Here is a 57,671-nt window from a genome sequence, read left to right as displayed (position 1 = left end):
CAGGCATAAACATCGGCGTTGGAAAAGTTCCATGGGGAGTAATCAATTCACCAAGGCGGGCGCCTGTATGTTTTTCTTTTTTTATTAAACGATAACGAATGGCAGATTCTGTCATTCAATTCCCTACTTTCTTTTATAGAATCGCGTTTGCAACTCCCACCATCATAATCTTTTCAACTACTTTTTGCAAGAGCTTCTCTTTTTTTATAGTTCTTTTTAACCTGCTTTTTTTGCGAACCTTTCAATAATGAAAGAGTAATCCCTGAGCTAATTCGGCCCTTCTTTGATATACTAAGGGTATCAAAAAAAGGAGTGAAGTGTATGGTATCTTCTGGGGAACTAAAAAAACAAGCAAAGGATAGCTTAAAGGGACGCTGGGGGCAAGCAATTTTGTTGAATCTGATTCCAACATTGATCACAATTGCTATTATTCTTATTTTAGCTTTGCCTACCGCTTTACTGATTGCATCGATGCAAGACAGTAGTTCAATACAAGAAATGGTGAATGGCTCAAGTAGCAGTAGTTCAGGTGGAGGGATCGTTTCTACGATCATCAGTGCATTATTCATGAGTGGGATTTCTTGGACCTATTTAGACATTATCCGTGGGAAACGAACAACGATCGAACCATTCAAAGATGCTTTCCGAGGTTTTTCAGGCGTATTCTTCGGTGGCGTTCTATTGTTAGCACTAGTGACAACAATTTTCACTACGTTATGGGCATTGCTTTTAGTCATTCCTGGGATCATCAAAGGGTATGCCTATTCTCAAAGTTATTTCATTTACTATGATGTCGTAACAGAAACAGGTGAAAAACCAAAAATCCTTGATACGATTACAGCAAGCCGTAAATTGATGGATGGCTACAAAGGAAAATTATTCTGGTTAGACTTATCGTTTATCGGATGGCACATCTTAGCAATTGCCACAGTCGGTATCGGTTATCTATGGTTGAATCCATACATCACTGCAACTAAAGCTGCTTTTTACGAACAATTACCAAAACAAGTTTAATCAGCTTTTTCACCATAATAAAAAGGATTGGAAAATCTCCAATCCTTTTTTGGTGTTTATTTTTTTACATTTCAGATTCTGGTGCTTCTACTGTCTCTTCCTCATCTGGCAATTGGTGGAACTTGATCAATTCATTGACCCCAATCGGTATGAGCGACAAGATTCCTACTAAGAACCAATGATTCAAACTAATATGAACTAACCCAAATAATTCTTGCGTGAATGGTAATAAAGCGACTGCTGACGTGATAAGAAGGGAAAGAATCGCCATTTCCACTAACGATTTATTCGTTGCTAAGTTCACTTTGAAAATCGATTGACTACTACGAACATTAAAGACATGAATGATCGAAGAGTAAGCCAATACTAGAAATGCAACGGTTTGGCCAACTTCTTGACTAGCATCAACCCAAGGGCTGATCGTATCGACGAAGCTTCCTAAGTAGTAACCAAATAAAGTGACTACCGTAAATATTCCTGCATTGATGGCAATTTTCTTCATTAGACCACGAGCGAAAATTCCTTCATTTTTAGGAATTGGTGCTTCATTCATGATCCCTTCCTCTGCTGGTTCTCTTCCTAGAGCGAAACCAGGTAGTCCATCAGCAACAACGTTTACGAACAACAGTTGAACGGCTGTAAATGGTGCCCCCCAACCAACTAACATCGCAATCAATACGATAAAAATCTCAGAGATATTACAGCTTAATAAGAAGTTGATCGCTTTTCGAATATTTTGATAAACGGAACGTCCTTGGCTAACTGCATCTACGATCGTAGCGAAGTTGTCATCGGTCAAAATCATGTCAGCGGCACTTTGCGCTACATCTGTACCGGTGATCCCCATCGCACACCCAACGTCACTCGCTTTCAATGCTGGCGCATCGTTCACACCATCACCTGTCATTGCGACCACAGCACCTGTTCGTTGCCATGATTTGACGATTCGGATTTTATCTTCTGGGGTTACGCGAGCATAAACGGATAAATCTTTTACTCGATCATCCAACTCTTCATCAGATAACGCACGGAGTTCCGCACCTGAAAGAGCTTCGTTACTATTGGTCAAAATTCCCAATTCTTTGGCAATCGCACTGGCAGTGACGACATGATCCCCAGTGATCATCACTGTTTTGATACCAGCTTTTTTCGCACGCTTGATAGCACCTTTACTTTCAGGACGCGGCGGATCGATCATACCGATCAAGCCAATCAAACGTAGATCTTTTTCTAAAGCTTCTGAAGTGATTTCTTGTGGTTTTTCGTCATACGTTCGATAACCTACTGCAATTACACGTAAGGCACGTTTCCCAAAACGGTCGTTGACCACTTCTGCTTGTTCAACGTCTCCAGACGTAAATTTTGGTGCTAAGACATCAAATGCGCCTTTAGTGATAGAGATATACTTATCACCCATTTTATGGACAGTCGTCATCATTTTTCGATCAGAGTCGAATGGAAGTTCGTCAACCCTTGGGTATTTTTCTTCTAATTCTTCTTTTGTATGATAGTTTTCCTCAACTGCACGTACAATTGCTGCTTCCGTTGGATTACCTTTGACGATCAATTCATCGTCCTCTTTTTCAACCGTCACATCTGTACATAATGCAGCCATTTTTAAAATTTCCATCGCGCTATTTGTCATTGAATCTTCGACATCTGTTACCTCATCTTCTTTACTCCACACACGACGTACGCGCATCCGGTTTTGTGTCAGTGTACCGGTTTTATCCGAACAGATGACATTCGCAGTACCGAGCGTTTCAACAGCTGGCAGCTGACGAATAATCGCATGTTTTTTCGCCATTTTCTGTACACCATAAGCAAGTGTCAATGTAACGATAACAGTTAATGTTTCTGGTACTGCGGCAACAGCTAAGGAAATCGAAGTCATGAACATTTCAAGTAACGGTTCCCCTTGAAGTTCACCAATCAAAAAGACTAAAGCAGCAGCTGCTAATGCAATCACACTGATTCGCTTCCCTAATTGATTCAAACGGACTTGTAGTGGTGTTTTCTGCATTGTATGGTCATTTAATAATCCGGCGATTTTTCCCATTTCGGTCTGCATACCAATCGCTGTGACGATCGCTTTCCCACGACCAGCAGCAACGGTACAACCTTTAAAGACCATGTTCAATTGGTCACCGAGAGAGTCATCTTCTTGACTTATGTAACCTGCGTCTTTTTCGACAGCCTCACTTTCACCGGTTAGAGCTGATTCTTCTACACGTAATTGTGATGTTTCAACTAAGCGAGCATCCGCAGCAATCGCTGATCCTGCTTCTAATACCAGCACATCCCCGACAACTAGATTCTCAGCATCTACTTTTTCTACTTTACCATCTCTGAGGACCGTAGCGGTTTGTTTATTCATATCTTGTAGGGATTCTAATGCTTTTTCTGCATTACCTTCTTGAACAATCGCTAGAACTGAATTGATGATAACAATCGCAATGATCAAGAGTCCTTCGAACAGGTCTCCATGTTCAGTTGCAAATGCGGTGTAAAATGAAATGACTGCGGCAACTAACAAAACAATCGTGGTGAAATCTGAAAGACTTCGTATAAATTTTTTGAAGAGTGATTCTTTGGGGGCTTCTTCGAATTGATTTTTGCCTTGTTTTTGACTTCTTTCTTTTGCTTCAGTCATCGACAAGCCTTGATCTATATCTACTTTTGTTTCTTCTGCTATTTCTTCTATTGTTTTTTTGTAACTATCCATCCTATACCTCCTTTAAAAATCATACGTTATGTATAACGCACTATTTTAGTATAACATCATTTTTTTAATTAATTCAACTATATCGCATATATATATGAAGAGAAATATTTTAAAATAATCAATACATATCAATTGCAAACGCTACCAAAACGTGGTATGATTTAACCATAAGGAAGGAGGAAAAGACAAATAGATAGAAGAATTTCTCGATAGAGTAGTATAAGCAAATAAAGTTGTTAGAAGTACAAGTTTCACCTTAACGAGCATGTGAAGTAACCATTATAAATAGCGAATGCGTATGATTGTTTGAAACGAAAATCGTTCAAAAAAAGAAGTAGTGGGATACGTAACAATTAAATAACATGAACATCTGAAAATTGAATAGGAACAAGAGATGATTCAACTGTTGAAGATGTAAAGAAAACAAGATTTTTTGTTTATCAAGAAGAAATTCAACACCGTACTTTGCATGTTCTATGGAAAGTTACACTAATTCTATTTATTTGTTTCCTTCCGAAGCACAAAAGCCCCGACTAATCGAGAGTCGGGGTCTTTTTTATCTTAAAAAGTTACTTTACAAACATCGCATCTCCAAAACTGAAGAAACGGTAACGTTCATCGATGGCATGTTGATAAGCTGATAATGTTAATTCTCTACCAGCAAACGCACTGACTAGCATCACTAAAGTGGATTTTGGCAAATGGAAATTCGTAGAAAAAGCTTCAACTACTTTGAACTCATACCCTGGCGTAATAAAGATATCAGTCCAACCACTATCTGCTTTGATCTCCCCATCAAATTTCGTACCAATCGTTTCTAATGTGCGGATTGAAGTCGTTCCTACTGCCACGATTTTCCCGCCATTTTGGCGAACTTGATTCAAACGAGTAGCAGCTTCTTCGGTCAAACGATAAAATTCACTGTGCATTTCATGCTCTTCGATTTTATCGACACTCACTGGACGGAAGGTTCCTAGACCGACATGCAGTGTCAAATACACAAGCTCCACGCCTTTTGCTTTGATTTCATCTAATAATTCTGTCGTGAAATGTAAGCCAGCAGTTGGTGCAGCTGCTGAGCCATTCTCTTCTGCATAGACAGTTTGATAGCGATCTGGATCTTCTAAACGTTCTTTGATATAAGGCGGTAACGGCATTTCGCCAAGCGCTTCTAGATTCTCTAAGAAAATCCCCTCATAGGCAAACTCAATGATTCGTCCACCATGATCCAGCTCTTCTTTCACAACTGCTTTTAAACGGCCGTCACCAAAAATGATCTCTGTCTCTACTTTGGCACGTTTGGCTGGTTTGATCAGTGTCTCCCACGTGTCACCTTCTGTATTGGTCAAAAGCAATACTTCTAAGTGGGCACCCGTCTCTACTTTTTCACCGTATAAGCGCGCAGGCAATACGCGTGTATTATTCATCACTAACGCATCACCAGGATTTAATTCCTCAATGATTTCATGGAAATGTTTATCCATCATCTCACCTGTCTTACGGTCAACTACAAGTAATCGGGAATGATCCCGGTCTTTTAATGGTGTTTGGGCAATCAGTTCTTCGGGTAACTCAAAATCGAAATCTTCTGTTGTTAACATATCGTCACTCACTTTCTCTGTTTGGCCCTTTTATTTTACCATTTTATGCCGACAATGCCAAAAAGCAAAAATCTTATCCTTCCATTCATTTATGATTGGTTGCGTTATCTTTTCAGCTATATTTTATTTATAATTTCAAAAAACGCCTACTAGTCTAGTTATTTGTATAGTAAATAAATCATCAAATTTGTATTCCTTAGTTATTTTAGGCATACTATTATAAGAACATTCTTTATGGAAAAGAAAAGAAGAGGTGCAATGATGATCGAATTTCAGAATGTATCAAAAATTTATAAAGGTGGAAAAGTCGCGGTCGAGAACGTCAATATTTCTTTTGAAAAAGGCGAATTCATCTGTTTTATCGGTACAAGTGGTAGCGGAAAAACCACTACGATGCGAATGCTTAACCGCATGACAGACCCGACAGAAGGTCAGATTTTGATTGATGGAAAGTCGATCCAAGAAATCAATCCCGTTGAACTCCGACGACAAATCGGCTATGTGATTCAAAGTATCGGTTTGATGCCTCACATGACGATCCGGGAAAATATCACTCTTGTCCAAAAATTATTGAAGGTCAGCCAAGAAGAACGGAACAAAACAGCAGATAAAATGATCGACCTGGTGGAACTTCCTCGTGAAATGCTTGATCGTTACCCACATGAATTATCTGGTGGTCAACAGCAGCGTATCGGTGTCGTTCGCGCGTTAGCGGCGAATCAAGACATCATTTTGATGGATGAACCTTTTGGAGCATTAGACCCTATCACAAGAGATTCCTTACAAGATTTAGTCAAGGATCTGCAAGAACGTCTAGGAAAAACCATCGTCTTCGTGACACATGATATGGATGAAGCAATCAAATTATCCAGTCGTATCGCGATCATGAGTGAAGGTAGAGTCATTCAATTTGATACGCCACAAAATATTTTACGCCACCCTGCCAATGAATTTGTCGAAGAATTGATCGGTGAAGATCGCTTACTTCAAGCCAAACCAGATACCACAAAAGTAGGCGAAGTCATGCTGAACCAAGCCATCACGATCACGCCAGAAAAATCATTGCAAGAAGCCATCAAATTGATGCGTGAAAAACGCGTCGATACGCTTTTAGTGACGGATAATTCAAATACCTTAAAAGGATTTATCGATGTTGAAACAATCGATAAGAAACGTGGAAAAGTCTCGAGTGTTGGCGATATCTTGAACAAGGATGTTTTTTATGTAAAACAATCTGCTTATTTACGTGATACCTTACAACGAATCTTAAAACGTGGTTTAAAATATGTGCCAGTAGTTGATGAACAAAATAAAGTCGTTGGTATTTTAACTCGAGCCTCTCTTGTCGACATCGTCTATGACGTGATCTGGGGCGAAGAACCATCGCTTACTGATGCAATTGGTACGCCATCTGAAACAAAGGAGGTTTAACCAATGGCCGAATTTTTTCAACAACATGGCGCTGAGATCCTCTCAAAAAGTCTCGAACATCTCTATATTTCAGCAATTGCATTGGTCATCGGGATTGCCGTTGCTGTTCCTTTAGGTGTTCTTTTGACGCGTTTTCCTAAAGTCGCAACGATTGTTATTGGACTGACCAGTGCGTTACAAACAGTCCCTTCTCTTGCCCTATTAGCACTTATGATTCCTTTATTCGGTGTCGGTAAATTGCCTGCAATCATTGCCCTATTTATCTATTCCCTTTTACCTATTTTAAGAAATACCTATATTGGGATGAAAAATGTGGATTGGAATTACCGCGATGTCGCAAAAGGCATGGGAATGACAAATATCCAATCGATTTTTTCTGTCGAATTGCCGATCGCTATGCCGACGATCATGGCAGGTATCCGGTTAGCAGCAGTCTATGTGATTGCATGGGCAACCCTCGCCTCTTACATCGGCGCAGGCGGGCTAGGCGATTTGATTTTTAGCGGTTTGAATAATTATCAACCCGATTTGATTTTCGCTGGAACGATCCCTGTAACGATCTTAGCATTGCTTGCAGATTTCTTATTAGGACTATTGGAGAATCGGTTAACTCCGATCGCATTGAGGGAGGAGAATGACGAATGAAACGAATCAGAAATAGTGTCGTTCTCGTATTGACCGTCTTATTACTTGCAAGTTGCTCCTTCCCAGGATTGGCAAGTAATACTGATGAAGATACGATTTCTATCACCGGTGGGATCACTTCTGAAGCTCAGATCATTGCCAGTATCGTTGCTGGGATGGTTGAACACTATACGGAAAAAAATACGACGATCATCAATAACTTAGCAACGACGACGATCAATCATCAAGCAATGATGAACGGCGACGCGTCTATTTCTGCCGCTCGCTATACAGGGACGGATTTGACTACTACCCTTAATTTACCGCCTGAGAAAGATCCTGAAAAAGCATTTGATATCGTAAAACGTGAATTTGAAAAAAGGTATGATCAAACCTGGTTTCCTTCTTATGGGTTCGAGAACACCTACGTTTTTCTTGTTCGCAAAGATACTGCGGAAAAATACAATTTAAAGAAAGTCAGTGACTTGAAAAATGTCGCCGATGAGCTTGTCGCTGGAGTGGATACTTCCTGGATCAATCGTAAAGGAGATGGCTATGACGGCTTCAAAGAAACATATGGCTTTTCATTTGATTCCATCTTGCCTATGCAGATCGGTCTAGTCTATGACGCTGTAGAAGCTGGGAGAATGGATATCGTTTTAGGTTATTCGACAGACGGACGTATTGCTAGTTATGATCTAGTCATGCTAGAAGATGACTTGAGTTTTTTCCCACCTTATGACGCTGCACCGGTTGTAGATAATCAACTATTAAAAGATACGCCGGGTTTAGCAGAAGCATTAACAAAATTAAGGAATACGATCAGCACTGAAAAAATGCAACAATTGAACTATGAAGCAGACAATAATTTGGTTGAGCCTTCTGTCGTCGCAGAACGCTTTTTAAAAGAAAACCAATACTTTGGAGGGGAGTGACGATGATGGAAAACATGAATTGGCTTGAACAATTTATTTATTATTTTCAAGAGAATGGTACGTATGTCTTTTCACAGTTCCTACGTCACTTTCTCATTTCGATCTATGGCGTACTTTTTGCAGCAATCGTCGGTATCCCCGTTGGTATTCTCATTTCACGAAAACGTAAGTTAGCCAATTGGGTGATCCGTTTTACAAATATCATCCAAACGATTCCTTCTTTAGCGATGGTTTCGATTTTGATGATTGGTTTAGGTTTAGGGGTCAATGTCGTGATCGTCACGGTGTTCTTGTATTCGCTATTGCCGATCATCAAGAACACGTACACTGGAATGATCCAAGTCGACAAAAATATCCTTGATGTCGGTAAAGGGATGGGGATGACAGCCAGCCAACGTCTCTTTATGGTAGAACTACCGCTATCTGTGTCAGTCATTATGGCAGGCATTAGAAATGCTTTAGTCGTTGCCATCGGGATCACCGCCATCGGTGCCTTCGTCGGAGCTGGCGGACTAGGAGACATCATCATTCGTGGGACAAATGCCACAGATGGTACGTCGATCATCTTAGCTGGAGCCTTGCCAACAGCCTTCATGGCAATCATCACCGACTGGGTCTTAGGGATCATCGAACGCCGTTTAGACCCTGCGGCAAAGCATTCAAGATGACGAACATAGAGAATCCATATTGAACCCAATGGATTTCTATTTTTAAATAGTTGAAAACACCACCAGTTCAAGAAATAAATTCTTGATTTGGTGGTGTTTTTTTATTTGAAATTCATATAGATAGTCATTGACTGAATCTTCTGGTATGTACAGTTCTACATAAACTATAAATAAATGAGTTGCTACTCACTCTGACAATAATGACGAAAAATCAAACACCATATCAATGATTTGCGCCACTTCACCTAATTCAGCCAGAGTGGCTTTCTCTACGAAGCGTATATTTCTCTGCTTTTCCATAAAATCAAATATTTTGATTTAAAAAGGATTGATATATCCTTGTAGTTTATGCCTCTTATCTAATGCAATATGGTTTTTATATTTCGTATCAGTAATTGGACAAACCGCACACATTCCTGTTACTGCATTATAATGGTTCGCACTGACAACAATTGCAGGTCTTCTTTTTTTAATCTCTCTACCTATACTGGGATTGAAATTAATAATCACAAAATCGCCTTGTTTAGGCGTATAGCCATTAATAGTATATGCCATTAAATAATTTCCTTTCCTACCAGTGAATCCTCAGGAAAACCAGCACGTGCATCAATTGTTTCATCATTTTCAAATGCTTCATCAAAAATATTTTTTTTCTTTTTTATAAACGTGATTGTATCGTCTTCTCCCTTAACAGCACTATACTCAACATTTTCTTCTATGCCAAATTTAGTAGGTACAGTTAAAACAATCGCATTACCTTGTTTCCTAGTCTTCATAATCTTCGCCCTCCATTCTATCTATTATCATCATAATATAAATACAACGTGAATACATTTTTCGTAAAATTGAATACCCAACCCAATTTCATGTAACTATAAAAAAACCTTAGAACACCAAAGTGCTGTTCTAAGGTCAAAAATTGTTACTCGCTATCATGTAATTATTTTTTCAAATGATAACTATACGTACTTACGACGATATTTTCACGCCAAGAAAGACGTAAACGCAATCTCAGACTCGTCTGATTATGCAAGATATTCTGCCATCTGCGATTTGGTACAAACTGTGGAATCAATACGGTCGTCGTATAATTTTGTTTTGCAGCATTCTTGCTGACTATGTCCACATAACGCAAAATCGGATTTTGAATCGACCGATAAGAAGAATGGACGATTGAAAGACGAACATCTGGAAAATGCTTTTTAAATTCTGCTTGGATCTCTTTTTCCTTTTCGATATCCTCATCTAATGAAACGTGCATAGCAACAACATAATCACCAATCGAACGCGCATAATTCAACGCTCCGGTATTTACCCGCGTAACGTTCCCTACAAGTACCAAAACCGTATTTCCTTCATACTCGTGTAAGTTTACTTCGTCTTCTAATCGAAGTTGTTCTGCTACTTTTTTATAATGATCATGAATTTTATAGAAGACGAACATGACGATTGGCATGATGATGAAGAACGGCCAAATATCCCCTAAGCGGTAAACAAATAAAATTGCAATGATGGCATAAGAGATAAATGCACCCGTAATATTCGCAATTGATTTCGTCCACCACTTTTTGCCTTCTTTTTTCCATTTGATGACCATTCCTGTTTGCGATAATGCAAAGGGGATAAATACACCAATGGAATACAATGGAATCAATCGTTCAGTAGAGCCATTGAAAATAAACAATAGCACAATCGACCCTAATGCAAGCGTGATGATCCCATTTGAGTACCCTAAACGATCACCACGATCTTGGTACATATGAGGCATGAATTTATCTTTTGCTAAGTTATAGGCTAATACTGGAAAGGCAGAAAACCCTGTATTTGCTGCCACTGCCAAAATCAAAGCTGTCGCAAATTGCAAGATATAATACAAGATCCCATGTCCAAAAACAGCTTGTCCGATTTGGGAAAGAACAGTTACTTCTTTTTCAGGAACGATTCCATACCAATAGTTGATAAACGTGATCCCTACAAAAAAGAATCCTAAGATCAATGCCATCATCGTCAAGGTCATCGCTGCGTTTTTCGCCCGTGGCTTTTTGAAGAACGGTACTGCATTACTGATTGCCTCTACACCAGTCAATGAAGAAGAACCAGAAGAAAAAGCCCGTAAGATCAATGCGACGGAAACCCCAGGGACAACTGCACCAGGCAATGCTGTTGCTTGTAATGGTACTGCCCCAGTCACAATATTAAACAAACCAACGACAATCAATAAGGAGATGACGAGAATAAATGTATAGACTGGGAATAGTAAAAACGAAGCTGACTCTCTCAGTCCACGTAAGTTCAACATCATCAACAAGAGGACGATAGTCACTGAAATCGCTACTTGATGCCCATATAGAGCTGGTATAGCAGAAGTAATCGCCTCTGCACCGGCTGAGACGGAAACCGCAACAGTCAGCATATAATCGATCAATAAAGACCCGCCCGAAATCAGTCCAGCATTTTTACCGAGGTTCTCACTACTAACAACGTAAGCCCCACCCCCGTGTGGATATGCGTGAATGATCTGCCGATAAGAAAGAGTTAATGAAATCAATAAAATAATAACAAATGCAGCAATTGGCAATGAATACCAGATCGCAGCAGCAGACAACGCCACTAATACCACAACGATTTGTTCTGTTCCGTACGCAATCGATGACAACGCATCGGAAGATAGTAGTGCTAACGCAGCAAACCTTGTTAATTTATGCTCGTCGTTTTCCGCCGACTTCAACGGCTTCCCTACTAACAACCTTTTTAAGTAATCCAATTTCTATGCTCCTTTACACACCTTTTCCCCTACGAATTACAGGTGTCATTTTTTATAGTAAACAAGATGTTATAGTACGCCCTTGACCTTTAAATGTCAACAAAATTCGGGAAAAATATCGATAGAAAATCCCCATATTTTTTTAATTCATTTTTAGAGTGATTTCCATAATTAAACCACTTGCTTTCTCTGGTATAGAAAAAAGACGAGCTTAGGAAAATAACGTTATCCTAAACTCGTCTTCACTTAAAAACTGAGACTTCAAACCTTTACGAGAAACGAATAGATGGCATCACGTTTCTAGTGGAAGATTCGACTTTCATGCGCAGCTTCTTTGAATTTCTTCATTTTTTCACTTACAAATGGATAGGATACTGTACCAACGATTCCTACGACAATAAATATGCCGACTAATATCAAAATCGCATGTAGCGCATTTGGCCAATAGATACCACCAGCTGATTCACGTAAGAGGTTGACTGCATGAGTAAATGGCAAGAAAGGATTGATCATTTGGAAAAATTTCCCTGAAACTTGAATTGGATAGTTCCCACCACCACCAGATATGGACAAGACAAGAATAATGATGGCTATCCCTTTGCCGACATTGTCAAACAGTGCTGCTAAAACATAGACGATCATCATAAATGACAAAGCAATCAAAACAGCAAACAGTACACTGTAAACTGGATTCACTACATACACACCAAGCAAGAACATGTTCCCTAAAGTAACGATCAAGCTTTGAGCGATCGCCATCGTCAAGAAGGTCAACATGCGGGCGCCAAACTGTTCCCGTTTTGTATAGTTTTTACGCGCTTTTTTATCTAAATAATAATCTGTTGTAGCGACACTTGAAAGTAAGACCGCACCTACCCACAAACATAGCGCAGTATAGAACGGTGTACTTGCTGATCCATTATTAGGGATTGGATACAACGAATTAGTTTGCAGTTCCACAGGCATCGTAAAGAATTCACTTTCCTTTGTCGCATCTAATTTCAAGAGTTTGATGACTTCCCCAAGATCAACCTCTTCTTCTCCTTTACGGATCGTGTCTGCGGCTTTTTGGATACCAGCTTTGATGTTTGGCCAGTCGTTCGTGATCAAGTCTGCCGCAGCATTCACTGCTGTTTCGACTTCTGGCATTTTATCGTTGACGGTGGTCATTGTGGTATTGATTTCATTTTTGATCGTTGGCCAATCATTTTGGATAAAATCAGCAGCTAAACCAAGTTTCTCTTCTAATACAGGTAAGTCGTTATTGTATAGGTCAGCTCCCTTATTGATTCCATTTACGATCGTTTCCATATTACCATTTAGCATCGTATTTGCATCATGGACCTCTTGACCGATTGCAGGCATTTCTTTTTGATATTTCTCTAAGATCGCCACCGCATTTGTCACGGTTGCTTTGGTTGAATTTAATAGCGAATCAAAGTCGATTTGATCTGCTTTACTCAACGCACCTTGCGCCGTACTGATCGTATCGATCACTTGAGTCAAGATTGATTCAACGGTGGTGCTGACTTCATTTACATTGATACTACTGATCAATCTGTTGACAGAATTAGCAGCAGCTTGTACTTCTTCTAAAAGGCTAGTAACTTGAGAAACATCTCCTGCTTGAACAGCTTCATTTAATCGTGTTAAACGATTTTGTAAATCAGTTAATACTGGTTTAACACTCTTCAATGTATCAATAATAGGTTGTAGTTTTGTATTACCAGCGTTGGCTTGTAAATCTTCCAAAAATGAAATCAACTTGTCAGTTGCTTGTTGTTGCTCATTAATACTGTTGATAAAATTAGTTAACAAGTTATTGATATTCGTTTTTTCATCATCTGTCAATTGCCCATCTTTGACAGCATTTTCGATTGTTTTCGCTAATGAACCTGTTGTGGTCGCTACTTGCCCAATCGAATCTAACGTCGTCTTCACGCTTGTCGTGATACCTGGTACTGCTTCTTTTAATTGTTCAGCGCCCGTTTTGGTATCCTCTGCGAGATTCTTCGCTTGTGATTCTAAATTTTTCACATCAGGTAAGATGTCTTGGACTTGTTGGATGATGGTCAATCCTTGTTTTGCTTCCTCGATCCCTTGATTCATCGTTTCTTCGATTGATGAAAAATCGTTGTCGATTTCAGCAATTTGTCGTCCAGCATCTTGGATCTCCGGGATTTTTTGTTGAAGGTCAAGAATGATTTTGGCTTGTTCCTTTAATTCTGGCATTTTATCGTTCAATTCAACGACCTTTTGTCCCATCTCATCCACTTCTGGGAGATAATCAACAAATTCATTTGCTTTCGCTAATTTGTCTTTGATATCTGGTAGTTGTTTTTGTAGATCAAGTACTTGTTGGGTATAGCCATCGATCGTATCTAAGTTTTCATCTGTTGATAAAATCATTGATTTTACTTTATTGATACTTACCAGATTTGTATCGATATCGTACCCAATTTCATTAAAGACTTTTAGTAAAGTTTCGCTCGCCGTCCGAATAAATTCACTGGAGATTTGTGATTGGATCGTAGATGCACCTTTATCTGTGATTTTTGGTGCAATGGCATTGATTTTTTCATTGACTGTATATTCAATTTCCGGCTTTTTGATATCACCACTCGTAAAGCTTAATAAATCCTCCGAGAAATTCTCTGGCAAATAGATACCAGCATAATACTCCCCAGACCGTACACCGTCTTCTAATTCTTTTTTAGAGTCAACAAACTGCCAACCTAAATCTTTATTTTCATGTAATGATTTCAGTACTTCTTTTCCGATGGCAACGTCTTGTCCTTCAAACTCAGCCGGCTTGTCTGCACTATAAACAGCAATCGGTAATTCCCCTGTATTGCCATAAGGGTCCCATAATGCTTTGATATTGAACCAAGCATATAATGAAGGAATGATCATAATTGCGATGATCAAGAGAGTCGCAACAGGATTTTTAAAAATTCGTTTCCAATCAAGTAAATATAAGTTTATTGTATTTTTTATTGATTTCATATTCATCACCTTTTTTTGTTTCAGCTGCATCACTTTATCATGAAAACCATACGATTTTCAATCCTATTTTCAATCCAGCAACTAATTTTTTGACAGTTAAATCAAACTGTCCGAATGTTGTCATCTTTTGCTTAATAAATAATTAATCTTCTTTTATCCACTAGTCCACTATCAAATGTAGCATCCCGATAAATTTTTTATGTGTAGTCAAATAAATCTGTTATAAAAAGCTTACCATAGTTTCTAAAAAAATGTCTAAATTGGTTACTCATAAAATTATAACCTTATTTTCAATATATATATTGTTATTTTATAAACCATATCTTCCGATAGAACTGGAAAATCCGGCAAAACTGAACCACACAAACAAAAAAAGGCACGACAGCCAGAGGTCGGGATCAAAATGTTTAGCTTCGAGAAATAAGGCACCATCCACGAAAATTATTTTTCAAATTTTTGTGGATGGCGCCTTATTTTCGAAGAGGTTACTTCTGTTCCCGCCGTTTATTCGGTTTTAGGTGGTGCGATAGGACGAATGTCCCAGACCATTGAAGTTCCTCTTTTTTGTTGTTGCCAAGCGCTGAATCGCGCAATGATTGACTAAACACACGGTGCTATTTTTTATGTATAAGCGTGCTGTTTTTGTCTTTTATTTTGACACTGGGACAAGCGCTTCGATACCAACACTGATTTTTAATGCACGATCGACATCTAACATGATCGATCGTTCCAAATGACAGACTTTTTCTTTTAATCTGGACTTATCAATCGTTCTGATTTGTTCAAGTAAAATGACTGAGTCTCTTTCGATCCCTGTTCCGGTCGCTTTGATTCCTATATGTGTGGGCAATTTAGGTTTCGCCATTTTCGCAGTAATTGCTGCTACGATGACCGTTGGACTAAAATGATTACCTAAATTGTTCTGAATCACTAAGACCGGTCTTGTCCCACCTTGTTCTGATCCTACCACCGGAGAAAGATCAGCAAAATAAATATCTCCTCTTTTTACCATACGCCTCTCCTCACTCTTGATATTCTCTAGGTATGCGGGGCCCTAGCACACATGCGACTTCGTAATGGATCGTACCCAATTGATCTGCTACATCTTGCATTGTGATTTTAGCCTGTTGATTTTCCCCAATCAACGTAACTTTAGTTCCTACTGGCATTTGATAGGGCAGACGGATCATCAATTGATCCATGCATACACGACCAATGATCTCACAATAATTCCCCTCCACTAATAATGAGAAACCTTGCATTTTCCGTAACCAACCATCTGCGTAACCGATTGGTACAGTTCCGATCCATTCTGAAGCTGAAGTCGTATAGGTTTTTCCATAACCTACACCTTCTCCTGCTGGCAACTCTTTCACTTGGATCAATTCAGATACAAGTTCAAGCGCTGGTTGTAGGGGATACACTTCCGCTAACGCGTGACCGGATGGATTCAAGCCATACATTGCTACCCCATAGCGGATCATATTGCCTGTAGCTTTTTCGTGCCATAATGCAGTAGCACTATTACTGCTGTGGACATATCTTGGTAAAGTAGGTAGACTTTCGATGATCTCACTGAATTTTTGGTTCTGCTGTTCCCAATAGGTGGTATCTGCTTGATCTGCTGTAGAAAAATGAGTATAGATCCCTTCCCATTCTAAATTGGGACTATCCTGGATGATTTCCACTGCCTCATTCACTTCTGCACTATTGAGAAAGCCAATTCTTCCCATTCCGGTATCGACTTTCAAATGCAATTTCAATAAATATTCTAGATGTCGTTCTGCTATATAAGTAGCCGCAGCTTCCAACCATTCTTTTATTCCCGCAGTAATAGATAGATCGTGGATGACTGCAAGTGTCAACGCATCGATCGGAACCATATTCAATACAAGAATAGGTTGTGTGAAACCTGCCTCTCTCAGCTCGATTCCCTCATCTAAAGTAGCTACGCAAAAACCAGAAGCTCCACCTTTTTTTGCAGCTTCTGCTGTTTCGATTGCTCCATGACCGTAACCATCTGCTTTGACAACAGCAAACAATTCTTTCCCATTCAATCGAGCTATTTCATTTGCTACATTTTCTGTAATTGCCTGTTTATGTACAATTGCTTTTGTCGGACGATGCCAAGCAATAACCATTGTTCTTCCTTCTTTCTAGTCTTCTAAAATAATCTGTGCAAAAGCTAACTCGTCTGTATGTGTGATGCTGACCCAGACTGCTCCTTCATGTGGAGATTTCGTTACAATTGGTTGTCCTGATCCATTTTTTAAAATTTCGATCTCTTGAAAGGTAACTTTACCGATCCCTGTTCCCCAAGCCTTTGAAAAAGCTTCTTTACATGCATAACGACCGCCTAAAAACTCAACCTGACGATGAAATGGCAGCAAACGAAACATTTCGATTTCACTTGGTGTCAGTACACGATCAATAAAGTTTTGCTTTTCTTTAATGATCTTAGCAATCCTCGACAGTTCAACTGCATCAATCCCAATCCCTTTTATCATACACGATTCTCTTTTCAAAAAATTTTAGAACACTCTAATTCTACCAAATTTTAGACAATTTACCACCAATAAGTCTAGAAATAACAAAAATGAAAGTTGTTTCCTAGTGAAAACCCACTTCTTCATTTTCTCCAATAAAAAACCATTGAGAATTGATTGATAAAAATCTCTGATGCAAAGAAAACAGTTCAAGTCACTTCATTTCTTTTTTACGAACGTTTTTCAAAAAAATAAGACTTACAATTCGAAAAACAGCTGATATATAAATCATTTTCCGCCTTGTTTGTTTATAAAATCATTTTATTGGTATTAATTCTAATTTACCATGGATCACGCATAAAAAAAGAAATTATTTTTACTTAATAAACAAAAAAAACAAAAATTTGTTGCTATATCCTAAAAAAGCTAAATATTTTATTTTTTTAAATAACATTTTTATTAAAGTTATCTAAATTACCTACTAAAAAGAGGAACTACGTTAAATTTATACTTAATACTCTTAGACTTCCCATTATTAGTAGGTTTTTACCCTATGATCTCTACTTCTTTATGTAATGAAAGAGAGAGTATGTTTGTTTTTTTCATTATCTATCATTGCCAAATAAACAATACAAAATAAGCCCGCCAAGGCCAAAAATAGGTAAGCTATTTTTGGATCTGACGGGCTTATTCGGATGGTCCTTCTAAGACCACCACTTTACATGTGGATTAGTCGTTGTTCGTGCGGATCACGAAACCACGTTTTTTGTCGTTTGTGCGTTTTCCACCATTGTCTTTTTGTTTGTTATGGTTTTTGCTGTAGCTACCGCTACCTTTTGAATTTTTGTTGCCACGGTAGTTGCCATTATCACGACGATTACGGTTGTTTCCGCCGCCACTTCCGCCACCACGTTTACCATTTTTGTTGTAGCCTTTTTTCTGCATAGGCAATGGACGTTCTGGTGTGATTTTTACTGGTGTTGCATCTGATGGATCTTTGGCTATTGTTTTCAACAATAAAGCGACTAAATCTTGAGCAGAGTATTCTTCCAATAATTTATCCGCAGTTTGCAGATATTTATCTAAGCCATTCTCTTCAAGTTTTTCTTCGATTTGTTCAATAGCAGCGCCTAGTTGTCCTTTGAATGCTTCTTTTTCAGTCGGTGGACGTAAAGTTGTCATACGTTTTTTCGTTAAGTTTTCAATAACATGTAAGTAACCCATTTCGTTTGGTGTAACGAAAGTTACTGACATACCACCTTTACCTGCACGACCAGTACGACCGATACGGTGAACATAGCTTTCTGGGTCTTGTGGGATATCATAGTTGTATACATGAGTAACTCCTGAGATATCTAAACCACGGGCAGCTACGTCTGTAGCAACTAAAATATCTAAATGACCACTCTTGAATGAACGTAATACGCTCATACGTTTTTGTTGGGAAAGGTCGCCATGGATACCTTCTGCACGATAGCCACGAGCTTCTAAACCACGAGCTAATTCATCTACACGACGTTTTGTACGTCCGAAGACGATCGTTAATTCTGGTGATTGTACATCGAGCAAGCGAGTCATCACATCGAATTTTTCGTATTCTTTTGCGCGTACATAGTATTGATCGATCAAATCAGCAGTCATTTCTTTGGTTTTGATTTTCACGTGTGTTGGATCTTTCATGAATTTCACACCGATGTTTTTGATTGCTGGTGGCATTGTTGCTGAGAACAATAGTGTTTGACGTTGGTCTGGTACTTTAGAGATAATACTTTCAATATCTTCTAAGAAGCCCATGTTCAACATTTCGTCTGCTTCATCTAATACTAATGTTTCAACTGTTCCAAGTTTCAATGTGTGACGGTTGATATGGTCTAACATACGACCCGGTGTACCAACGACGATATGTGGACGGTCTTTCAATCCACGGATTTGGCGACCGATATCGGCGCCACCATAGACAGCTTGGACACGGACACGTTTGTCACGTCCTAAACGATAAAGTTCTTCTTGTGTTTGGATCGCTAATTCACGTGTTGGTGCAATAACCAATCCTTGTAGTTCTTGACGATTTGCATCGATTTTCTCTAACATCGGTAAGCCAAACGCAGCAGTTTTACCTGTTCCTGTTTGTGCTTGTCCAATCACATCTTTGCCTTCCAAGGCTAGTGGGATCGTTTCTGATTGGATCGGTGTTGCTTCTTCAAATCCTGCACGTTCTACTGATTTTAATAATTCTGGTGATAATTCTAGTTCTTTAAATTTCAAATGAATCCTCCTATATGGTTGTTAACTGAGGATGTAGCTATAGTTTGCTACCCCGTCTTTTGTTCGGTCAAAGTGTCTGTTGCTTTTTTGACAGTGGCCACGCACGTTTCCCATCCATTCTTAGCCCCTGTGGCACCACCGAAAAATCACTTTGCGAAGTTTAGGCATTAGAAAAGCCAAACGGGTCGCGTTCAGCTTTATCATTGTTATGACATCTGGCTTTCGCATTTCATCATCAAGCCAGTCCAATTTCTCTTCATCTTTCGGCAATAGGTTATTCTAGCATAATTTATTGTTTTCTGCAAGTTTACAGTTTTTATTTCATTTCTTGTAGTCGTTCGACCACTTCAATCAAGCCCATACTATTACTACCTTTTAGTACAATCGTGTCATCTGGCTGGATCTCAGCAATCACCGCTGCAATCAATTGCTCTTTATTTTCTTCGGTATAATAAACCGGCAAATCAGGATATTTCTGAGCCAAAGCATCTTTTAACGCCTGCATTTCTTTTCCATACAAAAAGATCATCGAGAAGATGTCTGAAGAAATATGTTCACTCATTGAAGCATGCATGAGAGGCGAGTCTACTCCTAGCTCCAACATATCGGCTAAAACGGCAAGTTTTCGTCCCGCTGCTGGGAGGCTTGCTACAGTATCTAAGACTAATCCCATGGCTGTAGGATTGGCATTATAAACATCACTTAAGATCGCTGCCCCATTTCCAGCAGTCAGCCATTCTGTTCGATTTTGTGTCACTGAGACAGTTGCTAGACCTCGTCGGATTTCCGACAGAGACAACCCGAAAAACTGCCCGATCGCATAAGCAATCAGCGCGTTCGTCACATTATACTTACCAGGTAAAGGGATCGTGAATGATTCGCCTTCAACGATAAATGTCGTTTGTTGCTTTTCTTCGATGATTTGTTGTGCAGAAATATCGCCTTGTTCGATTCCAAACGTCTTGATTTTTTGAGACAATGGAGCAACCAACGGTTCTAACAATGGTTCATTATTCGGTACGATCAATAATCCGTCTGGTAGCAACCCGTCAGCAATTTCCATTTTTGCTTTGGCGATACCTTCTCGTGACCCTAAATTCTCGATATGAGCCTCACCGATCATCGTGATTGCTGCAACTTTTGGTTGTGCCAGCAACGAGAGTTCCGTAATTTCATTGGCATGATCCATTCCCATTTCTAAAACGATTTTTTCAGTATCCTGAGGCATATGCAAGATCGTATAAGGCATGCCAATATTATTATTGTAATTTCCTTGTGTTTTATAAGTTTTATATCCTTGCGCTAAGACAGAAGCTGTTAGATCCTTTGTGGTCGTCTTCCCATTACTACCGGTAACAGCCACTACATCCGCCCCAACTTTTTTTAAATAATACTGCGCCAACTCTTGCATTGCTTTTAAAGGATCAGAAACTGGTATGATCTCGATCCCCTCTGGTGCCTTTTCGGCTGCCCAACTCCAAAAAGAAGCAACTGCCCCATTTGCGATAGCTTGTTCAATAAATTCATGCCCATCTCTTGTGCCAGCTAAAGGAACGAACAAATCGCCTTCTTTGATTTTGCGGCTATCAAATTCTACTCCTGTGATTGATTGGGTTGACTCATGATGACTGCCAACTGCTTGAGCAATTTCTTGTATTGTTATGTTCATCCATTCTCTGTCCTTTCGATTTAGACCAGTAGTCCTATAGGAATAGGAACAAAAAAGGTGGTGAAAATCGCCAATACTGATAGCGTCGAATAGTAAAAATCTTTCGCTTTCAATCAGTACCAGATGATCATCCACAACCTTTATTTTGCTATACATACTACTTCGACACATTCATACTTGTGCTGATTACGTTTCAATTAGTCAAAGAAACTTTGTCTTTGATTATGACGGTTCAAGCCTAATTGGATCAACTCTTCAATCAAGTCACCGTATTTCAAGCCCATATTTTCCCATAGCAAGGGGTACATGCTGAATGCTGTAAATCCAGGCATTGAATTTAATTCATTAAGGAATAATTCATTTTTATTCGTCAAGAAGAAATCACAACGGCTCAAGCCACTTCCACCTAACATCGTATACGCTAATTTTGCGTACTCTTGTGCTTTTTGATGGACTTCTTCTGGTACTTCTGCTGGAATCTGCATCTCGATGCGATTATTGATGTACTTCGCATCATAATCGTAAAATGCCACGTCTTTTACCACTTCACCAGGCAAGGTCGTGCGGACGTCTTCATTCCCTAAAACAGCGACTTCGATCTCCCGTGCTTCGATTCCTTGTTCAACGATGGCACGTGAATCGTATTGGTAAGCTGTTGCTAAGGCATTCTGTAATTCTTCTCGATTTTCAGCCTTAGTGATCCCCACGCTTGATCCCATATTTGCTGGCTTCACGAACATCGGATAAAGCAATGAGCCTTCACATTGGTCAAATACCTTTTTAGGATTTTCTTTCCATTGATTCTTCAAAACTGGAACATAAGGTACTTGCGGTACACCGGCTGCTTGTAAAATATATTTTGTCATGATCTTATCCATGGCACAAGCACTTGTCAGTACACCCGCACCGACGTAAGGCATATTCAAGGTTTCTAAGAATCCTTGGATCGTGCCATCCTCGCCATTTGGACCGTGAAGAACTGGGAAGACGATGTTTCCTTCTTCTTTGATCTCTCCTGGATTGATGACAGTACCCGTAAATCCTTCTGTCATTTTCCCACTTGGGTCCCACGTCAAGTGCAATTCTTCTTCACTTGTAGGTTTTTCAGTCAACAACGGGCCTTTGACCCATTGTCCGTCTTTACTAATAAATACGAGCTGTACTTGATAATAAGCATAATAAATAGCATTTAAAACGGAAAACGCTGAAAGAATCGAAACTTCGTGTTCCGCACTGCGTCCACCATATAATAAAGTAATCTTCAAAAGATTTTCCTCCTGTATTCGATATCATTCATTTTTACTTCATATTTTAGCACAAAAACAAAAGATGCAAACAGCTTATTTGAAAAAAGGTGAGGTACATGTCATTTTATTCAAAAAACAGCGGAATAGTTGTCGCTTTTTTTCTTTATCGTTATGATAAGAGAAAGGAGGCATAGTTATGACCAAAACTACTTCTCGAAGCCGGTTAACAGAAATCATTCACGTATTCATCAAAGAAAATGTTCTGCCTAATCTGATCCAACAAAAAAATCCTGAACAAGTAAAAAAAGCCTTTGAAGAACTTGGCTCAACCTTTATAAAAATTGGGCAAATGCTTTCTGTCCGTGATGACTTACTCTCTGCTGAGTTTACTAAGACATTCAAAACATTGCAAGACAATGTACCAAGTGATCCCTTTGTCACGACGAAAAAAACGATTGAACAGGAATTAGACGCATCCTTAGAAACGATTTTTACTAGCTTCAATAAAGCACCTTTCGCTTCTGCCTCTATGGGTCAAGCGCATCGTGCAACGTTAAAGAATGGCGATGCAGTCGTTGTAAAAGTCCAACATCCAAATATTGCGAAGGAAATCATGATGGACTTACAGTTATTCGAACGGGCGATTCCTTTGATCAAATATATTCCTGAAACAAGCGTCATCGATTTAAAAGGCGTGTTGCAAGAAGTCAAACGTTCATTGACAAACGAATTGGACTTCTACAAAGAAAGTCAAAATGGTGCACGTTTCTATAATCTAAACAACCATTGGTATGAAATTAGATCCCCTAAAATCTATGAGGCACTTTGCACAAAAAAAGTTATTGTGATGGAAGAAATGTCTGGAAAGAACTTCAACCAATTGATGAATCTTGAAGAAACGGATGAACGCCTCATTGAGACACTTACGAATACTCAATTGAAACAACAAGTGGCTAAACGATTGATCGAACATTTTATGAAGCAAATCTTTGACGATGGCTTTTTTCATGCCGATCCACATCCTGGGAATTTATTGTTCCATCCTTTAAGCGTTGAAGAACTTTCAGAAAATGTAACGACAGACACAAAAGAACACCAAAAACAACTAGGCTCGATTTCTTTCAAAACGACTGCTACTGTCACTGAACCATTGCAACCATATACAATCAGTTATATTGATTTCGGTATGATGGGTAGTCTCTCCGCTTCGCTAAGACAAAAGCTGATGGAAATCGTTTTAGCGATTTATACACGAGATATTTACCGTATTGAAAAAGCCGTCATCAACTTATGTCAACAAGAAGGGCCTTTTGATGAAAGTGAATTCCATCAACAACTCGCTAGCTTTTTGACGCAATATTTAGACCTCCCCATTGAAGAAATCGACTTGCAAGAAGTCTTTGCGCAGATCGTCTCGATTTGCCACCAGAACAACTTACAAATCGATCGTGATATCACGTTATTGCTTAAAGCGTTTAGCACATTAGAAGGAGTGATTCGTGTCCTTGATCCTGAAGTATCTTTGATGGAAGTCGCTACGCCCATTGCACAACGATATTTCTTAGCACATCTCTCTGTCGAAGATACCTTGAAGCAAGCGGGCTTAGATATACTCGATGGTATCAAAACCGTACCGAAAATCCCGCAACAAGTCTATCACCTTCTAGAAACTTGGCGTTCTGGACAAGGAAAAATCAATTTGGAACTAAAAAAACAAGACCAACTGATGAACCGGATCGAAAGTATGGTGAACCGTTTAGTATTTGGTGTGATACTCGCCGCATTGATCGTCGGCTCTTCGTTGCTTGTCCAAGCTGCACCAGACGATCAAATCAATTTTATTACACTATTAGGTATATTCACGTATACGATCGCAGCTGTGGTCATTCTCTTTTTAGCCATTGATACACTGATCAACTATTATAAAAAAAGACGAAAATAAACGAAAACATCCCAAAATATGAAACTATTTTCGGATGTTCTCGTTTATTTTTTTAGCTGTGTACTTTTGACACAACCTCATTGCTTGATGATTAGAGTTGCGGATACGACTATTCCTGTTTTTTAGTCTGTAGCCTTTTACTCGCTATCTATTTGATAATTTTAGCTTTTTTGTTTTGATTATTTCATTTTTCGTTCATCTGGTACGATTCTTTGCGAGAGCAACCACTTATGGAAGAACCATTCAGCGATCCCGATCAATACCGCCGGTACTAAAACCTTCATCCAAATATCCGTCATATCGTTCATAAAATAAAGATATAACCATAGAATGGCTGCAGCTGAACCAGCATCTGCAATTGTAGCCGCGATATTTCCTACTTTTCGTAAAATCAATAAATCACCTAATACATAGATCATGACAACAATGATTACTCCGACAATCGTTGAATCCATGAAACTAACACCATACAGTCCCGTTAAAACGATCCACAAAATTGCCCAAATCATGATTGCTTTTACCACCAACGCCTTCACATGTTTCATTTTCTGCACTCCCTTCTTTTTTGGTTAAAAATATATGATTATATAATTAAATAATCTTCATAATTATATCTTTTGTTATAGAATCAATCAAAGATATCGTACTTTTTTAGTAATAAAAAAGAGGAACACCGCTTCTGTTTAGTTAGAAACAATGTTCACCTATTTTATATTCTATTCAAATTTCTGCAAGCGCTCGGATCAACGCTTTTTTGAACCTTTGGTGATCTTCATGAGTGAAAGGCTTCGGCCCTTTCGTCCGAATGCCCGCTTTTCTCAACTTACTGCTTTGATAACGTTGTTCTAATAATCCATCAATGTTCGTGGTATCAAATTCCTTCCCCGATTGATGAAAGACTCGAACACCTTTAGGTAAGACCAATGAAGCTAAGCCATAATCTTGAGTGATCAAAAAATCACCTTTTTTGATCAGCCCGACGATTTTATAATCTGCACTGTCTGCCCCTTTATCGACGTATACAAACTGTACATAGCTTGGATACTCTTTATTGGTATAGTGATCGACACTTGTCACGATCATCACCTCTAATTGAAAAGATGCCGCAATTTCAATCACGTCATTTTTCACTGGGGAGCCGTCACCATCAATGAATATTTTTTGCATGTTCTTTCCTCCATAAAAGATAAACAGCGATTACTCCCAGGATCAATACACTGACATTTATCCATTTTACGTAAACTAACAATTGGATCATCGCTTTTGGTACGCTCAGACTACCAGTCAATTGGAGCAATACACTCACAGGTTCGTCCAACCATCGTGCCGTCACCAACAGCAATGACATCAATAAAAATTGATGGGTCACACTTCCTTTGTTTTGTGTCGTAAACTTTTTGATCACACGATTATCCATCGGTATTTCTGTATCGATCTCATAATACGTACGATTCAACCAACTACCTACTACCGCGTGCCAAAAACTTAATAAGAATAAACCAACCACAAAGCCGATTTGTGGAAGTAACAGAACCATCAACGAACTAAATAATCCAGCTAATTGAATGAGGACTGGTTCGATCGTGGGAATCTGGATTGCTTGATTGCCAATGATTTTGGCTAACACCATGCCTGCAATATAAGGTAAATACATATATACGCCTAAATAGTCGAAACCATAGACGCGGCCGATATAAAGTGTCCCGAATAAAAAAAGAAAATTACCTAACATGCCATTCAGAAAAGTAAAACTATTTAACCAAGTAGGTAATTTCCACTGCTTTCTAGCCCTTCCAAGATAAAAAGCTGCAAATAGAAACAACAGCATAAATCCATAGATTGCTACGTCAAATAATGCAGGATCAATCAACAAACGAGCATTTCTCAAAAGAAACAACAAAACGAAAAAGCCGATAAATAAAAGCAACTCTTTGGTCACTACCACATTCGACTTCATCTCTTTAAAATCCAATTCATAGCGAGGATAATGACTGATCGTATGGTATGCCATAATGTAGAACAATGTATATAACGCTAACGTCATCACGACTTGCGTCGACCCGGGAAGCTCGATCACCCGAAACAAAACAAGCAACAACAGGATCGCAAATGGAAATTTATTTGCTGACATGTTCGTGAATCCCTGTTGTTTTTCATGGTAATTCACTGTGATATTTGTGGGGATCAGCCATGCCGCACTTAGTCCTAAAAGTACACTTGACAGATAATACAGCGGGAAATAAAGGACGCCAAAAATCCCGATCAACGAACCTGCGCCACCCATCAATAAAGAAATCATCAACAAGGTATAACTATCCAGACCAAAGCGAATACTACTAACTAAAAACAGACCTGTCATTCGAAAGGTATAGAACAAAGTGAAGGGTAAAATCGACAACCATTGGTTCCCATCACTCAAACTTAAAAATAAAAGATACGGCACCAAGATAACCGTATTACTCAAAATAAAAGGTGTCGTCTGGGTAAAGTTCCGCCCAAATCGTTTGATATTATCAATCATATAAAAACTCCTTACGTGTTAAACATGAGTTACTTGTCATGTCAACGCATCATCTCTATAGGCATACCCATATGTCTGTAGGTACAAAACTGATTATACCATAGGAGCAAAGCAGCCAACACCCTATAGAGGTTGTGAAAGCAGCCCACTGATCCGCAGCCAACCGATAGACAAAAAAGCAGGAACTCCACAAAATTTGACTAGCAAATTTGGGAATCCCTGCTTATTTTTGAGTGCTGAACATTTCTGTTCGCCACTCACTGGTGCCTGAAAGAATCAGACAGACAAGTCCTTCTCCACAAAAGTCTTGTCCAGCACGCCTACATCCGGTAGGTGATCCGTGGATCATGTGCCGCCAAAATCAATTAGACCTCTAACGTTCAGAGATCTTCTCGACCCGTCGCATAACGTATACTTTAACACAAGCTACCATTTTATGCGAGTCTTTTTTTCATTTTATAATCAACCATTTGAAATCCTTCGCCGATATCGCTGATCAATTCTCCCTCAATGACAAATCCCTGATGTTGATAGACTGCGATTGCTTGTTGATTTCCTTGATTGACACGCAAGAAAATCTCCTGTGCTTCTGTTTCTTTTGCTAATTGTTCGTACCAACGAAAGACTTCTGAGGTCAAACCTTTCCCTCGTACGTCTCGAAGAATATAGAGTTTACTTAAATAGATCGAAGAACCCATCTTTTCATAAGCAGTATAGCCAATCGTTTTTCCCTCTAACTTCAATAAGAAATAGTTGACCCCTGCTGCACATTCTTTTCCGATCTGTTCTTTCGATTGATACGTCTCCAACATATAAGCGACTTGCTTTTGACCGATAATCGGCGTAAAGGCTTCGGGCCATACTTCATGGATAACTGTCACGAGTTCATCGAGTTCTTTCTCAGTTACTACTACTTTCTCCAACATTTTACTTCCTCCATTCAATGAACTAAAAATGCCCTTGTGCTTGCTGGAATAAAAACAACATGATCATACTATATACAGCGACCGACCAAGGTTTTAAAAGAATAACAATTTGCATGTATTCTCTAAATGAAAGCTTCGTCAATCCAGCGACGAGACAAATCAAATCATCTGGCGCAAAAGGTAAAAGTAAGGTAACGATCAATACCTTTTTGATATTGTTTGTTTTTTCAATGACTAGCTGTTCAAATTTTTGGAATTTTTTTGGTGATAAGATAAAACGGACAAAACTCGTACCATAATAACGCACGAATAAAAAACCGATTGCTTCACCAATAATCAAGCCAATACAACTATACAGCAACCCAAAGACATTTCCAAACATCAACATCCCTGCAACAGAAGAAATCCCTCCTGGCAGAATCGGAATGATCACTTGGATGATTTGGATAAGAATAAATAAAATGATCGCATAGCTCCCAAACTGTTGCATGAATTGTTGCAAAGAATCTGCTGATTGAAAGATTCCATGTCGATAGCCATACATGATCAATATGAAAAAAATACTTAATCCAACGAGTGGTGCGACTTGGATGGTTCTATGTACCCATGTTTTCTTCTCAGCCATACGCTTCTCCTACACTTTTCATTTTTCTATGTTTCATAAAAGAACAAGTAATGAACAACTACAAAATCGTCGTATGCAACTTCGAACAACAGAAGCTTGATCCTCTTGTGCCTCCTAAGCCCGAGTAAACAACGTGAAGTAGCTCCTTCAGAAATAAGCGTGAAATCCCAAAAATTTGAAGAAAAATTTTCGGTTTTTCACGCTTATTTCTCGGATTTGAGCACTTCCTTTATGGCTGATTACCCGCAGAAGTTACTTATAAAACGCCGTTTATTTGGTTTTAGAAGATAGGCATAACGGCTACTTCAGTTCTAACACCTGTTCTTATCTTTTTACTGGTGATTCAAAAAACTAGCAACTTTCGTTGTGATCAAGTCAATAGCTACGTGATTTTCGCCACCTTCTGGAACGATAATATCAGCGTAACGTTTTGTTGGTTCAATAAACTGATGATACATCGGCTTAACGACTGTTAAATATTGTTCGATCACAGAATCTAAGGTACGGCCGCGCTCTTCCATATCACGTTTGATCCGGCGAATGATCCGAATGTCATCGTCTGTATCTACATAGATCTTGATATCCATCAAATCACGTAAACGCTCGTCTTCTAAAATCAAGATACCTTCCAAAATAATCACTTCTTTTGGTTCTTGGATGATTGTTGCTTGACTTCTCGTATGAGCAACATAATCATAGACTGGTTTTTCAATGGCTTCATAGTTCAGTAGTTTTTCAACGTGCTGGATCAGCAGTTCATTATCAAAGGCAAAAGGATGATCGTAGTTTGTATTCAACCGTTCTTCAAAGCTAAGATGACTTTGATCTTTATAATAAGAATCTTGTTCAAGCATCATGATGGAGTGGTCTGGAAAGTGACTAAAAATCCCTCGGCTGACGCTTGTCTTTCCGCTTCCCGATCCGCCCGTCACACCAATGATAATTGGCTTGCTTTTTGTCATTGACTAAAACCTCTTTCATATCCGTTTTTTCATTCTAATCTATTATAGCGAAAAAAAAGGAAAATGCACTATTTTTCTGAAAATTAATGAGGTGAGATTTCCAAGAGCGGGTAAAGTTCTTCTAAAGAATCAATCCGATAGGTTGGTTGGATCTCTGGTATTTCAGGCAACTTATTTTTATTGAACCAGATCGTATCGATCCCTGCTTCATTTCCACCTTTGATATCAGAAGTCAGTGAATCACCGATAATCACCGTTCGTTCTTTGTCCAACTCAGGAATATTAGCAAACACGTGATCAAAAAAAGCCTTCATTGGCTTTTGTGCGCCAATCGCTTCTGAGACAAAAATTTCTCGAAAATAATGAATCATCCGAGCATCTGTTAATCGTTGATGTTGGGTTTGAGAAACCCCATTCGTCACTATATAAAGTTCTGCTTCACTTGACACTGCTTCCAGTAATTCATGGCTTCCAGGAATCCAATGATGGCCCTGATTCAAATAATGTCGATAACGTTGATCCATTGCTTGGCTATCTACGGTCTTGCCAAACTGTTGGAACAACAGACCAAAGCGGTTGCCTGTCACTTCATCTCTTGTCATCTGCCCCTTTTCAAATTCTCGCCATAAATGATGATTCAATGCTTTATAACTTGTTCTGATCTCTGGTGTCAGTTCAATGCCTTGTTCCGCAAACAATTGGTGCAAGGCTTCTGTTTCTGTTTGTTGAAAATCTAACAACGTATCATCTACGTCGAATAATAATGTATGATATTTCATCTGATTCTCCTATTTCTTCTATATTTGATATTTCGTTTATTTGCATTTTCGTGGGTTGTTGATTGTTTATCTATAAAAGAAATAAACAAGTGCCTTAGAACCGCCGGCTGTGCACTTGCTTATTAAATGACACTAAATCATTTTAGAAAGTCCAATAATATCTTCTTCTGAGAAATGTCCAATGACTCTGTAGGGATTGAAATTACTCTTCAATTCAAATCGGTTTCCTGTACCTACCCAAGATTTCTTGTTTAATTCTGCAGAATCTAAGTCTTTTATTTCATAATATCGCTTTTTGATCGCCTTTGATTTATTCTCATATTTACTTGTAATAGGAAGAATCAAGAATGAACCTCTGCTTCGAACACGGATAGCAATAGCAGGACGAGTTTTCCCTCCACTGCCATCGTTAAAGGGAATATAGATCAAGAACACGTCATGACTATTCATCTAGATCTCTCATCCATGACACTAGATCTTCGTGGTCACCGCTATTTTCTGGCGGATTAGTTTCAACAGACTCTTCCGCAACTCTCATTAACTGCAGTTCAGCCTTCTCTTTACTTGTTAAAGATAACTCAAATGGAATTTCTCCTCTGGCAGCTACCCTTTTATATAAAGCAGTGATTAAGATTGATGGATTTACTCCTAATGAATCTAAAATGCTTTCGACGTCAGTAGCTAGATTCTTATTGATATTCACTTGGACTTTCTTTTTTTCGTTGGTTTTATCTTTTTCTTTGATTTCAGACATAGAACATCACCTCTCACTCCTATTTTACTCCTAATAGGAGTGTAAAACAAACTCATTGAATGAACGATCAATTCATGATTATTACTATTTAAAATATTTTTTTAATTTTTTTAGTTCGTCTAACGTCAATGAGCGATAAGATCCTTCAGTCAAATGCGGATCTAGTTGTAATGGGCCCATGCTGATTCGTTGCAATGCAGTGACTTTTTTTCCACAAGCTAAAAACATCTTTTTCACTTGATGGAATTTCCCCTCTTCGATCGTCAGTCGTACGATACTTTTTTTATGTTGCGCGACAAGAATCTCTAAATGTGCAGGTAAGCATTGGTAACCACCATCAAAAACAATTCCTTTTTCAAAAGCAATTCGATCAGCTTCTGTCACTTGTTCATTGACAACTGCTACATATGTTTTCTGTACTTTTTTATCAGGCAACAACATTTCATAACCTAATTGGCCATTGGAAGTGATCAACGATAAACCTGTTGTATCTCGGTCTAATCGCCCAACTGGATACAAAGGTTGTGTGCGATCGGCTGAAGCCAACAAATCGATAACAGTCGTTTTGTGAATGTCCGTCACCGCTGTTACTGCTCTTTTCGGTTTATTCAGTATAAAGTATACTTCATTTGTATGTAGCTTTACGCCATCCACTTCGATACAGTGGAGCAAACTATCCACATTACGATTCTGTTTCTGTTCCACTTTACCATCGATACGTACGAGTTTCATCGCAAAAAGTCGTTTCATCTCTTTACGTGATGTTTCTAATTCTTTTTCTATTAATTTATCTAACCGCATAACTGCTTCCTTTCCTAGCTACATAAGCATTATAACCTGAATCATACACCATGCAAAATGGAAACGCTAAGTTGTTTCCTTGACTTACTCAGTGAATCGCGTTACGGTTAAAGAGTAAAGTGAATTGGATTTCTCATACACAGCGTAATGACCTGGTGGAGAAAAGTTGAATCCTGACTTTTTAAGGGCAGATGCGCGCATCTGTCTTTTTGCGTTTTTTCGCGCTACCTGATAATGTGCAAGAGACCATGTGACATTCACTTAAATAAAATCTGTCTGACACCAAAGCAGACAGTCACATTTTAAGGAGGAATTTTGGTTATGTCAGTATCATTAGAAGTAAGTAAAAGAGAAGTACGTCCCCGTTCATTGAGAAACAAATTGCGTCATGAAGGAAAAGTTCCTGCAATCGTTTATGGCTACAATGTAGAAAGCACGCCAATTTCATTTGATAGTGCGACATTTAGTAAAGTATTGCGTGAGAATGCCGCAAACACAGTTATCACAATGAACATTGAAGGAAAAAAAGTCAACACACTTGTTCATAAAATCCAATCAAACACATTTACCAACCAATTAGAACACGTGGAATTCCTATCTGTTAATATGACAGAAGAAACAGAAGTCGAAACAGAAGTTGTCCTTGTCGGCGAATCTACTGGTGTAAAATCTGGTGGTGTATTGGCTCAAAACTTATATACTGTGATTGTTTCTGCTACGCCAGATCAATTACCAGAAAACATCGAAGTGGATATCACTGATTTAGCATTAGGTGATTCGATCACTGTAGCGGATCTACCGAAAAATGACGCATACACGATCATTACTGATGGAGAAGAACAAATCGCCGCAGTTGTTGCACCAACAGAAGAAGAAGAATCAACTGGTGAAGCAGCAGAACCAGAAGTGATTGGTTCAACTGAAGAATAAACGTCTTTTGATCAACGAAGCAGTGACTTGTGTCATTGCTTCGTTTTTTTTAATTCCCACTTAAAAAAAAAAATTGTTTTAAGAATGGTATATTCCTATTTATCAACCCTTATTTGTTTTTTGATAAGCGCAAAAACCCTTATATAATAAGGTTTCTTGAAGTCCTCTTAAAAGTTTCTTATACTTTGAAAAAAAGTATGCAAATATTGTTGCATTTTGTATAAATGTTTATTAGAATGAACCAACGTTAAAAAAGTATAACTCGTTTATCCTGATAATAATATGTTGTTCTCGTCATTTCGGTTTTTTAGACAAAGGAGGCTAAGCCGATGTTTGAAAGTTTTGATAATAACCGTAATCGATACGCATCATTAGGTGTGGTATCAAGTTTACCAGATGAACTGATCGATAGTATCTGGTTCATTATTGATTTAGACCTTAAGGGTGTTATTCCGTTAGATAATATTTTAGCTTTTGATTTAATGAACAATCATGGAAAAGTAACCTTGCATTTTTCTCAAGCGGGCAGTACCGTTGAGATGGGGATCGATTTGCCATTCCCTTATTCTCCACAGTATCCGGCGCAAGTATTTGCCTATGATGATGGGACCAGAGAAACCATTCTTCTCCCAAGTGAAATTAAACAGTACTAAAATAAACCCTTTGTTTTGCACGATAGCCAAGTAGTTGACTCTTTGATTTTCATCGCAGACTCACTTCTTGGCTACTTTTATGATGACCTTATCTGAAAATTTTCAGAAAACACAAAGCATTTTAGCTATTTATTTATCATGAGATTCTAATTGGTATTCCAAGGGTAAACACTATATACTACTAACTAAATTTTAAAAGAAATAAGGAGTTTACAAGATGCGCGATTTAACAAAAGGAAGCCCAGCCAAACTGATTTTGCTATTTACTGTCCCTTTATTGATAGGCAATGTTTTTCAGCAGTTTTACAACATGGTCGATATGATCATCGTTGGGCAGACATTAGGGAAAAACTCACTAGCAGCTGTAGGAGCTACCGGTGGATTGACTTTCTTGATTATTGGCTTTGCTCAAGGTCTAACCGCTGGTTTAGCCATTATTACAGCACAACGATATGGTGCGAAAGACTTCCGTGGTTTGAAAAAAAGTTTTGCTACAAGTGTCATGATTAGTGTCATTGTTACTGTGATTTTAACCGTCCTTAGCTTAGTATTTATTCGTCCGATGCTCCAGTTGATGCAAACACCTGCAGATATCATCGATGAAGCACAAACATTCATCGTCATCATCCTATGGGGAATCTTTGCTGCCGTCAGCTTCAATTTATTGTCAAATGTTATTCGCGCACTTGGTGATAGTCGAACGCCTTTACTCTTTTTGATCGTTGCGGTAATTATCAATGTTGTCTTGGATTTGATCTTTATTATCAACTTCGGTATGGGAGTAGAAGGTGCTGCTATTGCAACAGTGATTGCGCAAATTGCTTCTAGTCTATTATGTATCGTCTATATCAAGAAAAAGATTCCGATGCTTCAATTACGTAAAAAAGATTTTTCGTTCGATAAACAAGAGATCCGCACACATTTAAATGTTGCTTTACCAATGGCGTTCCAATCTTCGATCATTGCGATTGGTGCAATCGTCTTGCAATCTGCATTAAACAGCTTAGGTACAGATGTCGTAGCTGCCCAAGCCGCAGCTGGTCGAATCGATCAATTTGCTGTTCAACCTATGATGTCCTTTGGGATTGCGATGGCGACTTTTGCAGCACAAAACTATGGAGCGAAACAATATGGACGTATCTTAAAAGGCGTTCGTCAAACATTAGTCATGAGTATTGGCTTTAGTTTCTTAGCCGGAGCAATTGTTATTTTCCTTGGCCGACCATTGGTGAGCTTGTTTGTCAGCCCAAATGAAACTGTCGTTTTTGATTTGGCGCAAACGTATTTCAACATCAACGGCTCCCTTTACTGGATCTTAGCTATCCTATTTATCTTACGTTACACTTTACAAGGGCTTGGTCAAAGTAAAGTACCGACAATTGCAGGGATGATGGAGCTGATCATGCGTTCTTTCGCTGCGATCATTCTGACTGGGATCTGGGGCTATCCAGGTGCTGCTCTTGCTTCACCACTTGCTTGGGCTGGTTCTGTCATTGTCTTGCTCTACTCTTATATCCGCGCTGTGAAACATTTGAAACAGTTAGATGCCGAACAACAGCAATTTTCAATTGAAGATGCTGAAATCAGTTATTAGATTCAAAAAAAGTGTTCCTCCTATATTATGGGAAGAACACTTTTTTTTATGGATTCGTTGGTAAAATCACCAAGCTGAAATAGTCGATATGTGCATGATCATATTCTAAAACGGTGAATTGAAATTGATCGATCGTAATCACTGTACCTGCCTCGATATCTTTTTGATAGCTCGACATAAAACCAGCCAGAGTGATGAAATTTGTTTCTTCAAATTCTGGCACATCTTCATTGAAGTAGCTCTCAAAATCATCAAGCGTCAACTTACCTGAAACAATATAGCTACCATCTTCTTGTTTCGCAATCAACGCTTGGTCCACATCTGTTTCATCTCGAATCTCACCGACGATCTCTTCTAAAATATCTTCGATCGTGACAAGTCCACTTGTCCCACCATATTCATCCTTTAAGATCGCTATATGTTTTCCTTTTCTTCGCATAATCGTCAATAGTTTTTTGATGGGGATAGTTTCTGCTGTCACGATTGGTTCTTCAATCAGAGACTCCACCGTTATCTGGTCATCTTCTAAAGATTGTTTGATCAACGCAGGTAATGTCACGTATCCTAACACATTATCTTTGGATTCCAGTATGACAGGATATCTCGTATGCCCACGTTCAATCGATTCCTTGATGGCTTGTTTGACTGTATCTGACGCATCAAAAACTTGCATCGATGTCCGATCTACTTGAATGTCTTTTGCCAGCGTGTCATCAAATTCAAAGACATTTTCTAAGTACTGGTATTCATCCTTTGTCAACTCACCTTGCTGGTAAGAATTGAGGGCAACTAAAGTCAATTCTTCTTGCGAGAGTGTCTCTTCACCTTCTGATACTAGTTTCACGCCTAGCAATTTACCTAAGCTTGCTGCCGAATGATTCAATACCCAGATGAAAGGAAACATCGCCAGATAAAAATAATGCAAGGGTCTGACTACGAATAACACCACTTGTTCCGTATTGACGATACTATAACTTTTCGGCAAAAGTTCCCCCACCACAACGTCGACATACGTCACCAGAATGAACCCTAATGCGACAGAGATCGTTGCACTTATTCCCCGTCCGATCGGAAGTTGACCGATCCAAGGTTCCAACAATGCTGCCACAGAACCTTCGCCAACCCAACCAATGATCAAGCCTGTCAATGTGATACCCAACTGACTTGCAGATAAATAATCGTCTAAATGATGGGTCACATGAAGCGCTAGTTTGGCGTTCTTCACGTCGTCTTTTTCCAATTGCTCTAAACGGGAACGTCTGATTTTTACCAAAGCAAATTCACTCGCAACAAAAAAAGCAGTGATTGCTATCATCAAAAATAATATGACAAAATTTAATACCATTTGTTTCGCCTCACTTTTCCATTTCAATTGTACAACTTTTCGTAAAAAGAGTATAACTAGGAGGCTTTTGATTTCTGCTTCTCCACTAGATCACTCTAAATAATGGGAGGATTTATTCACTTGTATCACTAGCATTCAACAGCTATTCAATAACAAGAAAATTTATAAATTAAGGTTTAAAATGTGCGCATGTGCTATGCTATTACGTGACAGTACAGTTTAATGACGGTGGCTATCCTTCGAAAACGAGGTGGTGCGTATGCACATACTTTCTAAATCTTACGAAAGGAGACGCCTTTTGTCGGCACTCGATACAGTCCAATTGATGCTCAGCTTTGGCATGTTTACCATCGCTCTGGTCACATTGGTTGTAGCATTGCTTAGCGACGACAAAAAGAAATAACCGTCCTCGGCTTAGGACGGTTATTTTGTAAAAAATAAGTTGAAATATGCCGCTGTTAATTAAGCGGTACTGTCAAAGGGGAGTTGTTGACGCAACTCCTCTTTTCAGATTTAGTATAGCATAAACTAATTTTTTATCTACTTATTTTTTCGTTCTTTCAACCACGTTTTTCTTGTTCCACCAATCAGTAAAGGTACTGTTTCATGTTTGACTTCACTGTATTCTAAACCAAACCATGTTTCTGGCGTCGTAGCGATTTTCTTGATGGCAAGTTTAGCTTGCATGATTTGTCGTTCCCATTTCCCAAGAGTTGTTACATTGGAAACTACTTCGTCGATCAAGATGAATTGGAAATCGCCGACTTCTCTTCCGGGAGTCAATGAATACGTCTGTGGTTGTTTTGGTAGACGTCCTTGTTTCATTAAATCGTGGATGATTTGTCGAACGTAGACATTGATTTCTTGTTGCACGCGGAATCCTAAGAACAGGTTCACTTGAACAACGAAATCGGTCCCCATCATATCCACTTGATATTCTTTCGTATAAGGTTCATCGGTTACTTCTACATGGACAAACCAATAGGCCTTCGCCCGCTTTGGTCGTTTATCTAAAATAGAATACACGAACTGACGACCGACCTTCCCATCTGCCATATCTGGCACTAAGAAAACCACATTTGTTTGATACATTGGTAAGGATTTGTCCTCTTTCAATGCTTGAAGTTGTGGAATATATTCTTTTAATGCCACTTCTTCTGCGACCGATTCACGAATGATATTTCCTTGTTCCCAAACAAACATGACTGCTAGAATGACTAAAGCAATCAGCACAGCGACAAAACCACCATGGAAGAACTTCACGATACTTGAAATAAAGAAGACGACTTCGATTGCCCCAAAGAAAAAGGTAATTGTATGAGCCAACCACTTCGGATAGCCAGTTTGGAGCAAATAGAAATAAAGTAAGGCAGTCGTCATCAACATCGTTACGGTAATGGACAGCCCGTACGCAGCTTCCATATGATGTGAGGTTCTGAAGGTAACAACAACAAGTGAACAAGCAATCCATAGAATCAAATTCACTGCCGGAATATACATCTGTCCGATACTGCTTCCAGGATACATGATTTTCAATCGAGGCAATAATTTCAATTTGATTGCTTCTGAAACTAGAGTAAATGATCCAGTAATTAGCGCTTGCGAAGCGATAACAGCCGCAATCGTTGCAAATATGACCCCAATGACAGTAAAACTAGCCGGCATCATTTGGAAAAATGGATTCAAGTTTTCGATCGCTTGTGTTTCTGGATTTTGATAGACATTCAACAGCCATGCTGCCTGCCCAAAATAATTCAATACCAAACATACTTTAACGTATGGCCAGCTTAAACGGATGTTTCGTTTTCCAACATGTCCTAAGTCAGAATAAAGCGCCTCTGCCCCAGTAGTTGCCAAAAAGATATTTCCTAGAATGAATAAACCGAGCTTATTATCAGGACTAAATAGCAACTGGATCGCATAATAAGGATTTAAGGCACGGATTACTGTCCAGTCTTGACTGAAATTAAACAATCCCATAGCGCCTAAAAAGGTGAACCATAAAAACATAATCGGGCCAAATGCTTTCCCGACGACTTCTGTACCAAATCGTTGGACCATGAATAAAACAAAAATAATAACTAAAGTAATAATGACGATGATGTTCTGGTCATTGCCAAAACGGTCAAAGAATTGTGGAATCCCACGTAATCCTTCAATAGCGGTCGTAACCGTTACAGCAGGTGTCAGTACGCCATCTGCTAACAATGCTGCGCCACCGATCATTGCAGGTATGATCAGATATTTACCGCCTTTTCTAACCAAAGTATATAAAGAAAAGATACCACCTTCCCCATGGTTATCTGCATTTAATGCAATCACGACATATTTGATCGTCGTTAATAATGTCAAAGTCCAAAAAATCAAGGAGACTGCTCCGATAACAAAATCTGGGTTAATCCCTCGCAAGCCGCCATTGTCTTCTACGATTGCTTTCATTACATAAAGCGGACTCGTACCGATATCTCCATAAACAACTCCCATGGCTACGAGTAACCCTGCCATCGAGATTTTTTTTGTGTTATGCTTTGTTGTCACTGTTCCCCCTCATTTCTCCAATCCTATGATTGACCTAAATTTCACCTAATTATCCAAGGATTCAACCTTGGTGTCAATAAATTCGATAAAAATAACTAAGTCAACGATGCCTTCTTAAATAATCAGCAGTAAATGAGTAGAGAGCTAAACAAACGAGTGCCCCGATTAAGGATGGGATAAGATAAAAGCCACTGATAGATGGACCTAGATCGCCTAACACAAATTCACCTAACCAACTTCCAAAGAAACCAATGATAATATTTCCAGTGACGCCTCCTGGTACATCTTCATTAAGAACAGCTCCAGCAACGAATCCTAATATGCCACCTACTATCAATGAGAATAAAAAATGGATCATTTCCATTCCTCCTTTTGCACTTTAAATAACTAAGTGTTTTTTAAGAAAATTTAAATTGACCCTTTATGTCTTTTCTTTATCGATTTTAAAAAATAAGCGTACTACTTTTGAAAATATAAAATTATTTTCGTAGTAGTACGCTTATTAAAAAACTTTTATCTTAAAACGATGGAATTACTTCTTGTCCTCTTCGTTCAACATTGCTTTTCTTGAAAGATTCACACGACCTTGTTTGTCGATCTCTGTCACTTTCACCAACACTTCATCGCCTAGTTTCACAACGTCTTCTACATTGTTTACACGTTCATTCGCTAATTGAGAAATATGGACTAAGCCGTCTTTCCCTTTGATCAAGTTGACAAATGCACCGAATTTTTCGATACGAACAACTTTACCAAGGTAGACTTCGCCAACTTTGACTTCTTTTGTCAAATCTTCGATGATCTTGATTGCTTTTTGGATCATTTCTTTATCAGAAGAAGCAATACTTACTTTACCGTCTTGATCGATATCGATCTTCACGCCTGTTTCATCAATGATTCCATTGATCGTATCGCCACCTTTACCGATGACATCTTTGATTTTCGCAGGATCGATTTGGATCATTTCGATTTTCGGTGCATATTGGCTAAGCTCTTCACGTGGTGTAGCAATCGTTGAAGTCAATTCTTCTAAGATTTCCATACGTGCTTGTTTTGCTTGTGCCAATGCTTCTTTTAAGATTTGTTCCGTGATACCTTGGATCTTGATATCCATTTGTAGTGCTGTGATTCCATCTTTTGTTCCGGCAACTTTGAAGTCCATGTCGCCTAAATGGTCTTCTAGACCTTGGATGTCTGTTAAAATCGTGTAGTTTTCACCATCAGATACTAATCCCATAGCAATACCAGCAACAGGTGCTTTGATTGGCACACCTGCGTCCATCAATGCTAAAGTACCTGCACAGATACTTGCTTGAGAAGATGAACCATTCGATTCAAGTACTTCTGCCACTAGACGGATCGTGTAAGGAAACTCTTCTTCTGAAGGAATCACTTGTGCCAATGCACGTTCACCTAATGCACCATGACCGATTTCTCGACGACCTGGTGATCCGGCACGACCAGTTGAACCCACAGAAAATTGTGGGAAGTTATAGTGATGGATGAATCGTTTGCTGACTTCTACACCTAAGCCATCAATGATTTGGTGTTCCCCTAAAGGTGCCAATGTACATGATGATAGTGCTTGTGTTTGTCCACGAGTAAATAATCCAGAACCATGAACACGTGGCAACAACCCAACTTCTGATGCTAAAGGACGGATCTCATCTAATTTACGACCATCAGGACGGATTTTGTCAATCGTGATCAACTCACGAACGACGTCTTTTTCAAGATCTTCCGTAATTTGTTTCACTTCTTTTAGTAATTGTGCTTCCTCTTCATGACCCGCAAATTTCTCTGCATAAGCTTCGCGAATATCGATTTTCACTTGGTCGATATTATCTTCACGAGCTAATTTTTCTTCTGTCATGACCGCTTCTTTCATCGTGCCATACGATGCATCAAAAATTTCTTTTTTCAAGTCAGCATCGACTTGTAATAAAGAAACTTCCATTTTTTCTTTGCCGACAGCTTGAACGATTTCTTCTTGGAATGCGACTAATTTTTTGATTGCGTCAAATCCAAATAATAATGCGCCCAACATATCTTCTTCTGAAACTTCTTTTGCGCCACTTTCAACCATGTTGATTGCTTGTTTTGTACCAGCTACGCTTAATTCGATATCGGTAGTCTCTGCTTGTTCAACTGTTGGGTTCAAGACATATTCGCCATTGACACGGCCAACTTCAACACCTGCGATCGGTCCATCGAATGGGATATCTGAAATCGATAAAGCTAGGGAAGAACCTAACATTGCTGCCATTGCTGGAGAACAATCTGTTTCTACACTCATCACGATATTTGTGACTTGGACTTCATTACGGAAACCTTCCGCAAACATTGGACGGATCGGACGGTCGATCAAACGAGCAGTCAAGGTTGCTTCCGTACTTGGACGACCTTCACGTTTGATAAATCCTCCTGGGATCTTACCAGCTGCATACATTTTTTCTTCATAATTGATCGTCAATGGGAAGAAATCTGTATCTTTCGCTTCTTTTGAAGCAACTGCCGCACTTAATACGACCGTATCCCCATAACGAACTAATACTGCTCCATTGGCTTGTTTGGCTAATTGGCCAACTTCGATCTCTAAGGGACGTCCGCCCCATGTCGTTTTAAAAACTTGTTTTTCTGACATAAATACTCCTTTTCTTTCTCGTGAACGCTAGACGCTACTAAACAAATGAAAACCGCGAAAGCGACCTTTTGCACCTTTCATTTGGTTAGTAGGAGTCCATCAAGCTGATTCACAGAAATGTTTGATAGTTTAAAGTAAAAAAGTGAGATTCACGCGAACCCCACTTTCTGTTAAAAATTAACGGCGTAAGCCTAGACGTTGGATCAATTCACGGTAACGTTGAACGTCAGTTTTACGTAAGTAAGCTAACAAGTTACGACGATGACCAACTTTTTTCATCAAACCACGGTATGAATGATGATCTTTTTTGTGAACACGTGCATGTTCGTTCAAGTGGTTGATTTCTTCAGTTAATACAGCGATTTGTACTTCTGGAGAACCAGTATCTCCTTCATGACGTGCGTAATCTTTGATGATTTCGTTTTTACGTTCTTTTGAAATTGCCATTTCTTTCACCTCGTTTAATTATTCCCCTGTGACTGAGTAAAACGTTGGTGATTCGTTTAACCAAGTAACAGGACATATGCTTTAAACATACAGCTATACTTTACCTGAATCTTTCTAATAAATCAAGTGTAGAATCCTTAAGAAAATCTAGTTGATTAAACAATCAGGCTACTACTTTTTCAAATTTATGGTAAACTATTAACCGAAAAGAGAGTGTTTGATAAGAAAGGGGTACATATTCCATGATCACAATGGATGATATTATTCGAGAAGGCAATCCAACATTACGTGAAGTAGCGCAAGAAGTCGCTCTTCCACTCAGTGAGGAAGATCTTTTATTAGGAGAAGAAATGTTGGAATTTCTTAAAAATAGCCAAGATCCAATCAAAGCAGAAGAATTAAATTTACGTGGTGGTGTCGGCCTAGCTGCGCCCCAGCTTGATATTTCAAAACGGATCATTGCGGTCCACGTACCAAATCCAGATCCAGAAAGCACAGAACCAACGTTGAGTACGGTCATGTATAACCCAAAAATCTTGAGCCATTCCGTCCAGAATGCTTGCTTAGGCGAAGGTGAAGGCTGTTTATCAGTCGATCGTGAAGTTCCTGGGTATGTTGTGCGCCATGCAAAAATCACGCTTTCGTATTATGACAAAAACGGTGAGAAACAAAAAATCCGTTTAAAAAATTATGAATCCATCGTGGTGCAACATGAAATTGACCATATCAATGGCGTAATGTTCTATGACCATATCAACGACCAAAATCCTTTTGCCTTAAAAGAAGGCGTCTTGGTGATCGAGTAATAATGGAGAATCACAAAAATGAACAGAGAGTGGCAGTTGCATCTGCTTTTCTCTGTTCATTTTTTCTACCGTAGAAAATCATCTTAGCCTTGTTCCATCATTTTTAAGAAATGGAGAAACGGAGACACTTGTTCCTTGTATCGAATACTCTTACATCTTCTTTTAAAGTTAAAAAGCTTAGCGAATCAACGTTCCGACATTTTTTTATGTTGGTATGTTGTTTTCTGGTGCATCCCGAGATTCTTTCCAAATCTAGTTTGCCGAAAATCAGTTAACGATGTAGCCATCCTAACTTTTTCTGAATTGATTTGTTTGGTAGTCTCATTTTCTGCTGGAGTGCTTCTCCCTTTTTCAAATAGATTATTGAACCGAGTCACAATACTACTAAAGCAATGGGTTTTACTTTTAGCTTCCTCTCTAGTGTTCGTGCTTCGATCATTCATCCCCACCACTTTTATTTGATACGATTGACTTTTTCTTTGAATTGATTGATCGGTAGCTTGATCAATTAATCGTTTTATTGGTTTGTGTAGTGGATCTAGCCTCACTTCGCCTCTGATATCAGGTGCTATTCTTCCAAATAGTGTACTTACATTTTTGTACAGCTTCAACTCATCTAAGGATTCTTCTATTACACTTTCCTTGTTTTGTGAAGTTTCTTTTCCAAATAAGCTGCTTTTGAAACTATCTAATTCATTTTTTTGTTCATTTGAACGCATTTTGGCAACTACAACTTGACCTTTTTTTACTACCGTGGTTAATTGGGTAACGACCCTCTTGAAATCTTTAAGGTTATCAGTGACTACTACTTTAGCTTTTTGTGGTTCGATCTGATCTAGCGAAGTGAATGTCCGTTCACATTTCTTGGTCTCTTCGTTTAACGGTAGAAGTACATCGATAGTTGCTTTTTTGGGCACCCCTATATGTAGATCCTCTATAGGAAAGTGTTCATTTTTGATAACTGATTTTGGCACACGATTTGCCCATAATTCCGGATCACGCTCCCATGGTGCAACTGCTCTTTGCCCATTTTCCCAAAAAACAAGTCTACCTTGCAGTTGGTTTCTTTGAAGATACAAGACTCGCAGCGCATGATCGAACACATCATTTCTAAAACCGTCAATTGTTTGATCCATTTGATAGGGAGGCGAATCTAATGGTACCCATAGCTCAACATCTTCTCTTTTTTTTACAGCTTCAATCAGGATCAATTCAGAACGGTGGATCAAGGGATTTTGGCTCCCCGCATCTACAATCTCTTCAAAGACTTGATTAGTATATTCTATTGTTTGTGTATACTCTTGCCTCTCTCCCAATGATTGGATTGGATAAACAGCGTTTGTGTTCAAATCTATGCTATCTCTCATTACTTGAATGATTTCTTTAAGTAGAGGATTGTCCTGTATTGCTCTTTCTAGATCCTTGTAATTAAATGAACATTTTCTTAAGGCGTGAAAAATCATTTCTATGTAAACTTTCGAATCATGGGGGATCTTTTTTTGTCTAGGATCTAAATGATCCAATTTTTCAATTAAGCCTTTTCTATCCTGTTCGTCACCAAAAATCAATACGTGTTTTAACTTTTCGCCATTTTTTTCTATTAGAGAAATCGTTTTCTGCGGGTCGTGAAGCAATCCAGGTTCGCTCAGTATCTGCTCCATCTTTGTTTCTTTTGGTACTTTGCGTTGGTGTAATTCCTCTTGTACTTCCTGTTCTTTCTTTTCTAAGGTAGCTATCATTCGTTGGGTCATTTCCTTAGCTATCGGAACCTGGATAAATGGTAAACGACCATTAATTATGTTGGTTATATACTTTTGTTCATCAAGATATTCTATTAAATCAGCAGAAGAAATCTCTGCAAGCTTACTCGTAGAATGAATGCCTAGTGACTCAATGATATTACTGGATTTTTCTTGGATCAGGTTCTCATCTATAGTTGGAAGTTGTCCAGGATGATTGAATATTGCTGAAATATAAGGATCTTCCTTAAAAAGAAAGTGGATTTGTGGATGCCATCGATGCTTTTTAGTATCAATATTTTCTAAAAATTCACTTTTGAGCTGCCCTTTTTTAAATAAATAATAAAAATATATATAATCAAGCTGCCGATTTAGCTCTGGATTCTTTCCTTTCAAAGCCATCAGAAATCGCTTACGCATTTCCAAAATTGATTCAGCATGTTCTGAATGCCATTTAGGTGTCACTTGCTCACTCGTATCTAAAGAAAAGATATCTTTCCTACAATGAAATAAAATTGTTTTTAGCGCAGCATCAACCTCGTTAACTGAACAATTTCCAGTCTTTTGTCCTTTCATGACGATGGTTGGTATACCGATCGATTCGTTTTGGGTTGAAAGAGCTGCTAACCTTTTCAATACAAAATATGGTTTGCGAACTTCATGAAATCGCTCTTTAAGAAACAGTTCACTTAGTTCCGCAATATTTGTCGGAGGAATTTCAAAATAAGAAACCGTTTGATCATCGAAGTACCTCTCTTTATCCACCTTCATCACTACAAAAGAATTATTTTTTTTATAAACGGTCAATCCACATGTATGAGGTGAAACTTGTCCATGCTCTCCTGGATAAAAAGAAGAAGGTATCAACATGAAATCTGTTGAATCATTATTTCTCAATTTTTCAAAAATCATTTGAACTTGTTCTTTTTTCTCAAAATCATAAAAATCTTTGGTCCGTTTTAGCGATTCAATGATATTTTCTTTTTGGCTTTTTTTTTATAAAAAATTCGTCTTGATCGTCATGAATCATTTGGATATACGTTGAGAATAATAATTGATAATCTTTATTTAAACCAAAATGATTGATATTTTCTTGTAGTGATAAAGACAAAGCTAATAAATCCAACTTTTTTCTAAAGTCATTCGTTAAGTCAGTTGTTGTTTGATTTAACATCGTTGACCTCCATATAATTATTATTTTTTACTCTTTCGTTTTCAAATACGTATTTTTTTCTCAGTCAGCGCAAACGCTCCTTGACACGTAACGTTTGCTTGCTTTGTGATTGACTGTTCGTCTTTGCATATGTTTTCAATTGTTTAAATTCTTTTTTCTCAGTAAGCATAGACACTTCTGGTTGTGCCAGGCTCTTTGACTTAGGCTGATAGGTCGCCCAAAACTCCGGATCAGACTCCCAAGGTGGAGAAACAAATTTTTTCTTTTCAATAAAAACGACTCGCTGCTTGAACCGCTCCCAGTTTCGATATATATATCGAAGTTCACTTCCAGTAATACCGGGGACTTTTTTTACTACTCTTAAATCACAAAGTTCGTCTAATAGAAAGACTACTGTTACATGTTGAGACAACAAAGTAAGTTCTAGCCCTATTTTACAGCCTTTTTTTATGAAGTGTTGCTTGATCTCTGGACGATCAAATTGTGTATAGTCTTCTGAAATGACCTCTTTAAAGATGTTTTTCAATTGAAATTTTTCAATCGTTTGTGTGATATGATAATATTTTTCCCACAATGGTAAATAGCGTTCCTTTTCGGGGAGGTAATCAATCCAATGACTAAAAAATTCTTCTCTACTTTTTTCTGTAGGACAATGTTTTATATATTCAAAAGTACTGTTCATTAAAATATCATTATACTTATCGATATTAACATCATTTGTGTCCTTATATTGGAAATGCTTTAACAAAACTTGATCTTCATATTTAAAGTGGATACGTGCTACCCATAATCCGTAGATTAGAAGATGTCTCTCTGACGGGAAAATAGCCGCTGATTTTCTCAAATCATTTTCCACACAATTTCTCCATAATCTAGCATTTCTTTCCCAAGGAGCTGCAACGACTTGTCCATTCTCCCAAAAGACAATTGAAGCTTTTAGGTTGTCTTTTTCATGATATAAACTACGCAAAGTAAAATCGGCATACTCGTTTTGCTCCCCTCTGATCGTCGAAACAAAATTCTCTCCATAAGAATCCAAAGGTATCCAAATCGCAAGATCACTTCGCTTTTTCGCAACTTCAAGCATCAATAATTCTGTTTTTTTTAACAGTTGCATTCGTATACTGTAAATCAAAGTATCTCTCATTGAATGATTGGCAAATTGTCCTGTTTCCTTGTATTGTTGATACTCTTCAAGAAACGGCTCCGAGTAGATCCTGTGCAATTGAAACCTTGGGTCCTCCATCATGATGGCTTGAATATCTTCCCAGAGTGGGTATTTGCTGCCTGCTTTTATTTGGTCAATCAACTCTTTGGGTTGAAGAGAGAAATTCTCAAAAGGTTGTTGAATGAGATAGTCGACTAACTCTTCCATATAAACCAATGGGTCATATGGATTTGTTTTTTTCCTGAGTTCTCTATCATTCAACTGTTGTTCCAAAGTGCTTTCAGCTGCTCCAAAGCAAAGAATTATTTTTTGATTTGTTCCTCGAAGCATTTTTCTCCCTCTTTCAATAAAAGTATTTGTAGCATTTCTGTTCATTATAGTTAAAGTTTTGCCATAGCATAAATCAATTATTTTATAAATAAAGAAAAAATGAGATTGAGATAGAAGTAAAAACACTCCTATCTCAATCTCATAAAGTAAATTATTGATTCCCTTCGAACAAGATGCCTGCTTCTGCCAAGCCTTGTTTGATTTGTTGCAATACTTCCTTATGTGAGTAACGGATCGTATGCAGATGGATCCCATCCGTTAATTCAGACAATAACGAAGCCTGACTTTTCCGATAACGTTTCATAAATGAACGAATATCTTCTGCTGTCTTGATATGAAGCATTCCTGTCAGTTCGCCGTACAAGGGATGCTCAACGATGACGTCTAGTATCTCGCCACCATGAGCAACGATCAACTGCAGTTCTTCCTCTGTTTGTTCTCTCTGATGTTGTACCGCAATTTTACTGATGAACCCATTTTTGTCTTGTTCATCTTCCAAAAGATATCCTCTGGCCGTCGCCACGATCGCTTCTCCTGCCGCTCGTAGCAACGCAATGTCTCCTACAATGATTTGGCGGCTGACACCAAAACGAGTAGCAAACTTACTGGCACTGACAGGTTTCTCTGCATCAACTAGCGTTTCAATAATTTCTTTTCGGCGAGTTTCTCCTTCAATCATTTATCTACTCCATTCGTTTCTTTTGATAGTTTCGTGAGTGCTTCATGATATCTGCATAAGTAGCTAAGATCGTCTCACTGTATTCTGGTGTTTTCAACCAACTGGCAACTTTATCCAACACTTGTTGTTCTCTTTTTCCATCGTAAACCGCTTGGTTAGTTGCTCGTTTGACATCACCGATCTTCGTGACGGTAGCCATTCTTTTTTCAAGTAGTTCTACTAATTGGTGATCGATTTGATCAATCGATTGTCTCAACTCTTCCAATGACTCTTCAGGCATTGGTTCATCGATGCGTTTGATGATCCGTGCCGGATTCCCTGCGATCACTACATTATCTGGGAACGATTTGGTCACGACTGCTCCCGCCCCGACCACGACATTGTCTCCTAAAGTCACTCCAGGAGTGATGATCACTCCACCACCTAGCCACACATTATTGCCGATTTCGATTGGTTTAGCAAATTCTAACCCACTATTTCGCTTCACTGGATGTAGTGGATGTGTGGCAGTATAAAGCTGAACATTAGGGGCAAACATGCAGTTATCACCAATTTTGATCGTACTGGCATCTAAGAATGTACAATTAAAGTTCGCATAAAAATTCTCACCTACGTAAATATTATAGCCGTAATCAAAATTGATCGTTGGTTCCATATAAATCTTCTCACCGGTAGCACCAAATGTCTCTTTAAGTAATTGACTGCGAAGTTCACTTGTTTCCGCTTGGTTGATGATCTGGCTTTGACTTCGAGCAAATTTTCTATCGGCTGATAATTCTGGATCACCCGCAAAATAAAGTTCACCGGCAATCATTTTTTCTTTTTCTGTTTTAGCTGTCATTTTACACTCTCCTGTACTTTTTTGAACACCTTCGTTCCATCTGTTTGGACAAATCGGTACGCCTCTGATAGATAGACAGGGGTCTGATTGATGACTAATAGCTTCGCTTGTGGTGAGCGAAACTGGATCAAATCACAAAAAGGATGGACTTGGAAACTTGTCCCTACAATCACAATCAAGTCGGCCTGACTGACAGCAAAAGCTGCTTGCTCTAATACTTCATCCTGGAACCCTTCTCCATATAACACAATATCTGGGCGGATCTGGCCACCACACAGTTGATGCTTGTCACTGGTCAGATAATCTTGCCAGTCAACAGGTTGATGGCAGTTTCGACAATAACAATGATACAGATTCCCATGAAAATTAACTAGTTTTTTACTTCCAGCTTTTTCATGTAACCCATCGATATTTTGCGAAACGACCCGTACCTCTTTTTCTTTAGCCAACTCTACGATTTCTCGATGGATGATATTCGGGCGTGCTTCGGGATGATAAAGATGTTTGAGAAACGAATAAAATTTTTGTGGTTCTTCATCCATCGCTTGATGACTCAACAAATATTCTGGACGATCCATCCCTTGGTAAACACCTGTTAGTGAACGATAATCGGGTATTCCAGAAGGTGTGGACACACCTGCCCCTGTTAGAAAGGTCAGTTTTTGACTTTCAATTATCGCTGTCGCTGCTTCTTCAATTGTTTGTTCCAACATTTATCACTCACCTCTCTTCTATTATAATCGAAATAAAATGAAACATACCCTCAATCGAATGAAAATTCAGAGATTTTTTTTGAGAAAATACTCACAAACATCACTGACAAAACAATGAAAACGTGCTACAATACCAATGATCTGTATATTTTGAGTATGAAATGAGGTGAATCAATATGGTTGCATTCTTAATTTATTGGGGCGTTATTTTAGCATGTATCGCTTGGTTAGCATTAAGTATTTATTTCTCTATCTTCTATCTAGTACGTAAAGAAAATGGAAATCTATGGGCGTTTGCCTTTTTCAATGTATTGGCAGCAATTGTTCTAGCAATTACATTAGTTGTTTATCGCACATGGGGCTGGGGGATCACACAATACTCTAGTTTGATCTATCTCGTTTTAGCTATTTATGGGGTAACAGTTATTTTACAAGCCATTCTTGGTCGTGAACCTAAGAAAGCTACAGCTTAAAATACTTTTAGATAAAAAAGGAAACAGACTGCGTGATTTTGCAGTCTGTTTTTCGTTATTTTACTATCATTTAAGTGTTGCATAAAATGTATAATTATTCTTTTTTTGAAAACATTCTCTTTTCCTTTTTTCATGAAAGAAATTAAATAAACAGGATATTTCTTTATTTATCAACTTTTTTCTGCAAAAATGTAGTTTCTCATTGACAAAGTGGCTACTCTATCGTAGACTATTTTTTGTATAAATAACTGAATACGAGATGCCTCAATCAATGAGGTAGAGGTCGCGAGAATCATTAAACCTGTGGAGTGAAGCAAACATGTGGAAGCAGGGCTAGGGAGGATCGCCGAAATGTACTTTTTTTTGCTTAAAAAGTATGTTGGGACGTAAGTTAACAGCTTACGGACTGTCTTAGCAGTGATGCTAAGTTGCGCTATGTTTTGTGAGAGGTTTATCACTCTGTGAAATTTAGCGGCCCTTTTGTACCTACAAAGCGGTCGTTTTTTATTTCTCCTTGATAAGCAACTGCAATGCATGTATTCGACCACTCGTGTCAAGGCGCTTTGGTTATCAGCCAAAGAAGCTGAGCGAACGTTGGTCTTATCAGTATATGCCTGAAGGACCACGTACGTGAACAAACAAAAAGGAGAAGACAGATGAAAAAAAATTCAGTTACACTCACTCTAATTTTTACGTTTATTCTATCGATCTTTAGCTTGACCACTTTGGCTCATGCAGATGATAAAACACCGAGCGATCAATTTCGTGTCGGAATGGAAGCTGGTTATGCGCCCTTTAACTGGTCTCAACAAACAGATGCAAACAATGCCTATCCAATTCAAGGACAAAACAGCTTTGCTGGCGGATATGATGTACAAATTGCCAAAAAGGTAGCTGAAGGTTTAGGAAAAGAACTAGTCATTGTCCAAACGAAATGGGACGGTTTACCGCCTGCCCTTCAATCTGGAAAGATCGATGCAATCATTGCCGGCATGAGTCCGACGGCAGAACGCCAAAAAGAAATCGACTTTACTGATCCATACTATGAATCAGAACTTGTGATTGTCGTACAAAAAGATGGTAAGTTTGCGAATGCGACTAGCTTAGAAGATCTTTCTGGCGCAAAAATCACTGCACAATTGAATACATTCCACTATAACGTGATCGATCAGATCCCAGGAGTGGACAAGCAACAAGCAATGGATAACTTTTCAGCCATGCGAACAGCACTAGCTTCTGGCATGATTGACGGTTATGTTAGTGAACGTCCAGAAGGGGTAACCGCCACAAGCGTCAACCCAGCCTTGAAAATGCTCGAACTAGATGAAGCAAATGGCTTTCAAACAAATCCCGAAGATGTCCAGATTGCTGTAGGGATGCGTAAAGGTGATCCTGATCTTCAACAAGTCAACCAAATATTAAGCGGCATTTCTCATGATGATCGTATTGCTATCATGGACCAAGCCATTGAAGACCAACCTGCGTCAACGGATGGAGATGCAGAAGAAACTGGCTTGCTCCATGATTTCAAGACGATTTGGGATCAATATGGCAACATGTTCTTACGCGGAGCTGGTTTGACACTATTTATCGCATTGATCGGTACAGTTGTAGGAACAACATTGGGTTTATTGATTGGCGTCTTTCGCTCAATTCCAGAATCTGATAATAAAGTGACACGCTTCTTCCAAAAAGTAGCTAATTTCTTATTATCTGTTTATATCGAAGTCTTCCGTGGTACACCAATGATGGTTCAAGCCATGGTCATCTTCTATGGATTGGCTCTAGCCTTTGGTATTTCTCTGGATCGCACGATTGCTGCGTTGTTCATCGTTTCGATCAACACCGGTGCGTATATGACTGAGATTGTACGTGGTGGGATTTTTGCAGTAGATGGCGGACAATTTGAAGCAGCCCAAGCAATCGGCATGACCCACAGTCAAACGATGCGTAAAGTAGTGATTCCGCAAGTATTGAGAAATATTTTGCCGGCTACTGGAAATGAGTTTGTCATCAATATCAAAGACACCGCCGTATTAAGTGTCATTGGTGTAGCAGATCTATTCTTCCAAGGAAACTCTGCCTCTGGTGCCAACTTCCAATTCTTCCAAACATTCACGATCGTTGGGATCATCTACTTGATCATGACCTTCACGATCACAAGAATCCTACGTGTGATTGAGAAGAAAATCGACGGACCTACTGCGTATACAAAAATTGAAGAAGTCAACAACGCGAACCTACAGGAATAAGGAGGCAGTCCTATGAGTGAGAATATCATCGAAATCAATCATTTAAGTAAAAAATTCGGCGACAATGAAGTGCTGAAAGATATTAGCATGACCGTCAATAAAGGGGAAGTCGTGACCATCATCGGTTCCTCTGGTTCAGGTAAATCAACATTCTTACGTTGTATCAATTTACTAGAAAAACCATCAGGCGGCGAGATCATTTACAACAACGAAAACGTCTTAGCACCAAAATATAATTTACCAAAGTATCGGACAAATGTCGGTATGGTTTTCCAATCTTTCAATCTTTTCAATAATATGAATGTTTTAGAAAATTGTATTTCTGGACAAACCACTGTCTTAAAAAGAGAGAAAGAGCATGCCCGTAAAGTGGCAATCGAAAACTTAGAAAAAGTCGGTATGAGACAATACATCGAAGCTCGTCCTTCTCAACTATCCGGTGGTCAAAAACAACGGGTCGCTATCGCTCGTGCTCTATCAATGAACCCTGATGTGATGCTCTTCGATGAGCCAACTTCTGCCCTTGATCCTGAAATGGTCGGTGAAGTATTGAATACGATCAAAGATCTAGCCCATACTGGACTGACAATGATCATCGTAACCCATGAAATGGAATTTGCGAAAGAGGTATCTGACCGAGTGATCTTCATGGATAAAGGTGTGATCGCGGAAGAAGGAAGTCCTGAAGATATCTTCGTTCATCCAAAAGAAACACGTACGAAAGAGTTCTTGTCACGCATTTTGAATAACTAATAAAGTATCAAATCACCCTTAGTATTCAAACTACCGCAACTTGATTGAGCAAGGTCATCCTACTCAAAAAGTTGCGGTTCTTCTTTTTATTTATTGTTTTTGTTCCGATCGCTTTATCAGTTGAACTTTTGCGCAACCTCACGTAACATGTGGTTGTGAGAAACCTCTTCAAATTAAGAAGATTCAGATATTGGAGTGATCTTTTGACTAACATTTTTTCGAGGCAGTGAAAACACGCTACTTATTCCTCTCACAGGGTTAGCAGTCGTTTCGTCAATGTGTAGCATCATTCTAGAGAATTCGATAATTTTCAGAAAATTGTTGCAATTCATCACATAATTTGTTACTTTTAACAAAATACAAAAAAGTAAAGGAGTTTTCTATGTCAAAAAAATTATCATTCAAAGAAAATCTATTCATCGGTTCCATGCTATTTGGCCTATTTTTTGGAGCTGGTAATCTTATATTTCCTGTCCATATGGGGCAAGAAGCTGGTGCGGATATCTTCTGGGCAAATCTTGGCTTTTTAGTTACAGGGATCGGTTTACCATTCTTAGGTGTCATTGCGATCGGTGTTTCAAAGACCTCTGGTGTCTACGAATTAGCACAACGAATCAATAAAACTTATGCACTTATTTTTACTGTCTTACTTTATTTAGTCATTGGTCCATTTTTTGCCTTACCACGTTTGGCAACTACTTCTTTTGAAATTGGCTTAGCACCTTTTATTCCAGCAGAAAATCAAACATTATTTTTAGCTATTTTTAGTTTCTTATTCTTTTTAGCTGCTTGGTGGTTATCCAAACGTCCAACTAAAATCTTGGATTATGTTGGTAAATTTTTGAATCCCGCATTTTTAGTATTACTAGGTATCTTGTTATTACTTGCTTTTATCAACCCACTTGGCTCAGTATCGGATGCGCCTGTCCAACCTCACTACCAAAACCAAGCATTCTTCACTGGTTTTACACAAGGATACAACACGTTGGATGCGTTAGCTGCCTTAGCTTTTGGGATCATTATCGTCACGACGATTCGTGGCATGGGTGTCACAAAGCCTTCTGATATTGCAAGAGATACGATCAAATCAGGCGCGATCAGCATCGTTTTGATGGGGATCATCTATACCCTACTTTCTTATGCAGGAACAATGAGTCTAGGAACATTCCCAATGAGTGCGAATGGTGGTATCGCCTTGGCACAAATTGCTGATCACTATTTAGGAACTTACGGGAGTATCCTATTAGCCTTTATCGTGATTCTTGCTTGTTTAAAAACAGGTATCGGACTGATTACTGCATTCGCAGAAACATTCACTGAATTGTTTCCTAAAAGAAGCTATCTATTCTTTGTAACCGGAACAAGTTTATTAGCATGTTTAGTTGCAAACGTGGGCTTAACGAATATTATTCAGATCTCTTTACCGGTCTTGATGTTTATTTATCCATTGGCAATGACCTTGATCTTACTTGTATTGTTTGGCCCATTATTTAAACAACGTACTTCTGTTTATCGAATGACCACATATTTCACATTACTCGCTTCCATCGTGGATGGACTGAATGCTTGTCCTGATTCAATTAAGCAAACAAGTTTCGTCAAAGGAATTTTAACATTCGCTGATTCCTATCTCCCATTCTTCTCATTAGGAATGGGCTGGATCACACCAGCATTGATTGGCTTTATCATCGGATTACTCTGGAGTTTCTTTAAAAATGAAAAAAAGTCTGACTTGATTGTTAGCTAACAAAAAAAAGAGATGTTTAACTTTTTGTATAAAAAAATTAACAACTTTGGTAAACTTTCGTCACAAAATATTCACAACTCACCTTTAATATATAAGTATACCAACAAACAACCCTAACAACACTTTTTCATTTTTAACTCCTTTCCTGCTAGCTCCCCGGCTAGCAGGTCCTTTTTTTTTATTCATACCGATCCAACAAATCAAGTTCTTTGAGAATCTTTAGATTCTCTCTCTAGTAAGAAAAACATATAAAAAAGCTATGAAAAAGCAATCTACTTTTTCATAGCTTTTATTCTTATTTAGATAATCGCTCTTGGTCTCCCGTAGGTGAAAGACTAGTGATTTTTTCGATTTGTTCAATTGGGACGATTCGGATTTGTTGCTCTTGGTTTTGCAAGCGAATCATCACTCGGTCATGCTCAACTGTTTTCGTTGCCACCCAACCGGAAAAGGTTTCGTACTTATTGCTTAGTGGATTCTCGCGCACTTGTAGAATCACTAAACTATTCTGAGCTGCAGCTTTCTGGAGTTCGAGAATGAACTCCCCTTGTAACCGTACATTCTCAGCTTTTTCTTCTGTGTCATTCACAAATGAATCAAAAAGTTGAAACGAAGTATTAGTCACTAACTTTGTCAGTTTCTTCATTGGTGATACTGTTTCTTCATCCATTGAATGTACCCCTCCCCTAGCTAAGAATATGTTACTTAATTACTCCTATTTTATCCAATTTTTCTTAAAAAAACAAGAATATAGTTTATTTTATACCAACTTTTACCTAAAACCGTCAAACAATACATGTGTTATTTTAAGTCGTTTTCCATCCATAATTCAAGCCATTTTTCTAAGCCTTCATTGATCAATCGATAGGTTTCTTCAAAGTTATTCGTGTAATATGGATCAGGTACATTTTGTGCTTTTTTGCCAATGACTGGACTCAAAAATAGTTGGATTTTCTCTTGCGCTTCAATCGGCGCAAGTTGCTTTAAGTCAGCCACATTTGACTGATCCATACCGATGATCCAATCAAATTTTTGGAAGTCTTCTTGACGTATTTGGCGAGCAATCATTTCTTGCGTATCAACATGTTCTTTTGCCAAGATCGCTTGTGTACCTGGATGAGGGGCACTACCTACCTCATAGGTACTTGTTGCAGCCGAATCAATGACGAAGGAATCCAACAGATCCTGTTCTGCTACTTTCTTTTTTAATAACCCTTCTGCCATAGGTGAACGACAAATGTTTCCTAAACAAACAAATAATACTTTCGTCATAGCATTCTCTCCTTTTGTATTCCTATTTTTGGAATCAATGAAAAAAGGTCATTCGTCTTTTATTTCCTGTTCTTCTTCCAATGCGTACAACCGATACGAATACAATTCAGTATCTTTGGCTAAACGAAAGAACTGCATTGCAACTTCTAAGGGTGTTTCTGTATAACCTTGTGTGATCCAATTGACTAAGACTCCACTACAGCCATAAGAGAAAAAACGAGCATAAAATAATTTATCTTTGGAAGTTAGTTGTTTTTCTTCATCCATTTGCTCAAATATTTTAATAAATGAGGGTTGGATCAACGCAGAAAATTGCTTTTGCAGAATCTCCTGTTCTGAACTAACGGTACTTGAATAGAACTGTTTATTTTCGGCAATGGCTTTTAACATCAGCAATGCTTGCTCTTCCCAATTGTCGAGAGAAAGCGATTCTGTTTTTAGGTAATGCAATGAATCTTCATAGTACACCCAACGCAATAAATCATACTTATCGGTGAAATGATAATAAAATGTTTGTCGGTTGATGCCTGCTTCGTGTGCGATCTGTTGCACACTGATTTTGCGAAAAGGCTGTATTTCGCAAAGCGACACCAAGACTTTTTTGATCATTTGTTTCGTATGTGAAGCGTCTCCCACAATGATCCCTCCCATCTCTTCAATCATTATTCTACTATTTGCTCTTTCAATAGAAAAGAGTGATCACACTTGGTAGTCATAGCCAAAGTGTTCATACGCATAGGCGGTAGCGATCCGCCCACGAGGAGTCCGTTTCAAAAAGCCTTTTTGGATCAAAAAAGGTTCATACATATCTTCGACTGTTTCTCGCTCTTCTCCAATATTAACGGATAAAGTGCTTAGACCTACTGGACCCCCACCATACAGCTCGATCATCGTACGTAGCAATTTCTGATCGACATAATCCAATCCCGCTTGATCGACCTGTAAGAGTGTCAATGCGCGGTCAGCAATCAACTGATCGATCTTGCCATCTCCTTGTACTTGGGCAAAATCACGCACTCGTTTTAACAAGCGATTAGCGATCCGCGGGGTCCCACGGGAACGTCGTGCGATTTCTAAAGCCCCTTCGGTGATGATCTCCGTTTGAAAAATATCGGCAGATCGTAAAACAATTTCTCTTAAATCTTCTTCTTCATAGTATTCCATGTGAGCAATGATTCCAAAACGGTCACGTAAAGGTGCAGACAGCATCCCTGCTCGAGTCGTTGCACCGATCAACGTGAAAGGTGGTAACGGAAAATGAACGGGGTGAGCGGTCGGCCCTTGCCCTACCATGATATCTACATAGAAATCTTCCATCGCCGAATAAAGCATTTCTTCTGCCACGCGAGGTAAGCGATGGATCTCATCAATAAACAAGACATCCCCTGCTTCTAGTTCATTCAAAATTGCCACCAGATCTCCTGGTCGCTCAATGGCTGGTCCACTTGTCGTACGGATATTGACTTGCATCTCGTTTGCGATGACCATAGCCATCGTTGTTTTCCCCAATCCCGGAGGACCGTATAACAAGACGTGGTCTAGCGGTTCTTCACGATTACATGCCGCTTCGATGTAGATACTCAATTCTTGTTTTACTTTATGTTGACCGATATATTGCGCAAGCAATTGAGGGCGCAAAGATTTTTCTAAACTTAATTCATTCTCACCAGGTTCTGGTGAAAGAAGATGTTCATCTGTCATCAAGCGTCCTCCTTACTTTTTCATCATCAATTTCAATGCTTGCCTTAAATACTCATCCGTTGTTTGATTGTCGATTTCTTTAAGTTGTTTCTCTACACGTTTGATTTCACGCTCACTGTAACCAAGA

54 protein-coding genes and 1 riboswitch (2 of these 55 cut by a window edge) are annotated in these 57,671 nt (G+C 38.7%); of the genes, 15 read left to right on the top strand and 39 right to left on the bottom strand.

The genetic code is table 11. The features are described from left to right. On the bottom strand, positions 1–115 hold the 5' end (the start) of the coding sequence (gene tgt / locus IGJ95_RS01120; RefSeq protein WP_153829964.1) for a tRNA guanosine(34) transglycosylase Tgt. The gene continues 1,031 nt to the left of window position 1, outside the view; the window shows 115 of its 1,146 coding nt (coding positions 1–115); it begins with the start codon at positions 113–115; its stop codon lies off the left edge, out of view. A 206-nt stretch (positions 116–321) separates the two neighbouring features. Here tgt and IGJ95_RS01115 point away from each other — a divergent pair, with 206 nt between their 5' ends. Beyond that, a complete protein-coding gene (locus tag IGJ95_RS01115; protein ID WP_023518956.1) occupies positions 322–1,014 on the top strand; it encodes a DUF975 family protein in 693 nt (230 codons plus the stop codon). A 64-nt stretch (positions 1,015–1,078) separates the two neighbouring features. Here IGJ95_RS01115 and IGJ95_RS01110 read toward each other — a convergent pair whose 3' ends face one another. Continuing rightward, positions 1,079–3,739: a calcium-translocating P-type ATPase, PMCA-type gene (locus IGJ95_RS01110; protein WP_010736593.1), complete on the bottom strand. Its 2,661-nt coding sequence runs from the start codon at positions 3,737–3,739 to the stop codon at positions 1,079–1,081. A 569-nt stretch (positions 3,740–4,308) separates the two neighbouring features. After that, a complete protein-coding gene (queA, locus tag IGJ95_RS01105) occupies positions 4,309–5,340 on the bottom strand; it encodes a tRNA preQ1(34) S-adenosylmethionine ribosyltransferase-isomerase QueA (RefSeq protein ID WP_438761247.1) in 1,032 nt (343 codons plus the stop codon). Between the two features lie 261 nt (positions 5,341–5,601). Here queA and IGJ95_RS01100 point away from each other — a divergent pair, with 261 nt between their 5' ends. From IGJ95_RS01100 to IGJ95_RS01085, 4 genes are read left to right on the top strand one after another with little or no spacing between them, the layout of a single operon-like run. Further along, positions 5,602–6,771 carry a betaine/proline/choline family ABC transporter ATP-binding protein gene (locus IGJ95_RS01100; RefSeq protein ID WP_023518953.1) on the top strand — a complete coding sequence of 390 codons (1,170 nt, stop codon included), beginning with the start codon at positions 5,602–5,604 and terminating at the stop codon, positions 6,769–6,771. A gap of 3 nt (positions 6,772–6,774) precedes the next feature. Continuing rightward, complete coding sequence (locus IGJ95_RS01095) at positions 6,775–7,416, top strand: ABC transporter permease (protein ID WP_010736596.1); 642 nt, start codon at positions 6,775–6,777, stop codon at positions 7,414–7,416. Then, positions 7,413–8,330 carry an osmoprotectant ABC transporter substrate-binding protein gene (locus IGJ95_RS01090; RefSeq protein ID WP_096081316.1) on the top strand — a complete coding sequence of 306 codons (918 nt, stop codon included), beginning with the start codon at positions 7,413–7,415 and terminating at the stop codon, positions 8,328–8,330. The genes IGJ95_RS01095 and IGJ95_RS01090 overlap by 4 nt, the downstream gene beginning before the upstream one ends. Before the next feature lie 5 nt (positions 8,331–8,335). After that, positions 8,336–8,998, top strand: coding sequence for an ABC transporter permease (locus IGJ95_RS01085; protein ID WP_062806264.1), 663 nt, complete (start codon positions 8,336–8,338; stop codon positions 8,996–8,998). A 318-nt stretch (positions 8,999–9,316) separates the two neighbouring features. Here the strand turns inward: IGJ95_RS01085 and IGJ95_RS01080 are convergent, their stop codons facing one another. From IGJ95_RS01080 to IGJ95_RS01035, 10 genes are all read right to left on the bottom strand, one after another. Continuing rightward, entirely contained in the window at positions 9,317–9,553 is a 237-nt protein-coding gene (locus tag IGJ95_RS01080) for a type II toxin-antitoxin system PemK/MazF family toxin (protein ID WP_010736600.1), read from the bottom strand. Then, the gene (mazE, locus tag IGJ95_RS01075; RefSeq protein WP_010736601.1) at positions 9,553–9,774 is read right to left on the bottom strand and encodes a type II toxin-antitoxin system PemI/MazE family antitoxin; all 222 of its coding nucleotides are present in this window, start codon (positions 9,772–9,774) and stop codon (positions 9,553–9,555) included. The genes IGJ95_RS01080 and mazE overlap by 1 nt, the downstream gene beginning before the upstream one ends. Positions 9,775–9,938: 164 nt before the next feature. Further along, positions 9,939–11,762, bottom strand: a complete 1,824-nt coding sequence (locus IGJ95_RS01070; protein ID WP_010736602.1) for an APC family permease — start codon at positions 11,760–11,762, stop codon at positions 9,939–9,941. 300 nt (positions 11,763–12,062) lie between these two features. Further along, entirely contained in the window at positions 12,063–14,768 is a 2,706-nt protein-coding gene (locus IGJ95_RS01065) for a YhgE/Pip domain-containing protein (protein ID WP_062805853.1), read from the bottom strand. 649 nt (positions 14,769–15,417) lie between these two features. Next, the gene (locus IGJ95_RS01060; RefSeq protein WP_019722700.1) at positions 15,418–15,780 is read right to left on the bottom strand and encodes a type II toxin-antitoxin system PemK/MazF family toxin; all 363 of its coding nucleotides are present in this window, start codon (positions 15,778–15,780) and stop codon (positions 15,418–15,420) included. Positions 15,781–15,790: 10 nt separating this feature from the next. Further along, a complete protein-coding gene (gene alr, locus IGJ95_RS01055; protein WP_010736605.1) occupies positions 15,791–16,909 on the bottom strand; it encodes an alanine racemase in 1,119 nt (372 codons plus the stop codon). Between the two features lie 15 nt (positions 16,910–16,924). After that, entirely contained in the window at positions 16,925–17,275 is a 351-nt protein-coding gene (acpS, locus tag IGJ95_RS01050; RefSeq protein WP_010736606.1) for a holo-ACP synthase, read from the bottom strand. A 708-nt stretch (positions 17,276–17,983) separates the two neighbouring features. Beyond that, entirely contained in the window at positions 17,984–19,519 is a 1,536-nt protein-coding gene (cshA, locus tag IGJ95_RS01045; protein WP_010734353.1) for a degradosome RNA helicase CshA, read from the bottom strand. A 316-nt stretch (positions 19,520–19,835) separates the two neighbouring features. Beyond that, entirely contained in the window at positions 19,836–21,188 is a 1,353-nt protein-coding gene (locus tag IGJ95_RS01040) for a UDP-N-acetylmuramoyl-tripeptide--D-alanyl-D-alanine ligase (protein WP_062805855.1), read from the bottom strand. A gap of 197 nt (positions 21,189–21,385) precedes the next feature. Beyond that, positions 21,386–22,453 (bottom strand): D-alanine--D-alanine ligase, encoded by a 1,068-nt coding sequence (locus IGJ95_RS01035; protein ID WP_010734355.1) that lies wholly within the window; start codon positions 22,451–22,453, stop codon positions 21,386–21,388. A gap of 178 nt (positions 22,454–22,631) precedes the next feature. On the opposite strand from IGJ95_RS01035, the gene IGJ95_RS01030 reads away from it, so the two are divergent. Beyond that, the gene (locus tag IGJ95_RS01030; protein ID WP_010734356.1) at positions 22,632–24,377 is read left to right on the top strand and encodes an ABC1 kinase family protein; all 1,746 of its coding nucleotides are present in this window, start codon (positions 22,632–22,634) and stop codon (positions 24,375–24,377) included. A 179-nt stretch (positions 24,378–24,556) separates the two neighbouring features. On the opposite strand, the gene IGJ95_RS01025 is transcribed toward IGJ95_RS01030, so the two are convergent. From IGJ95_RS01025 to IGJ95_RS00980, 10 genes are all read right to left on the bottom strand, one after another. Further along, entirely contained in the window at positions 24,557–24,922 is a 366-nt protein-coding gene (locus IGJ95_RS01025) for a DUF2512 family protein (protein WP_010734357.1), read from the bottom strand. Between the two features lie 175 nt (positions 24,923–25,097). Continuing rightward, entirely contained in the window at positions 25,098–25,544 is a 447-nt protein-coding gene (locus IGJ95_RS01020) for a YaiI/YqxD family protein (RefSeq protein WP_010734359.1), read from the bottom strand. Continuing rightward, positions 25,525–26,898 (bottom strand): hypothetical protein, encoded by a 1,374-nt coding sequence (locus IGJ95_RS01015; RefSeq protein ID WP_023518946.1) that lies wholly within the window; start codon positions 26,896–26,898, stop codon positions 25,525–25,527. The genes IGJ95_RS01020 and IGJ95_RS01015 overlap by 20 nt, the downstream gene beginning before the upstream one ends. 434 nt (positions 26,899–27,332) lie before the next feature. Beyond that, positions 27,333–27,821: a GNAT family N-acetyltransferase gene (locus IGJ95_RS01010; RefSeq protein ID WP_175401354.1), complete on the bottom strand. Its 489-nt coding sequence runs from the start codon at positions 27,819–27,821 to the stop codon at positions 27,333–27,335. Positions 27,822–27,846: 25 nt separating this feature from the next. Next, positions 27,847–28,449 carry a TVP38/TMEM64 family protein gene (locus tag IGJ95_RS01005; protein WP_010734362.1) on the bottom strand — a complete coding sequence of 201 codons (603 nt, stop codon included), beginning with the start codon at positions 28,447–28,449 and terminating at the stop codon, positions 27,847–27,849. Between the two features lie 332 nt (positions 28,450–28,781). Continuing rightward, positions 28,782–29,411: a uridine kinase gene (udk, locus tag IGJ95_RS01000; protein WP_010734363.1), complete on the bottom strand. Its 630-nt coding sequence runs from the start codon at positions 29,409–29,411 to the stop codon at positions 28,782–28,784. Between the two features lie 83 nt (positions 29,412–29,494). Next, positions 29,495–30,190, bottom strand: coding sequence for a YjjG family noncanonical pyrimidine nucleotidase (locus IGJ95_RS00995; protein WP_010734364.1), 696 nt, complete (start codon positions 30,188–30,190; stop codon positions 29,495–29,497). 132 nt (positions 30,191–30,322) lie between these two features. After that, on the bottom strand, positions 30,323–30,640 hold the full coding sequence (locus IGJ95_RS00990; protein ID WP_438761244.1) for a hypothetical protein: 318 nt from the start codon (positions 30,638–30,640) through the stop codon (positions 30,323–30,325). Then, on the bottom strand, positions 30,633–30,944 hold the full coding sequence (locus IGJ95_RS00985; protein ID WP_010734366.1) for a type II toxin-antitoxin system RelB/DinJ family antitoxin: 312 nt from the start codon (positions 30,942–30,944) through the stop codon (positions 30,633–30,635). The genes IGJ95_RS00990 and IGJ95_RS00985 overlap by 8 nt, the downstream gene beginning before the upstream one ends. Before the next feature lie 84 nt (positions 30,945–31,028). After that, entirely contained in the window at positions 31,029–31,745 is a 717-nt protein-coding gene (locus IGJ95_RS00980; RefSeq protein ID WP_023518944.1) for a 16S rRNA pseudouridine(516) synthase, read from the bottom strand. A gap of 321 nt (positions 31,746–32,066) precedes the next feature. Here IGJ95_RS00980 and IGJ95_RS00975 point away from each other — a divergent pair, with 321 nt between their 5' ends. From IGJ95_RS00975 to IGJ95_RS00965, 3 genes are all read left to right on the top strand, one after another. Then, complete coding sequence (locus tag IGJ95_RS00975; protein WP_023518943.1) at positions 32,067–32,675, top strand: 50S ribosomal protein L25/general stress protein Ctc; 609 nt, start codon at positions 32,067–32,069, stop codon at positions 32,673–32,675. Positions 32,676–33,004: 329 nt separating this feature from the next. After that, on the top strand, positions 33,005–33,328 hold the full coding sequence (locus IGJ95_RS00970) for a DUF960 domain-containing protein (RefSeq protein WP_019722687.1): 324 nt from the start codon (positions 33,005–33,007) through the stop codon (positions 33,326–33,328). Positions 33,329–33,545: 217 nt separating this feature from the next. Next, complete coding sequence (locus IGJ95_RS00965; RefSeq protein WP_010734370.1) at positions 33,546–34,922, top strand: MATE family efflux transporter; 1,377 nt, start codon at positions 33,546–33,548, stop codon at positions 34,920–34,922. A gap of 46 nt (positions 34,923–34,968) precedes the next feature. On the opposite strand, the gene IGJ95_RS00960 is transcribed toward IGJ95_RS00965, so the two are convergent. After that, positions 34,969–36,267: a hemolysin family protein gene (locus IGJ95_RS00960; protein WP_438761242.1), complete on the bottom strand. Its 1,299-nt coding sequence runs from the start codon at positions 36,265–36,267 to the stop codon at positions 34,969–34,971. A 259-nt stretch (positions 36,268–36,526) separates the two neighbouring features. Here IGJ95_RS00960 and pepG1 point away from each other — a divergent pair, with 259 nt between their 5' ends. Further along, positions 36,527–36,670: a type I toxin-antitoxin system toxin PepG1 gene (pepG1, locus tag IGJ95_RS00955; RefSeq protein WP_080674301.1), complete on the top strand. Its 144-nt coding sequence runs from the start codon at positions 36,527–36,529 to the stop codon at positions 36,668–36,670. Positions 36,671–36,807: 137 nt separating this feature from the next. On the opposite strand, the gene IGJ95_RS00950 is transcribed toward pepG1, so the two are convergent. From IGJ95_RS00950 to rpsO, 4 genes are all read right to left on the bottom strand, one after another. Further along, the gene (locus IGJ95_RS00950; RefSeq protein ID WP_010734372.1) at positions 36,808–38,805 is read right to left on the bottom strand and encodes a KUP/HAK/KT family potassium transporter; all 1,998 of its coding nucleotides are present in this window, start codon (positions 38,803–38,805) and stop codon (positions 36,808–36,810) included. Between the two features lie 100 nt (positions 38,806–38,905). Further along, a complete protein-coding gene (locus IGJ95_RS00945; protein ID WP_010734373.1) occupies positions 38,906–39,163 on the bottom strand; it encodes a GlsB/YeaQ/YmgE family stress response membrane protein in 258 nt (85 codons plus the stop codon). Positions 39,164–39,337: 174 nt separating this feature from the next. Next, positions 39,338–41,449 carry a polyribonucleotide nucleotidyltransferase gene (gene pnp / locus IGJ95_RS00940; RefSeq protein WP_023518942.1) on the bottom strand — a complete coding sequence of 704 codons (2,112 nt, stop codon included), beginning with the start codon at positions 41,447–41,449 and terminating at the stop codon, positions 39,338–39,340. A gap of 177 nt (positions 41,450–41,626) precedes the next feature. After that, positions 41,627–41,896, bottom strand: a complete 270-nt coding sequence (gene rpsO / locus IGJ95_RS00935) for a 30S ribosomal protein S15 (RefSeq protein ID WP_010734375.1) — start codon at positions 41,894–41,896, stop codon at positions 41,627–41,629. Between the two features lie 242 nt (positions 41,897–42,138). On the opposite strand from rpsO, the gene def reads away from it, so the two are divergent. Continuing rightward, complete coding sequence (def, locus tag IGJ95_RS00930) at positions 42,139–42,702, top strand: peptide deformylase (protein WP_153829968.1); 564 nt, start codon at positions 42,139–42,141, stop codon at positions 42,700–42,702. Positions 42,703–42,887: 185 nt separating this feature from the next. On the opposite strand, the gene IGJ95_RS00925 is transcribed toward def, so the two are convergent. The 6 genes from IGJ95_RS00925 to IGJ95_RS00900 all read right to left on the bottom strand — a co-directional run bounded on the left by IGJ95_RS00925 (position 42,888) and on the right by IGJ95_RS00900 (position 49,346). After that, entirely contained in the window at positions 42,888–45,353 is a 2,466-nt protein-coding gene (locus tag IGJ95_RS00925) for a hypothetical protein (RefSeq protein WP_153829969.1), read from the bottom strand. A gap of 55 nt (positions 45,354–45,408) precedes the next feature. After that, positions 45,409–45,615, bottom strand: coding sequence for a hypothetical protein (locus IGJ95_RS00920; RefSeq protein ID WP_244062915.1), 207 nt, complete (start codon positions 45,613–45,615; stop codon positions 45,409–45,411). Positions 45,616–45,679: 64 nt separating this feature from the next. Next, positions 45,680–47,239, bottom strand: coding sequence for a hypothetical protein (locus tag IGJ95_RS00915; protein WP_244062916.1), 1,560 nt, complete (start codon positions 47,237–47,239; stop codon positions 45,680–45,682). A gap of 25 nt (positions 47,240–47,264) precedes the next feature. After that, positions 47,265–47,792 carry a transcription repressor NadR gene (locus tag IGJ95_RS00910; protein ID WP_010734380.1) on the bottom strand — a complete coding sequence of 176 codons (528 nt, stop codon included), beginning with the start codon at positions 47,790–47,792 and terminating at the stop codon, positions 47,265–47,267. 4 nt (positions 47,793–47,796) lie between these two features. After that, positions 47,797–48,633 carry a chorismate mutase gene (locus tag IGJ95_RS00905; protein ID WP_023518938.1) on the bottom strand — a complete coding sequence of 279 codons (837 nt, stop codon included), beginning with the start codon at positions 48,631–48,633 and terminating at the stop codon, positions 47,797–47,799. After that, entirely contained in the window at positions 48,630–49,346 is a 717-nt protein-coding gene (locus IGJ95_RS00900) for an NAD-dependent protein deacylase (RefSeq protein WP_114543988.1), read from the bottom strand. Before IGJ95_RS00900 ends, IGJ95_RS00905 begins: the two co-directional genes overlap by 4 nt. Positions 49,347–49,522: 176 nt before the next feature. Here IGJ95_RS00900 and IGJ95_RS00895 point away from each other — a divergent pair, with 176 nt between their 5' ends. The 4 genes from IGJ95_RS00895 to brnQ all read left to right on the top strand — a co-directional run bounded on the left by IGJ95_RS00895 (position 49,523) and on the right by brnQ (position 54,571). Continuing rightward, entirely contained in the window at positions 49,523–49,819 is a 297-nt protein-coding gene (locus tag IGJ95_RS00895; protein WP_010734383.1) for a hypothetical protein, read from the top strand. Between the two features lie 269 nt (positions 49,820–50,088). Continuing rightward, a riboswitch (Lysine riboswitch) is annotated at positions 50,089–50,263 on the top strand. A 212-nt stretch (positions 50,264–50,475) separates the two neighbouring features. Next, positions 50,476–52,071, top strand: coding sequence for an ABC transporter permease subunit (locus IGJ95_RS00890; RefSeq protein WP_010734384.1), 1,596 nt, complete (start codon positions 50,476–50,478; stop codon positions 52,069–52,071). Positions 52,072–52,083: 12 nt separating this feature from the next. Continuing rightward, positions 52,084–52,824 (top strand): amino acid ABC transporter ATP-binding protein, encoded by a 741-nt coding sequence (locus tag IGJ95_RS00885; RefSeq protein ID WP_010734385.1) that lies wholly within the window; start codon positions 52,084–52,086, stop codon positions 52,822–52,824. Positions 52,825–53,206: 382 nt separating this feature from the next. After that, positions 53,207–54,571 carry a branched-chain amino acid transport system II carrier protein gene (gene brnQ / locus IGJ95_RS00880; RefSeq protein WP_153829971.1) on the top strand — a complete coding sequence of 455 codons (1,365 nt, stop codon included), beginning with the start codon at positions 53,207–53,209 and terminating at the stop codon, positions 54,569–54,571. Positions 54,572–54,866: 295 nt separating this feature from the next. Here the strand turns inward: brnQ and IGJ95_RS00875 are convergent, their stop codons facing one another. The 5 genes from IGJ95_RS00875 to ruvA form a co-directional block, all read right to left on the bottom strand. Continuing rightward, positions 54,867–55,241 (bottom strand): hypothetical protein, encoded by a 375-nt coding sequence (locus IGJ95_RS00875; protein ID WP_019724219.1) that lies wholly within the window; start codon positions 55,239–55,241, stop codon positions 54,867–54,869. Between the two features lie 131 nt (positions 55,242–55,372). Further along, positions 55,373–55,843, bottom strand: a complete 471-nt coding sequence (locus IGJ95_RS00870) for a low molecular weight protein-tyrosine-phosphatase (protein ID WP_010734388.1) — start codon at positions 55,841–55,843, stop codon at positions 55,373–55,375. A gap of 48 nt (positions 55,844–55,891) precedes the next feature. Next, complete coding sequence (locus IGJ95_RS00865; protein WP_438761239.1) at positions 55,892–56,506, bottom strand: TetR/AcrR family transcriptional regulator; 615 nt, start codon at positions 56,504–56,506, stop codon at positions 55,892–55,894. Positions 56,507–56,542: 36 nt separating this feature from the next. After that, positions 56,543–57,544 carry a Holliday junction branch migration DNA helicase RuvB gene (ruvB, locus tag IGJ95_RS00860; RefSeq protein WP_023518933.1) on the bottom strand — a complete coding sequence of 334 codons (1,002 nt, stop codon included), beginning with the start codon at positions 57,542–57,544 and terminating at the stop codon, positions 56,543–56,545. Between the two features lie 12 nt (positions 57,545–57,556). Further along, positions 57,557–57,671, bottom strand: the final stretch of a protein-coding gene (gene ruvA / locus IGJ95_RS00855; RefSeq protein WP_010734391.1) for a Holliday junction branch migration protein RuvA. 488 nt of this gene lie beyond the right edge of the window; the window shows 115 of its 603 coding nt (coding positions 489–603); its start codon lies beyond the right edge, outside the window; the stop codon is at positions 57,557–57,559.

Origin of the sequence: Enterococcus sp. AZ156, assembly GCF_051714165.1 — a bacterium.
GTDB classification, from domain to species: domain Bacteria; phylum Bacillota; class Bacilli; order Lactobacillales; family Enterococcaceae; genus Enterococcus_B; species Enterococcus_B pernyi.
This window is presented reverse-complemented; position numbering and strand designations above follow the sequence as displayed.

Excerpts from the sequence above, each read along its gene's own strand:
- IGJ95_RS01115 (WP_023518956.1), top strand. The coding sequence starts at position 322 with ATGGTATCTTCTGGGGAACTAAAAAAACAAGCAAAGGATAGCTTAAAG.
- IGJ95_RS01110 (WP_010736593.1), bottom strand. The coding sequence starts at position 3,739 with ATGGATAGTTACAAAAAAACAATAGAAGAAATAGCAGAAGAAACAAAA.
- queA (WP_438761247.1), bottom strand. The coding sequence starts at position 5,340 with ATGTTAACAACAGAAGATTTCGATTTTGAGTTACCCGAAGAACTGATT.
- IGJ95_RS01100 (WP_023518953.1), top strand. The coding sequence starts at position 5,602 with ATGATCGAATTTCAGAATGTATCAAAAATTTATAAAGGTGGAAAAGTC.
- IGJ95_RS01095 (WP_010736596.1), top strand. The coding sequence starts at position 6,775 with ATGGCCGAATTTTTTCAACAACATGGCGCTGAGATCCTCTCAAAAAGT.
- IGJ95_RS01090 (WP_096081316.1), top strand. The coding sequence starts at position 7,413 with ATGAAACGAATCAGAAATAGTGTCGTTCTCGTATTGACCGTCTTATTA.
- IGJ95_RS01085 (WP_062806264.1), top strand. The coding sequence starts at position 8,336 with ATGGAAAACATGAATTGGCTTGAACAATTTATTTATTATTTTCAAGAG.
- IGJ95_RS01080 (WP_010736600.1), bottom strand. The coding sequence starts at position 9,553 with ATGGCATATACTATTAATGGCTATACGCCTAAACAAGGCGATTTTGTG.
- mazE (WP_010736601.1), bottom strand. The coding sequence starts at position 9,774 with ATGAAGACTAGGAAACAAGGTAATGCGATTGTTTTAACTGTACCTACT.
- IGJ95_RS01065 (WP_062805853.1), bottom strand. The coding sequence starts at position 14,768 with ATGAAATCAATAAAAAATACAATAAACTTATATTTACTTGATTGGAAA.
- IGJ95_RS01060 (WP_019722700.1), bottom strand. The coding sequence starts at position 15,780 with ATGGTAAAAAGAGGAGATATTTATTTTGCTGATCTTTCTCCGGTGGTA.
- alr (WP_010736605.1), bottom strand. The coding sequence starts at position 16,909 with ATGGTTATTGCTTGGCATCGTCCGACAAAAGCAATTGTACATAAACAG.
- acpS (WP_010736606.1), bottom strand. The coding sequence starts at position 17,275 with ATGATAAAAGGGATTGGGATTGATGCAGTTGAACTGTCGAGGATTGCT.
- IGJ95_RS01040 (WP_062805855.1), bottom strand. The coding sequence starts at position 21,188 with ATGAACATAACAATACAAGAAATTGCTCAAGCAGTTGGCAGTCATCAT.
- IGJ95_RS01030 (WP_010734356.1), top strand. The coding sequence starts at position 22,632 with ATGACCAAAACTACTTCTCGAAGCCGGTTAACAGAAATCATTCACGTA.
- IGJ95_RS01025 (WP_010734357.1), bottom strand. The coding sequence starts at position 24,922 with ATGAAACATGTGAAGGCGTTGGTGGTAAAAGCAATCATGATTTGGGCA.
- IGJ95_RS01020 (WP_010734359.1), bottom strand. The coding sequence starts at position 25,544 with ATGCAAAAAATATTCATTGATGGTGACGGCTCCCCAGTGAAAAATGAC.
- IGJ95_RS01015 (WP_023518946.1), bottom strand. The coding sequence starts at position 26,898 with ATGATTGATAATATCAAACGATTTGGGCGGAACTTTACCCAGACGACA.
- IGJ95_RS01005 (WP_010734362.1), bottom strand. The coding sequence starts at position 28,449 with ATGGCTGAGAAGAAAACATGGGTACATAGAACCATCCAAGTCGCACCA.
- udk (WP_010734363.1), bottom strand. The coding sequence starts at position 29,411 with ATGACAAAAAGCAAGCCAATTATCATTGGTGTGACGGGCGGATCGGGA.
- IGJ95_RS00995 (WP_010734364.1), bottom strand. The coding sequence starts at position 30,190 with ATGAAATATCATACATTATTATTCGACGTAGATGATACGTTGTTAGAT.
- IGJ95_RS00990 (WP_438761244.1), bottom strand. The coding sequence starts at position 30,640 with ATGAATAGTCATGACGTGTTCTTGATCTATATTCCCTTTAACGATGGC.
- IGJ95_RS00985 (WP_010734366.1), bottom strand. The coding sequence starts at position 30,944 with ATGTCTGAAATCAAAGAAAAAGATAAAACCAACGAAAAAAAGAAAGTC.
- IGJ95_RS00980 (WP_023518944.1), bottom strand. The coding sequence starts at position 31,745 with ATGCGGTTAGATAAATTAATAGAAAAAGAATTAGAAACATCACGTAAA.
- IGJ95_RS00975 (WP_023518943.1), top strand. The coding sequence starts at position 32,067 with ATGTCAGTATCATTAGAAGTAAGTAAAAGAGAAGTACGTCCCCGTTCA.
- IGJ95_RS00970 (WP_019722687.1), top strand. The coding sequence starts at position 33,005 with ATGTTTGAAAGTTTTGATAATAACCGTAATCGATACGCATCATTAGGT.
- IGJ95_RS00965 (WP_010734370.1), top strand. The coding sequence starts at position 33,546 with ATGCGCGATTTAACAAAAGGAAGCCCAGCCAAACTGATTTTGCTATTT.
- IGJ95_RS00960 (WP_438761242.1), bottom strand. The coding sequence starts at position 36,267 with ATGGTATTAAATTTTGTCATATTATTTTTGATGATAGCAATCACTGCT.
- pepG1 (WP_080674301.1), top strand. The coding sequence starts at position 36,527 with ATGCACATACTTTCTAAATCTTACGAAAGGAGACGCCTTTTGTCGGCA.
- IGJ95_RS00945 (WP_010734373.1), bottom strand. The coding sequence starts at position 39,163 with ATGATCCATTTTTTATTCTCATTGATAGTAGGTGGCATATTAGGATTC.
- pnp (WP_023518942.1), bottom strand. The coding sequence starts at position 41,449 with ATGTCAGAAAAACAAGTTTTTAAAACGACATGGGGCGGACGTCCCTTA.
- rpsO (WP_010734375.1), bottom strand. The coding sequence starts at position 41,896 with ATGGCAATTTCAAAAGAACGTAAAAACGAAATCATCAAAGATTACGCA.
- def (WP_153829968.1), top strand. The coding sequence starts at position 42,139 with ATGATCACAATGGATGATATTATTCGAGAAGGCAATCCAACATTACGT.
- IGJ95_RS00925 (WP_153829969.1), bottom strand. The coding sequence starts at position 45,353 with ATGATTTTTGAAAAATTGAGAAATAATGATTCAACAGATTTCATGTTG.
- IGJ95_RS00920 (WP_244062915.1), bottom strand. The coding sequence starts at position 45,615 with ATGTTAAATCAAACAACAACTGACTTAACGAATGACTTTAGAAAAAAG.
- IGJ95_RS00910 (WP_010734380.1), bottom strand. The coding sequence starts at position 47,792 with ATGATTGAAGGAGAAACTCGCCGAAAAGAAATTATTGAAACGCTAGTT.
- IGJ95_RS00905 (WP_023518938.1), bottom strand. The coding sequence starts at position 48,633 with ATGACAGCTAAAACAGAAAAAGAAAAAATGATTGCCGGTGAACTTTAT.
- IGJ95_RS00900 (WP_114543988.1), bottom strand. The coding sequence starts at position 49,346 with ATGTTGGAACAAACAATTGAAGAAGCAGCGACAGCGATAATTGAAAGT.
- IGJ95_RS00895 (WP_010734383.1), top strand. The coding sequence starts at position 49,523 with ATGGTTGCATTCTTAATTTATTGGGGCGTTATTTTAGCATGTATCGCT.
- IGJ95_RS00890 (WP_010734384.1), top strand. The coding sequence starts at position 50,476 with ATGAAAAAAAATTCAGTTACACTCACTCTAATTTTTACGTTTATTCTA.
- IGJ95_RS00885 (WP_010734385.1), top strand. The coding sequence starts at position 52,084 with ATGAGTGAGAATATCATCGAAATCAATCATTTAAGTAAAAAATTCGGC.
- brnQ (WP_153829971.1), top strand. The coding sequence starts at position 53,207 with ATGTCAAAAAAATTATCATTCAAAGAAAATCTATTCATCGGTTCCATG.
- IGJ95_RS00875 (WP_019724219.1), bottom strand. The coding sequence starts at position 55,241 with ATGGATGAAGAAACAGTATCACCAATGAAGAAACTGACAAAGTTAGTG.
- IGJ95_RS00870 (WP_010734388.1), bottom strand. The coding sequence starts at position 55,843 with ATGACGAAAGTATTATTTGTTTGTTTAGGAAACATTTGTCGTTCACCT.
- IGJ95_RS00865 (WP_438761239.1), bottom strand. The coding sequence starts at position 56,506 with ATGATTGAAGAGATGGGAGGGATCATTGTGGGAGACGCTTCACATACG.
- ruvB (WP_023518933.1), bottom strand. The coding sequence starts at position 57,544 with ATGACAGATGAACATCTTCTTTCACCAGAACCTGGTGAGAATGAATTA.